Here is a 56534-nt window from a genome sequence, read left to right as displayed (position 1 = left end):
GCGCCCACGACAGTACGCAGAGCACGTGCGGTGCGGCCGTTGCGGCCGATCACCTTGCCGAGGTCGTCGGGGTGAACCCGGACCTCGAGCACCTGTCCGCGGCGCAGGTTGCGCGAGGCGACCTGCACGTCGTCGGGGTTGTCCACAATGCCCTTCACGAGGTGCTCAAGAGCCTCCTCGAGCATGCTCAGGCCTCGGTCGACTCGGCGGCGGCCTCAGCCTCGTCCGCCTTCTTGTCGGCCTTCTTCGCCTTCTGCGTGATGGCCTCGCCCTTGGCGTCGCCACCCTCGAGGGCCTTGGCGAACTCGTCGAAGGAGCGACGCTTGTCTTCCTTCGTCACCGGCTGCAGCAGCGGCGCGGGGGCGGGGAGGCCCTTGTGGGCCTGCCAGTCACCGGTCAGCTTCAGGATGGCGAGCACAGCCTCGGTGGGCTGGGCGCCGACGGACAGCCAGTACTGCGCACGCTCGGCGTTGACCTCGATGCGCGACGGGTTGTAGGTCGGGTGGTAGATACCGATCTCTTCGATCGCGCGACCGTCCCGACGGGTACGGGCGTCGGCGACGACGATGCGGTAGTGCGGCTGGCGAATCTTGCCGAGGCGCTTGAGCTTGATCTTGACTGCCACTGGAGTGGTGTCTCCTGAACTTGACGTGGTTGGGCACATGAGATGCCACGTGGGGTTGCGGTACTCGGGTGCCCGATGGACGCGTCAGCCGGAGGAGAGAGGGGTCCTATGCGACTGTCGAGTACAGCTAGCCATTGTGCCATACGCCTGCGGCGCTGCCGAGCGGGGTGATCCGGCCCGCCCTCGGGCGCCCGCGCGCCTCGCCCCGCGGGCGGGGCCGCCCTGCGGCCCGCGGTGCGCCCGACCCCGTCCGGGCGTGCCCCGCCCGGTCCGCCGCGCGGGTTCAGGAGGCGGCCGAGAGGGCCACCTCGGGGATGCGGAAGGGCTTCATGCAGCCGCCGCACACGATCGGCGCCTGGGCGAGCACGGAGGGGACCACCCGCACGTTGCGCCCGCAGTCGCAGACCGCCTTGACGCGCACGCCGCCGCCGGAGGAGCCGTGCCGGGCGGCCGGTCCGCGGAAGCTGCGCTTGGTGTCGGCGGCGGTGGCGGCCGTGTGCGCCTTCAGCGCGCGCTGCAGGCGCTCGATGGTGGGCCGGTAGCGCCGCTTCGCCTCGGGGTTGAGCGCGACCAGCGAGAAGCCGCTGCTCGCATGGGGCTCCTCGGAGTGGTCCAGCCCCATCTCCTCGGCGATCGCGAGGAATCTGCGGTTGTGGTAGCGGCCGGCGCGCGAGGTGTCGCGGACACCGCGGGCGGCGGCAATGCCGTGGACTGCCTCGTGCAGCAGTCGCTCGAAGGAGAGCTCGGCGCCGCAGGCGGACGAGGACTCTCCGATCAGGGACTCGGGCGCGGCAAGGTCAGGCAGCTCGGGGTGGTACCGCTGAATGTCGGCCCACGCCTGCGCCAGCTCTGCGGCGAGAACAGGTGGTGTCGTGCTCACGTCGTGACAACGAGCCGGGGTGCCCCGGTGTTCCGATTCCGGGCCATTCCAAATTTTTTGCACGTACCAGTCAGTTCAGTCTCATGCATCCCGACGAGGACGGGTGCGTCGATCTCAGGAGGAGTCGGTACGTAACGGCGACCGGCACACATCAGCCCCGGCGCGCGGCACAGGCCGCGCGCCGGGGCGTGGATGCGGATCAGTAGGAGCGCGCGACGATCGCGAGGGTACCGGGGGCGTCGTCCGCCTGCGGAACGGACCCGTCCTCGGCGATCAGGCAGCGCACGGAGACGGCCTGCTCGGCCAGCTTCGCCTCGCCCTCCGGGCCCAGGTCGGCCCACGGAATGCGCGCCCAGCCACCGGCGATGGCGGCCTCGGCGGCCTCCTCGATGGTCGAGACGTCCGAGGTACGGGCCACGCGGCGCTCGCGGGACTCGCGCAGCAGCTGCGCCTGGTCCTCCTCCAGCACCTTGGGCAGCAGGTCGGCGAGCGCGTCGATCTGGACCGGGGTCTTCCCGCCCGGGATCCGGCGGGCCAGCATCGCGGTGCCGGCCTCCAGGTCGCGGGGGCCGATCTCGATGCGGACCGGTACGCCCTTGAGCTCCCAGTCCACGGCGCGGCGGCCGAAGGGGGTGTCCACGCGGTCGTCGACCTGCACGCGGATGCCGGCGGCCTTCAGCTGCGCGCCCAGCTCGCGGACCTTCGCCACGGCCTCGTCGCCCTTGATCGCCATGACGACGACCTGGACGTGGGCGAGGCGCGGCGGGACGCGCAGGCCGTTGTCGTCGCCGTGGGACATGATCAGGCCGCCGACCATGCGGGTCGAGACGCCCCACGAGGTCTGCCAGACCAGCTCCTGCTTGCCTTCCTTCGACAGGTACTGCGTGTTGAAGGCCTTGGCGAAGTTGGTGCCGAGCTCGTGGCTCGTGCCCAGCTGCAGGGCCTTGCCGTCGCCCATCATGCCCTCGAGGGTGAGGGTGTTGATGGCGCCGGCGAAGCGCTCCTTGGCGGTCTTGCGGCCGAGCACGACGTCGATGCCGAGCACGTTCGTCATGAAGTCGCCGTAGACGTCCGTGTGGATCCGGGCGGCGTAGTCGCGGGCGTCCTCGTAGGTGGCGTGGGCCGTGTGGCCCTCCTGCCAGAGGAACTCGCTCGTACGGAGGAACACGCGGGGGCGCATCTCCCAGCGGACCACGTTGGCCCACTGGTTGATCAGCAGGGGCAGGTCGCGGTAGCTCTGGACCCACTTGGAGAAGTAGTCGTTGATGATCGTCTCGGAGGTGGGCCGGACGACGACCGGCTCTTCCAGCTCCTTGCCGCCGCCGTGCGTGACGACGGCGAGCTCGGGGGCGAAGCCCTCGACGTGCTCGGCTTCCCTCGTCAGGTACGACTGCGGGATGAACAGCGGGAAGTACGCGTTCTGGGCGCCCGCGTCCTTGATCCGCGCGTCCATCTCCTGCTGCATCCGCTCCCACAGGCCGTAGCCGTACGGTCGGATGACCATGGTGCCGCGGACCGGACCGTTGTCGGCCAGCTCGGCCTTGTTGATCAGATCCTGGTACCAGCGGGGGAAATCCTCCGCCTGCGGGGTGAGAACGGGTGCCTTTGCCATGGCGCGAATGGTACGGCGCCCGGCGCGCCGAGCGTGAATCGGGTGGCTCGTTCCTCTGGACGCGGCGGCCGATGGGGAGTTCTCTGTCAACGGGGGCAAGGGGGCGACATGGAATCAGGAGCGCTCTTTCTATGACACCGACGCCGACCGCGACGCTCGTCGCCCGGGACTGGGCCGAGATCCAGGAACGGATGCTGGTACCGCTGTACGAGGCGGTCTACGACCGGCTGGAGGTCGGGCCGGGAGACCGGCTGCTGGGCCTCGGCTGCGGGGCCGGGCTGCCCCTGCTGCTGGCGGCCGGGCGGGGAGCCGCGGCCACCGGTGTGGAGGCGGATCCGGCGCGGCGGGCGCTGGCCCGCGAGCGGCTCCTGGACGTGCTGGCGGCTCCGCCGTCCAGGCCGGCGGAGCCGTCGCCGGACGGCCCGTACGACGCCCTGCTGGCCTTCTCGCCCGACCCGGTGGCGCTGGAGCGGGCCCTGCCCTCGGTCCGGCGCGGCGGGGCGGTGGTGCTGGCCGACTGGGGCCCGGCGGAGAGATGCACCGTGCCCGCGGTCCTGGGCGGCGGGCCCGCGCCGCGGGACCTGGACGCGCTCGTGGAGCGGGCCGGGCTGCGCCCGGACGGGTCGGGGCGGGTGTTCTGCCCGTTCGGCTACGCGGACGTGGACAGCGCGGTGCGCGGCCTGCTGTCGACGGGGCTCTATCCCGTCGCGGGCACCGGCTCCGGGGCGGCGGACGACGCGCCCTTCGGGATGGCCGATCCCGCGCTGGCGGAGAAGGAGCTGGCCGTCGCCCTTCACCCGTACGAGCGGCCGGACGGGGCCGTTTGGCTGCCGAACATCTTCCGGTATGTGATCGCCCGAATGGCCTAACCCGACCCGGTCAGCCGGTGTCGTGACCCTTGGTCAGGCGCGTGATGCCGGCGGCTGCGTACGCGGCCGCTTCGTCCAGGGTCTCGTTGGCGAGCAGGGCCTCGGCCAGGGCGTCGAGTTTCGGGCGGTTCTCGCGCAGCAGGAGGCAGGCCTCCTCGTAGCACTCGTCGACGATCCGCCGCATCTCGTGGTCCACCACGTCGAGGGTGGTGGGGGCGGCGGAGAGGCCGTACGGGCCGGCTCCGTCGGACGGGATGGCGGTGAGCTTGCCGACGCGCTCGCTCATGCCCCAGCGGCCGACCATGCCGCGGACGATGTTGGTGACCTGTTCGAGGTCGTTCTCCGCGCCCGTGGTGATGACGTCGTAGACGACGTGCTCGGCGGCCATGCCGCCGAGCGCCCCGATGATGCGGCCGCGCAGGTACTCCTCGGTGTAGGCGTAGCGGTCGGCGTCCGGGGTCGAGAGCGTGACGCCGAGGGCGCGGCCGCGGGGCACGATGGTGATCTTGCGGACCGGGTCGGCGCCCGGCTGGAGCATGCCCAGGAGGGCGTGGCCGCTCTCGTGGTACGCCGTGCGGCGGCGCTCCTCCAAGGGCATGACCAGGGACCGCTCCGCGCCGAGCTGGACCTTCTCCAGGGCGTCGGACAGGTCGGACTGGGTGACCTGGTCCTGCTGGCGTTTGACGGCCAGCAGTGCGGCCTCGTTGGCCAGGTTGGCCAGTTCGGCGCCGGTCATCCCGGGGGTGGTACGGGCCACCTGCGCGAGGTCGACGCTCGGGGCGAGCGGGATGTCCCGGGTGTGGATGCGCAAGATGGCCTCACGGCCGCCCCGGTCGGGCGGGGAGACGACCACCGTCCGGTCGAAGCGGCCGGGCCGGGTCAGGGCGGGGTCCAGGACGTCCGCCCGGTTGGTGGCGGCCAGCACGACCACGCCCTCGGAGCCGGAGAAGCCGTCCATCTCGGTGAGGATCTGGTTGAGGGTCTGTTCGCGTTCGTCGTGGCCGCCCATGGCCCCGCCGCCGCCCCGCACCCGCCCGATGGTGTCGATCTCGTCGATGAAGATGATCGCGGGGGCCACCTTGCGGGCCTCGGTGAAGAGTTCGCGCACCCGGGAGGCGCCGACTCCGACGATCATCTCGATGAACTCGGAGGCGGAGGCGGAGAAGAACGGCACCCCGGCCTCGCCGGCCACTGCCCGGGCGAGGAGGGTCTTTCCGGTGCCGGGCGGGCCGGACAGGAGGACGCCGCCGGGCATCCGTGCGCCGAGCTTCCGGTAGGCCTGCGGGTTCTTGAGGAAGTCGACGACGTCGTTGAGCTCGCCCTCGACCTCGTCGATGCCCGCCACGTCCTCGAAGGTGGTGCGCTTGGCGCCCTGCTCCAACTCCACCGGCTTGGGCGGCGCCTTGCGGCCCAGCCCGCCGATGCCGCCGCCCATCCCCGCGCTCATCCGGCGGGCGATGACCACCCACAGCAGGACCAGGAGCAGCATCGGGGCCAGGGAGATCAGCAGGTTGGCCAGGAAGCTGCGCTGTACGACGACCGGGGACGCGGTCACGTTCACGTTCTGCTTGGTGAGGCCGGCCCACAGGTCGTCGTCGGCGAAGGCGGGCCGCTGGGTGACGAACTTGGTGTAGTCGCCCTTGTCCCCCTCGGGCAGCGGCTGCTTGGCCTTCAGCTGGCCCTGGATCGCGTCGCCCTTGGAGTAGATCTTCGAGACGTTGCCGTCGGCGACCTGCTTGCTGAACTCGGTGTACGAGATCGTTGGCTCGTCCCCCTCGTTGAAGAAGGACAGCACCAGGTTGGTGATCAGGTACACGATCAGGGCGGTGAGGATCAGCCCGCGCCAGCCGCCCGGCATCCGCTTCTTGGGCGGAGGCGTGGGCGGCGCGCCCTCGGAGCGCCAGGGCGTATCGGCCCGGTCGCGGGGCGGTACGGGGGTGGGGCTGGGCACAGGCGCCTCCTTCTGCCGTCCTCCCGGCCGACCATAAGCGACAAATCAGCCCCTTGCCCCTGCAGAAAGCGGAGGGCCCCGGCCGTGGCATCACGTGATGTCACGGCCGGGGCCCCCGGCTGCTGCCTGCGCAGGACTACTTCATGAACTTCTTGAACTCGTCCGGAAGGTCGAACTCCTGGTCCGGCTGACCGCCGCCCGCCGGAAGGCCGAAGGGGTTGCCGCCGGCCGCGGGCTCGATCGCCTGCGGGCCCTGCTCTCGGCGGGCCGCGGCTGCGGCCTCCTCTTCCTTGCGCTTCATCGGGTTGCCGCTCTTGCGCTTGCCCTTGGCCTGCTTGACCTGCTTCTTCTGCCGACCGGGGCCGCCGCCCATCCCCGGGATGCCCGGCATCCCGGGCATGCCGCCGCCCTGGGCCATGCGGGACATCATCTTGCGGGCGTCGAAGAACCGCTCCACGAGCGACTTGACCGCGCTGACCTCGGTGCCGGAGCCCTTGGCGATACGGGCGCGGCGCGAGCCGTTGATGATCGTCGGGTCCTGGCGCTCGGCCGGGGTCATCGACTTGATGATCGCGGCGGTGCGGTCCACGTCGCGCTCGTCGATGTTGTTGATCTGGTCCTTGATCTGCCCCATGCCGGGGAGCATGCCGAGCAGCTTGGAGATGGAGCCCATCTTGCGGACCTGCTCCATCTGGGCCAGGAAGTCGTCGAGCGTGAACTCCTTGGGGCCCTTGGCGAGCTTGGCCGCCATCTTCTCGGCCTCGGCCTGCGAGAAGGTCTTCTCGGCCTGCTCGATGAGGGTGAGCATGTCACCCATGTCGAGGATCCGGCCCGCCATGCGGTCCGGGTGGAAGGCGTCGAACTCGTCGAGCTTCTCGCCGTTCGAGGCGAACATGATCTGCTTGCCGGTGACGTGCGCGATAGAGAGCGCGGCACCGCCACGGGCGTCGCCGTCGAGCTTGGAGAGCACCACGCCGTCGAAGCCGACGCCGTCGCGGAAGGCCTCGGCGGTGTTGACCGCGTCCTGGCCGATCATGGCGTCGACGACGAACAGGATCTCGTCGGGCGAGACCGCGTCGCGGATGTCGGCGGCCTGCTGCATCATCTCGACGTCGATGCCGAGGCGGCCGGCGGTGTCGACGATGACGATGTCGTGCTGCTTGGTGCGCGCGTACTCGATGGAGTCCTTCGCGACCTGGACCGGGTCGCCGACGCCGTTGCCCGGCTGGGGGCCGTAGAACGCCACGCCCGCGCGGTCGGCGACGACGGAGAGCTGGTTGACGGCGTTGGGCCGCTGGAGGTCGCACGCGACGAGGAGCGGGGTGTGGCCCTGCCCCTTGAGCCACAGGCCGAGCTTTCCGGCCAGGGTGGTCTTACCGGCACCCTGGAGACCGGCGAGCATGATCACGGTGGGGGCCGTCTTGGCGAAGCGCAGCCGCCGGGTCTCGCCGCCGAGGATCGTGACGAGCTCGTCGTTGACGATCTTCAGGACCTGCTGGCCCGGGTTCAGGGCCTTGCTGACCTCTTCGCCGCGCGCGCGTTCCTTGACGTTCGCGATGAAGGAGCGGACGACCGGGAGGGCGACGTCGGCCTCGAGGAGGGCGATACGGATTTCCCGGGCCGCGGAGTCGATGTCAGCCTCGGACAGCCGGCCTTTGCCGCGCAGGCCCTTGAAGGTATTCGCCAAGCGGTCGGAGAGCGTATCGAACACGGTGGTCGCGATTCCTCGGGTCGGGGGCGTTGTGGTCGTCCCCCAGGGTATCGGGCCGCGCCACGCGGTGGACCCTGCGGTCCGATCCCGGTCCCTGCCGGGGCCCTGCCCGGGGGTCCCGGGCAGGGCGCCCGGCGACGGGCGCTCTGCCTACGACAGGGCCTCCTGCACCGCGGCAGCCAGGGCGGCGGCCTCCCGGGGAGGCAGGGGCTTGCCGTCGCCGTCGACCACGTACACGGTGTCCACGGCATTCGCGCCCAGCGTCGAGACGTGCGCGCTGCGCACCCGGACCCCCGCCGACTCCAGGGCTCGGCCGATGCGGTGCAGCAGGCCCACCGCGTCGGGTGCCCGTACCTCCAGGACCGTGGCCAGGGAGGAGACCTCCGCGACCACCGTGACCCGGGGCGGCGGCGGTACCACCCCGCGCCGGCGCGGGTACGCCGCCTCGCGGTCCGCCAGCTTCGCCGGCACGTCCAGCGAGCCGTCCAGCGCACGGACCAGGTCGGTGCGCAGCCGGGCGGCCTCGGGCAGGGCCCCGTACTCGGCCGCCACCCGCCACCGCAGCACCAGGACCTCGCCGAGCCGGTCCGGGAGCTCCACGGAGCGCAGGTCGGCCGCCCGGACGGTCAGCCGGTGCAGGGCGAGCACCCCGGCCACGGCCGGGAGGACGCCCGGCTGGTCGGGGACGGCCACGACCAGCTCCACGCCGACCGCGTCCTCCTCCTGGCGGGCGTGCAGGGCGAGCACGGGCTCCCCGGTGCGCAGGGCCTCCACCGCCAGCCGTTCCTGTTCGGTCGTCGGGATCTCCGGTTCCCGCACCTCCTGCGGCGTCCCCCGCAGCACGGCGGCCACCCTCGCGACGAGGTCCGCGACCAGCGATCCCCGCCACGCGCTCCACGCCGCCGGCCCGGTGGCCAGGGCGTCCGCCTCGGTCAGGGCGTGCAGTATCTCCAGCGTCCGCACCGACCCCACGGCCTCGGCGACCGAGCGGACGGTCGCCGGGTCGTCCAGGTCGCGCCGGGTCGCGGTGTCGATCAGCAGCAGGTGGTGGCGTACGAGCGCACCCAGCACGTCGATGTCCTGCGCGTCGAAGCCGACCCGGGCGGCGACGTCGCGGGCGATCGTCTCGCCCGCCACCGAGTGGTCCCCCGGCCAGCCCTTGCCGATGTCGTGCAGCAGGGCGGCCATCAGGAGCAGGTCGGGGCGTCCGACCCGGCGGGTGAGGGCCGAGGCGCGCACCGCCGTCTCGATCAGGTGCCGGTCCACGGTCCAGGTGTGGACCGGATTGCGCTGGGGGCGGCACCGTACCCGCTCCCAGTCGGGCAGCAGGCGCGTGATCAGGCCCTCCGCCTCCAGGGCCTCCCACACGGCCACCGTCGGCTCCCCCGCGCCCAGCAGCGTCAGCAGCTGTTCGCGGGCCTCCGCCGGCCACGGCACGGGCAGTGGTTTGCCCTGGGAGGCGAGCCTGCGCAGGGCGTGCAGCGATACGGGCAGCCCCGCCTGGGCGGCGGCCGCGGCGAGCCGCAGCGCCAGCACCGGATCGCGGTCGGGGCGCGCGGCCAGGGCCAGTACGGCCTCGCCGTCGGACTCCACGACCCCTTCGGCGAGCGGGGCCCGCGGGGCCGCCGCGGGGCCCCGGGTGCCCAGCAGGCCGCGCAGCCGCGGCCGGGCCGAGCGCGCCCGCAGCACCCGCCCGACCTCGCGCCAGGTCACGTCGCCGGCGTACGCGACGACCCGCGCGGCCTCGTACACCTCGCGGAGCAGCGCGTCCGCGTCGAGCAGCCCGAGCTGCTGCGCGACCCCGTCCTGTTCCTGGAGCGCGAGCCGGTCGGTGGCCCGGCCCGTCACCAGGTGCAGGGCGTCCCGGGCGTCCAGGAGCCGCCGCCGGGCCTCGGCGAGGCCCTCGCGCGGAGCGTCGGCGAGCCAGGACGCCGCCACCGCCCGCAGTGCGGTGACGTCCCGGAGCCCGCCGCGGGCCTCTTTGAGGTCGGGTTCGAGCAGGAAGCGGAGCTCCCCGGCCCGCTCGGCCCGCTCCCGGCACAGGGAGTGCAGCTGCGGGAGGCGTTTGGCAGCGAGGTTCCGCCAGTCGGCCAGGACGGAGGTGCGCAGGCCCGCGAGGAGGCCGGCGTCTCCGGCGACCGGCCGGGCGTCCAGCAGTCCGAGGTGCACCTTGAGGTCCTCGGCGGCCGTCTTGCGGGCCTCGCCAGGTGTCCGTACGGAGTGGTCCAGGGCGAGGCCCAGGTCCCACACGGGGTACCAGAGGCGGTCGGCCAGCGCGCTGAGCTGCCGGGGCTCGGCCTTGCCGTCGTGCAGCAGGACCAGGTCGAGGTCGCTGCGCGGGGAGAGTTCGCCCCGCCCGTAGCCGCCGACGGCCACCAGGGAGGCGCCGCGTACGCCGGTCTCCCGGACGGCGGACGTGAACAGGGCGTTCAGCCATTGGTCGGTCAGCCCGGCCAGGGCGGAACGCCGCGAGGGCCCGGACCGCGACTCCTCCTGGAGGAGTCGCAGCCGGGCCGCGGCGTATCCGCTGGGTCCCGAGTCGGCCGTGTGGTCCGTGGAGTCTTCGACGCTCGTCACCCAGGAGCTCCCGTCACCTAGAGCGCGTCAGCGCCGCGCTCGCCGGTGCGGACCCGGACCACCGAGTCCACGGGGACGCTCCACACCTTGCCGTCGCCGATCTTTCCGGTGGCGGCGGCGCTCACGATGACCCGGATCACCTCGTCGGCGTCGGCGTCCTCGGTGAGCACCTCGATGCGGATCTTCGGTACGAGGTCCACGGTGTACTCGGCGCCGCGGTAGACCTCGGTGTGGCCGCGCTGGCGGCCGTAGCCGCTGGCCTCGGTGACCGTGAGTCCCTGGACTCCGAAGGTCTGGAGGGCTTCCTTGATCTCGTCCAGCTTGTGCGGCTTGACGATCGCGGTGATCAGCTTCATGCGTCAACCTTCTTGCTCGCGGCGGGGGCGGGTGCGGCGGTGCTCCGGGAGGAGGCTCCGCCGCCCGCTCCGCTGAAGTCGTAGGCGGTCTCGGCGTGTTCGACCTGGTCGATGCCGGAGACCTCGTCGTCCTCGGTGACCCTCATCCCGATCGTCTTGTCGAGCAGGAAGGCGAGCAGCGCGGACGCCACGAGAGAGTAGGCGAGGACGGAGAAGACTCCGATGGCCTGCTTGCCGAGCTGCTCCAGGCCGCCGCCGTAGAAGAGGCCCGCGACGTCGGACTGGACCCCGCCGGTGGCGAAGAGGCCCACGAGCAGGGAGCCGGCGACACCGCCGACGAGGTGCACGCCGACCACGTCGAGGGAGTCGTCGTAGCCGAACTTGTACTTGAGGCCCACCGCCATGGCGCACAGCACACCGGCGATGGCGCCGACGGCGATCGCGCCGAGCGGGCTGACGGCACCGCCCGCGGGAGTGATGGCGACGAGGCCCGCGACCGCGCCGGAGGCGGCGCCGAGGGTGGTGAAGGAGCCGTGGCGCAGCTTCTCGTAGGCGAGCCAGGCGAGCATGGCGGCGGCCGTGGCGACCTGGGTGTTGACGAACATGACCGCGCCGACGCCGTCGTCGTTGCCGAGCCAGGAGCCGGCGTTGAACCCGAACCAGCCGAACCAGAGGAGGCCGGCGCCGAGCATCACCAGGGGGAGGCTGTGCGGGCGCATCGGGTCCTTCTTGAAGCCGACGCGCTTGCCGATGACCAGGATCACGCCGAGGGCGGCGGCGCCGGCGTTGATGTGGACGGCGGTGCCGCCCGCGAAGTCGATGACGCCGAGCTCGAAGAGCCAGCCGCCCGCGCCCCAGACCCAGTGGGCGACGGGGAAGTAGACGACGGTGACCCACAGGCCGGTGAACAGGGCCCACGCGCTGAACTTCACGCGGTCGGCGAGGGCGCCGCTGATCAGTGCCGGGGTGATGACCGCGAACATCAGCTGGAAGACCGCGAAGACGTAGACCGGGATGGTGTAGCCGTCCCACAGCTCGGTGATGCCGATGCCGCTGAGGCCCACGTAGTCGGAGTTCCAGCCGATGAGGGAGCCGGAGTCGGTGCCGAAGGCGAGGCTGAAGCCGTAGAGCACCCACAGGATCGTGACGATCCCGAGGCTGACGAAACTCATCATCAGCATGTTGAGGCTGCTCTTGACTCGGACCATGCCTCCGTAGAAGAAGGCGAGGCCCGGGGTCATCAGCATGACCAGGGCGGAGCAGATGAGCATGAACCCGGTGTTCGCGGCAGACAGCGTCGGGGCGTCTGCAGCGAGGGTCGTGATGGCTGATGCCATCGGCGTCTCCTCGTCGTCGGTACGTTCGCGTGCGGGCGATCGTGAAAACCTGAGCGGCGGCGTGTGGAACTGGCCGGTTATTGGCCCTGAGATTCGCGCAGGCCGGTTTCCGGCGGCGCCGCCAGGTGTTTCGTGCCCGTGACGAAGAGGTCGGGCGTGTTACGCGTCCATGAACGAACCGTTGATCAAAAACCGGCCGCGGCAGTGCCCGGACGTCCTGGCTGGGGGAGCCTGATCGGGCTTCACGGGGTTGACTGCCGCGGCCGGGGCCTCGGGGGCGGCCGGGTGGGCCGTCAGACGGCCTCCGCGGCTTCGGGGAGCCGGGCGGCGAGGATGTCGGTGAGCCGGACCACGTCGGCGACGTCGCCGTACTCACGCGCGGCGGTGTCGACGGTTTTGCGGAGCCGGGTGTTCACCCGCTCGGACCGAACCTTTTGCGCCACGTCGAGGGCCCGGCCGACGAGGACGGTGGCCTGTTCGGGCTCGCGCTGGAGCAGGTGGACGGTGGCCATGCCGACGAGGTTGAGGGCGTAGGAGCGCTGGTGCTCCTCGTCCTTCTCGAAGAGTTCGACGGCCCGCTCCATCACGGGTTCGGCGAGGGAGGCGTACGTGGGGCTGCGCCCGGCGACGTAGGCCAGGTCCCGGTAGGAGTGGGAGTTCTCGCCGTTCAGCTCGGCCTCGGAGAAGAAGCGGATCCAGTCGGGTTCGGGCTCGCCCCCGAAGCCGACGTCGCCGAAGGTGTCCTCGGCCATCCGCACGGCCCGCTTGCAGCGGCTGGGCTGCCCCATGTTGGCGTAGGCGCGGGCCTCCATCGCATACAGCATGGCCTGGGTGCGCGGGCCGGCGCAGTCGCGGCTTCCGTACTGCGCGAGGTGGATGAGTTCCAGGGCGTCCTCGGGGCGGCCCAGGTGGATCATCTGGCGGCTCATGCCGGAGAGGATGTACGAGCCGAGCGGCTTGTCCCCGGCCTCCTTCGCGGCGTGCAGCGCGAGGACGAAGTACTTCTGCGCGGTGGGGTGCAGGCCGATGTCGTAGCTCATCCAGCCGGCCAGTTCTGCGAGCTCCGCGGCGACCTTGAAGAGCCGCTTCATGACGGGGGCCGGGTGGTTTTCCTGGAGCAGGTCGGTGACCTCGTGGAGCTGGCCCACCACGGCCTTGCGGCGCAGGCCGCCCCCGCACTGGGCGTCCCACTGGCGGAACATGACGGTGGTGGCGTCGAGGAGGTCGAGCTCGGGTTCGGAGAGCCGCGGCGGGCGGGGGCCGCCGAGGACGCCCGCCGGCCCCGTCGCACGCGTCCCCGGGTCGGCGGCCGGGGCCGGGACGAGCCAGCGCTGCATGGGCTCGATGAGGGCGGGGCCGGCGGAGAGGGCGAGCGAGGTCCCGAGGAAGCCCCGGCGGGCCAGCATCAGGTCGCTGCGGGAGAACTCGCCGAGCAGTTCGACGGTCTGCGGGCCGGCCCAGGGCAGGTCCACGCCGGAGACGGAGGGCGTCTGGTGGGCGGTGCGCAGGCCGAGCTGCTCGATGGCGACGACGGAGCCGAAGCGCTCCGAGAACAGCTCGGAGAGGATCCGCGGGACGGGCTCGCGGGGCTGTTCGCCGTCGAGCCAGCGGCGCACGCGGGAGGTGTCCGTGCTGATGTGGTGCGCGCCCATCTGGCGGGCCCGGCGGTTGACCTGGCGGGCGAGTTCGCCCTTCGACCAGCCGCTGCGGACGAACCACGACGTCAGCTGGACGTTCCGGTCGGCAGGCTCCACAGACTCGTCGCCCGTTCCGCTTGCGCCGTTGCCGCTCACTGGAACGCCCCCATCCGCATCGTCTCTTCCACACGAAACCCTGACGGGAGCGGCGAGCGCCGCCACGGACCTTCACGAGTCCTTCACGTATTGCCTCCGGCATACCCACGGACGGGCCTGCCTTCGGGGTTCGTGTACCGAAAGTAATCCTACGATCACCCCTCCGGCGAGGTCGATTCCGGAAACGCCACCATTCGCCACCCCTTCGAATGAACTCGCCGGCGGCCAGGCGCGATTCACTTGACACCAAGGTGAAAACGGATCGGATGGACTGGAGTGCGCTCGGGGCGCACACGGCAATGAGTGCGCCGGTCCCACCGATGTCGTAACCACCGGAGCGTCCGACCCGTTGGAGGGGGCATGGGCATGGGCTTCACGATCGGCGGCAGCCGTGGCACCAAGGAGTTCCGCTCCGGTGCCCGGCGCCGCGGCCGGACCTCGGAGTGCACGGCGGTGGCGGAGTACAGCGGCTTGTGGGGCTGGGACGTGGTCCCCGGCGCCCGCGCCGCGGCGCCCGCACGGGACTGCTCCTGCGGGGACGCGCAGTGCACCGCCCCCGGGGCGCATCCGCTCGCCTTCGCCCCCACGGTCAAGGCCGGGGCCACCCTGGACGAGGTCACCGAGGCCTGGGGCGAGTACCCGGGCGCGGCGGTGCTCCTCCCCGTCGGCCGCTCCTTCGACGTCATCGAGGTCTCCGCGGAGGCGGGACGGCGGGCGCTGGTCCGGCTGGAGCGGATGGGCCTGCCGCTCGGGCCGGTCATCGTGACCGCGGACGGCAGGGCGCAGTTCTTCGTGGCGCCGGGCGCCGCGGCCGAACTGCCGGAGCTGCTGTACCGGATGGGATGGGACGACGCCGACCTGGACCTGCGGGCGCTGGGCCACGGCAGCTACGTGACGGCCCCGCCCTCCGACCGGGCCGGGCTCGGCCAGGTCTGCTGGCTGCGGCCGCCCGCGCTCGACTCGGCCGGGGGCCCGCCGCAGGCCCGGCTGCTGCTCGGCACCCTCGCGTACATCTGCCACCGCTTCCGCCGGTAGCCGTACCTCCGCCGCCGCACAGACGGGTGCCCCCGCGTTCCGGCCGGAACGCGGGGGCACCCGTCTGTGCGGGGTACGGCTCTCAGTCGCCGATCAGGGCGTCCACGAACGCCTCCGGCTCGAAGGGCGCCAGGTCGTCCGGGCCCTCGCCGAGGCCGACGAGCTTGACCGGGACGCCGAGCTCGCGCTGGACGGCGATGACGATGCCGCCCTTGGCGGTGCCGTCGAGCTTGGTCAGCACGATGCCGGTGATGTCCACGACCTCGGCGAAGACGCGGGCCTGGGTCAGGCCGTTCTGGCCGGTGGTGGCGTCCAGGACCAGCAGGATCTCGTCGAGCGGACCGTGCTTCTCCACGACGCGCTTGACCTTGCCGAGCTCGTCCATCAGACCGGTCTTGGTGTGCAGGCGGCCCGCGGTGTCGATGAGCACCACGTCGGCGCCCTCGGCGATGCCCTCCTTGACGGCGTCGTAGGCGATCGACGCCGGGTCGCCGCCCTCGGGGCCGCGTACCGTGCGGGCGCCCACGCGCTCGCCCCAGGTCTGGAGCTGGTCGGCGGCGGCGGCGCGGAAGGTGTCGGCCGCGCCGAGCACCACGCTGCGGCCGTCGGCGACGAGCACGCGCGCCAGCTTGCCGGTGGTGGTGGTCTTGCCGGTGCCGTTGACGCCGACGACCATGATCACGCCCGGGGTGTCCTCGCCGCTCTCCGTCTTCACGGCGCGGTCGAAGTCGGTGCCGAGCAGGGTCAGCAGCTCCTCCTTGAGCAGGGCGCGCAGGTCCGCCGGGGTGCGGGTGCCGAGCACCTTGACCCGCTCGCGGAGCCGGTCGACCAGCTCCTGGGTCGGGACGACACCGACGTCGGCGACGAGGAGCGTCTCCTCGATCTCCTCCCAGGTGTCCTCGTCGAGGTGCTCCCGGGAGAGCAGCGTGAGCAGCCCCTTGCCGAGGGAGTTCTGCGACCGGGCGAGGCGGGCGCGCAACCGGACCAGGCGGCCGGCGGTGGGCTCGGGCACCTCGATCACGGGCGCGGGCGGAGCCTCCACGACCGGGTCCTCGACGGCGGCCGGCGTCGCGAGGGCGGCCTCCGCGTCGGGGAGGGCGACCTCCTCGATGGTGCGGCGCGGCTCTTCGACCGTCGGTGCGGCGTCCTCCCCCACCTGGGGTTCGGCGGGCGGGGCAGTGATGGTCGGCGTGCTCGACGGCGCCGTGGGCGGCAGCTGCTTCTTCTTGCGGCTGCTGACCACGAGCCCGCTGATCGCGCCGACCGCGACCAGGGCGATGACTACAGCAAGGATGAGGATGTCCATAACCCACCCAGTATCGGCCACAACAGCCCCGGAGCCCGGACCCTGGACGTTCCCGTCGGACCGTAAGCCTCTATTTGTAGTTTTAGCAGCACATCTACGATGATGAGCGACTTCCCTCCACGCCCTCCCCCACGGAGTAACTGCATGTCTGCCGAAGAGACCGCGATAGAGACCCGCGGCCTGGAGCCGGTCCCGGACGGCGAGCGCAGCGGCCGGGTCCGCGAGCTCTTCCCCACCTGGGTCGCCGCCAACATCAGCGTGCTGCTGCTGACCATGGGCGCGGGCCTGGTGATCTTCAACGAGCTCAACATCTGGCAGGTGCTGATCGTCGCGGTCGCCGCACCGGTCGTCTCGTACGGGATCGTGGGGGTGATCTCGATCGCCGGGAAGCGGGGCGGCGCCCCCGGCATGGCGCTCTCCCGGGCCGTGTTCGGCCAGCGCGGCAACCTCTTCCCCGGCGCCCTGATCTGGGTGGCCCGGTGGGGCTGGGAGACCATCAACGCGGTCAGCGGCGCCTATGCGGTGCTGACCGTGCTCGACCTGCTCTTCGGCATCAAGAGCAGCACCCCGCTGATCGTCGTCACCCTGCTGTTCTTCGTGGGCTGCACCTTCGTGGTCTCGGGGCTGGGCATCAACGCGCTGCGCGTCTGCTCGAAGTGGTCGACGTACCTCTTCGGCGCCTTCAGCGTGCTGGTCCTGGGGTACCTGGTCGCCACCACCGACTGGTCCGCCGTCTTCGGCAAGCCGGCCGGTTCCACCGCGATGATGGTCGCGGGCATCGGCACCATCGCCGCCGGCGGCATCAGCTGGGTGCCGTCCGGCCCCGACTTCACCCGCTACCTGCCGCGTACCGCCTCGTCCAAGGGCCTGGTCGGCGCGACGATCGGCGGCGCCGGCGTGGTCGTGCTCCCGATGGTCCTGATGGGCGCGGTGATGGCCGTCGGCACCCCGGACCTGGCCACCGCGCAGGACCCGGTCTCCTTCATCGGCGAGCTGCTGCCGACCTGGATCGCGGTCCCGTACCTGCTCATCGCCCTCGTCGGCATGCTGCTCATCAACTCGATGTCCATGTACTCGGCCGGCTTCACCGCGCAGACCCTCGGCATCAAGGTCCCGCGCGCGTGGGCGGTCAGCGTCAACGCCGTCATCAGCCTCGTCTTCGGCTTCATGCTGATGGTGGTCGCGACCAGCTTCTTCGGCTCCTTCATCTCCTTCCTGACCCTGCTGGCCGTGGCCTTCTCCGCGTGGATCGGCGTCTTCGGCGTCGACATGCTGCGCCGCAGGACCTACGACGGCCCCGCCCTCCTGGACACCACGCGGACCAGCGCCTACTGGTACCGGGGCGGTTTCGCCTGGCAGGCGATGACCGCGTGGGCCCTCGCCCTGGCGGCGGGCCTGCTGTTCACCAAGGTGGACTGGTTCAGCGGACCGCTCGCCACCACCTGGATCGGGCAGAACGGCCTGGGCTGGGCGGCCGGCATCCTGACCTCGGGCGTGCTGTACGCCGTGCTGCCGCGCACGGCGGTCCCGGACGCACCCGCTCCGGCCGAGGAGCGCGAGCCCGCCGGATCCCTGTCCATCTGACGCCACGTCAGCTAACGTCCCCCTTCGCCCGACCACCCGCATCCGGCGAAGGGGGACCTCTCCATGCCCATCACCGTGGCCCGCTTCAATCTCGTCGACCCGAACGGCACGCCCGAGTCCCTCTCCTCCCGCTACAAGGCGGCGCTGGAGATGGCGAGGTACGCGGACGACCGCGGCATCGACACCATCCAGACCGAGGAGCACCACGGCACCGGCAACAACTGGCTGCCCTCGCCCTTCGCCTTCGCGGGCGCCGTGTTCGGGGCCACCCGCCGGATAGCGGTCACCGTCTCGGCGATCATCGGCCCGCTGTACGACCCGCTGAAGGTGGCCGAGGACGTCGCCGTACTGGACCTGCTGAGCGGCGGGCGCCTGGTCACCGTGGCGGGCATCGGCTACCGGCCGGCGGAGTACGAGCAGCACGGCGTGGAGTGGGGGCGGCGCGGCCGGCTCCAGGACGAGCTGCTGGAGACCCTGCTGAAGGCGTGGACCGGCGAGCCGTTCGAGTTCCGGGGCCGCACCGTACGCGTCACCCCGCGGCCGTTCACGCAGCCGCACCCGATGCTCCTGGTCGGCGGGAGCTCACAGGCGGCGGCCCGGCGCGCGGCCCGGCTGGGCCTGCCGTTCTTCCCGAGCGCGCACCTGCCGGAGCTGGAGGCGTACTACCGGGAGCGGCTCGCGGAGTACGGCACGGAGGGCTTCTGCATGATGCCCGCGGCCGAGACCCCGCTGCTGCACATCGCGGAGGACCCCGACCGGGTCTGGGCCGAGCACGGCGAGCGCTTCCTGCACGAGGCGGGCATGTACGCGTCCTGGCAGTCCAAGGACATCCGCAGCGCCGTGCGCTCGGCCGCGCGCTCGGTGTCCGAGCTGCGCGCGGAGGGCGTGTACCGGGTCCTCACCCCGGACGAGGCCGTGGCCTACGCCCGGCGGGCGGGCGAGGCGGGGAACCTGGTGCTGCACCCGCTGTGCGGCGGGATGCCCCTGGACGAGGGCTGGCGCAGCCTGCACCTGCTGTGCGAACAGGTACTGCCCCGGCTCAAGGACTGAGCCGGGGCAGTATCGAGGAGAAGGGGTGTTGGCGGGGGTGGTTACCCCATCTCCTCCAGCGCCTTGCCCTTGGTCTCCGGCACCCACTTGAGGATGAAGGGGATCGAGAGCAGGGCGAAGGCCGTGTAGATCACGTACGCGCCGGACAGGTTCCAGTCCGAGAGGGTCGGGAACGAGACGGTGATGACCCAGTTGGCGACCCACTGGGCCGCGGCGGCGACACCGAGGGCCGCCGCCCGGATGCGGTTGGGGAACATCTCGCCGAGCAGCACCCAGACCACCACGCCCCAGGACAGGGCGAAGAAGAGCACGAAGGAGTGCGCGGCGATCAGCGCGACCGTGCCCTGGGTGTCGGGCATGTGGATGGCGTCGCCGGTGCCCTCCTTGTACGAGAACGCCCACGCGGCGAGGCCGAGGGAGACGGCCATGCCCACCGAGCCGATGAGGGCGAGCGGCTTGCGGCCGATCCGGTCGACGAAGACCATCGCGATCACCGTGCCGATGATGTTGATGATCGACGTGGTGAAGGAGTACAGGAACGAGCTGGTCGGGTCGATGCCGACGGACTGCCACAGCGAGGAGCTGTAGTAGAAGATCACGTTGATGCCGACGAGCTGCTGGAAGACGGAGAGGCCGATGCCGATCCAGACGATGGGCAGCAGGCCGAAGCGGCCGCCGAGCAGGTCCTTGAAGGTGGACTTGTGCTCGGAGCGCATGGCCAGGTCGATCTCGGCGACGCGCGCCTCAAGGTCGACGGCCGAGCCCTCGACCTCGCGCAGCACCTGCTTGGCCTGCTCGGTGCGGCCCACGGAGATCAGGAAGCGGGGGGACTCCGGGATCACGAAGGACATCAGCCCGTAGAGGACGGCCGGGACGACCATCACGCCGAGCATCCACTGCCACGCCTCCAGGCCGGCGAGCTTGCCGCGCTGGTCCCCGTCGGCGAGGTTCAGGATGCCCCAGTTGACGAGCTGGGAGACGGCGATGCCGATGACGATGGCGGCCTGCTGGAAGGAGGCCAGGCGGCCGCGGTAGGCGGCCGGGGACACCTCGGCGATGTAGGCCGGGCCGATGACGGAGGCCATGCCGATGCCGAAGCCGCCGATCACGCGCCACATGGCCAGGTCCCACAGGGCGAAGGGAAGGGCCGAGCCGATGGCGCTCACGGTGAAGAGGGCGGCGGCGATCTGCATGCAGCGGATCCGGCCGATCCGGTCGGCGATGCGGCCCGCGGTGGCGGCGCCGATCGCGCAGCCGATCAGCGCGGCGGCGATCACCTGGGCGAGGGCCTCGGAGCCCACCTCGAACCGGTCGCGGATCGCGACGACGGCGCCGTTGATGACGGAGCTGTCGTAGCCGAAGAGGAAGCCGCCCATGGCCGCGGCAGCGGTGATGAAGATGACGTGCCCGAGATGGTCGGGGTGCGCCGCCCGGCCACCGCCTGACGCGGGTGCGTTCGCTGTGCTGGTCAAGGTGCGCTCCTGGGCCCGGCGTCGACGGCGGGCGGTGTGGGGGTGTGCGGCTGTGCGCGTGTTCCTCCAGTGGCGCACAGCACAGAGCTCACCACCACCTGAACGTCGGACACGCACAGCAGAGCTTATGACTTCACTTTCTGAAGTCAAGGCCTCGTGAAAAACGCATCAAGGGGGTGGTTGACGAGCCGGATGGCGGTGCAGTGTTCACTTCATGAAGTGAAGCAAGGTCAGCGCAGCCGCTGACTGATCACCTTGGAGACCCCGTCGCCCTGCATCGAGACGCCGTAGAGGGCGTCGGCGACCTCCATCGTCCGCTTCTGGTGCGTGATGACGATCAGCTGGGAGCTCTCCTGCAGCTCCTCCATGATCCGGATCAGCCGCTGCAGGTTGGTGTCGTCGAGCGCGGCCTCGACCTCGTCCATCACGTAGAACGGGCTGGGCCGCGCCTTGAAGATGGACACCAGCAGGGCCACGGCGGTCAGCGAGCGCTCGCCGCCCGAGAGCAGCGACAGCCGCTTGACCTTCTTGCCCGGCGGACGCGCCTCGACGTCGACGCCGGTGGTCAGCATGTTGTCGGGGTCGGTGAGGATCAGCCGGCCCTCGCCGCCGGGGAACAGCCGCGAGAAGACCCCCTCGAACTCCCGGGCCGTGTCCCGGTAGGCCTCGGTGAAGACCTGTTCGACGCGCTCGTCGACCTCCTTCACCACCTGGAGGAGGTCGGCGCGGGTCTTGCGCAGGTCCTCCAGCTGCTCGCTGAGGAACTGGTGGCGCTCCTCCAGCGCCGCGAACTCCTCCAGCGCGAGCGGGTTGACCTTGCCGAGCTGCTGGTAGGCGCGCTCGGCGGCCTTGAGCCGCTTCTCCTGCTGGGCGCGGACGAAGGGGCCGGGACGGTTCCGGGGGTGCTCCGGATCCTCGGGCAGCTCCTCGCCCTCGGCCGGCGGGGACGGCGGAACGAGCTGGTCGGGCCCGTACTCGGCGACGAGGCCGGCCGCTGCCATGCCGAACTCCTCCAGCGCCTTGGCCTCCACCGCCTCGATGCGCAGCCGCTTCTCGGCGCCGAGCACCTCCCCGCGGTGCACCGAGTCGGTGAGCTTGTCGAGTTCGCCCTTCAGGTCACGGCCGCTGTTCCTGGCCTCGGCCAGTTCCCGCTCGCGCAGGCCCTTGGCGTGCTCGGCCCCGGCGCGCTCCTCGTCGGCCCGGCCCAGCGAGACCTCCACGTGCGCGAGCAGCTGGCGGGCGCCGTCGGCGACCGCCCGGGCGACCTGCGCCTCGTGGCGCAGCCGTGCCCGGCGGCGCTCGGCGCGGGTACGGGCCTCCCGCTCGGCGCGGGCCGCCCGGTCGAGCGAATCCGCCCTCCCGGCCAGCCCCTTGACCCGCTCCTCGTGGGTCCGCAGCTGCAGCCGGGCCTCCATCTCGGTCTGCCGGGCGTTGGCCCCGTCGGCGGCGAGCCGGTCCCGCCGGGAGGTGTCCGGCTCCTCCTCCGCGGGCATCTCCTCGGCCGTCGCCAGCTGCTCGGCGCACTCCTCCACGTCCAGCAGCGCCTGCTCCAGCGCGTCCTGGGCCTTGGCCGCCGCGGTGGCGCTGCGCTCGGCCTCGCCGGCGGCGCCCTTCGCCTGCCCGGCGAGGCGGCCGAGCTGCTGCGCGACCCCGGCCCGGGCCCGCTCCCCGGCCCGGCGGCGCTCGGCGATCTCCTCGACCAGGGCCGCCGCGTCCTGCCGTCGTGCCCGGGCGGCCGCCTGGGCCGCGGTCAGCTCCCGGCACCGGCCGTCCAGACGGGCCAGCTCGCCCGCCGCCTCGTCGACGGCCGCCTGCACCTCGATCAGGCTGGGCGCCGCGGCGGAGCCGCCGTGCGCCAGGTGCGCGCCGAGGACGTCGCCCTCGGCGGTCACCGCCACCGCGTCGGGCCGCTGCGCGAGCAGGGCCTCGGCCTCGTCGAGCGTCCCGACCACGAAGTGGTCCCGCAGCACCCAGGCCACGGCCCGCCGGGCCTCGGCGTCGCCGCCGACCAGCCGGGCAGCGGGAACGGCCTCGTCGGCGAGGCCGGTTTGCCGGGAGGGCCCCTCCAGCCCCGCCGGCGTGTGAGGGGCGGGTCCGGGCAGAGCCCGGTTCCGGGAAGGGGCGGGGTGGGGGAAGACACCCCCGGCCTCGGCCGAAGCCTGGCCGGGAACGGCAGCGTCCGCATCCGCCGCCGCACGGCCCGGGCCCTGCCCCGGCAGCTCACCCGGGCCGGGTGCCGGGACCTGACCCGGCAGGGGCCGGGCCGGCGCGGCCGGCGCCGCCGCAGCCTGGCCCGGCACGGCGCGGGACGCGGGCGCCTGGTGCGGCGGGGCCGGTGGCGGCGGGGTGATCAGGAGGGTGGCGCGGCCCGCGTCCGTCTCCCGGAGGTGGCGGATCGCCAGGGCCGCGGAGGCCGGGGACGACACCGCCAGGGCGTCCGCCGCCGAGCCCAGCGCGGCGGCCACGGCGACCTCGTACCCCGGGGTCACCGACAGCCGCTCCGCCGCCGGGCCCAGCAGCCCGGCCAGCCGCTCCCGCGCCGCGAGCAGCGCCCCGGTGCCATCCTTGCGCCGCAGGCCGAGCGCCAGCGCCTCGCGCCGGGCGGACACCGCAGCGCGCGAGCGCTCCGCGGCCGTCAGCGCCTCCCGGGCGGCGGTCAGTTCGGCCTCCGCCTCGGTGAGCCCGGCCCGCGCGGCCTCGTACTCCTCCTCCACCGAAGCGTCGTCGAGGCCGCCGACCTCCTCCGCCAGCGCCTCGTACTCCTCCTGCGCGGCCACCGCACGGGCCTCGGCCTCGTCGCGCGCCGCGACGAGCCGGTCGATCTCGGCCTGCGCGGCACCGGCCCGGGAGCGGGCGGCGCCGAGCCGGCCCGTCAGCCGCGCCAGCGCCTCGCGCCGGTCCGCGATGGCCCGCGCCGCGTCCCGCAGCCGCCGCTCCTCCTCGGCCAGAGCCCGCTCCAGCTCCGCCCGGTGCGCCGCCGTGTCCTCCAAGGCGTGGGAGGCCGCCTCCAGAGCCGCCGCCAGCTCCGCCTCCTGCTCGCGGATCCGCGCGGCCTCCTTCTCCATGTCCTCGGGGTCGCGCCCACGCCGCTCCTCCTCCACCGGAGCCGTGGCGCTCTTGACCCGTGCGTCCGCGAGCGAGGCGGTCCCCCGGACCCGCTCGGCGAGCTGCGAGAGCTCGTACCAGGTCTGCTGCGCCCGCTGGAGCCGCGGCGCGAGCTCCCGTACGGCCTCCTCCAGCTCCGCCTCGCGCCGCAGCGCCTCCGCGAGCCGGGCCTCGGCGGCCTCCTTGCGCTCCTTCAGCGCCGCCTCGTCCGCGATCTCCGCGTCGAGCGCGCGCCGCAGGGTGACCAGGTCGTCGGCGAGCAGCCGCAGCCGCGCGTCGCGCAGGTCCGCCTGGATGACGGCCGCCCGCCGGGCCACCGCGGCCTGCCGGCCCAGGGGCTTGAGCTGGCGCCGCAGCTCGTCGTTGAGGTCCTGCACGCGCGCGAGGTTGGCCTGCATCGCGTCCAGCTTCCGCAGCGCCTTCTCCTTGCGCTTGCGGTGCTTCAGTACGCCGGCCGCCTCCTCGATGAAGGCGCGGCGGCCCATGGGGTCGGCGTGCAGGACGGAGTCCAGCTGGCCCTGGCCGACGATGACGTGCATCTCGCGGCCGATGCCGGAGTCGGAGAGCAGCTCCTGGATGTCGAGCAGGCGGCAGGTGTCCCCGTTGATCTGGTACTCGCTGCTGCCACCGCGGAACATGATCCGCGTGATGGTGACCTCGGCGTAGTCGATCGGCAGCGCGCCGTCGGAGTTGTCGATCGTCAGCGAGACCTCGGCGCGGCCGAGCGGCGGCCGTCCGGTGGTCCCGGCGAAGATGACGTCTTCCATCTTCCCGCCGCGCAGGGATTTGGCCCCTTGTTCGCCCATGACCCAGGACAGCGCGTCCACGACGTTGGACTTGCCGGAGCCGTTCGGACCCACGACACAGGTGATGCCGGGTTCGAAGCGCAGGGTGGTCGCGGAAGCAAATGATTTGAAGCCGCGCAGGGTCAGGGACTTGAGGTGCACGCCGCCGGACTCTACCTTTCGCGTTCGGTTTCACCCATGAAGGTGCGGGGCACGACCGACGTCAAAGGAGTTTCCCGCCCACCCGGCTCATGCCGTGGGGTGCGGTGTTCACAGAAAGAAGGGACGCCGGAGCGTCCCTTGCAGATCGAGCGACGATGTGAGCGCGGATCAGGTGAGCGCAGGCTCCGCCTGGGGTACGTCGATCTCGATGCTGTCGAGCAGCGAGTCTCCGTCGTGCTGAGCGGCGGCCGCGTTCAGTGCGTCGTTTTCGGACTGAATCCGTACGAGCTCGGACTCCAGGTCCTGGACGCGCTGCTGAAGCCGTCGCATCTCGGCGAGGAGTCGCGGGTCGGAACCGCCGACGTAACCGAGAAGCGCCTTTGCCATGATGGATGGTCCTCCACACTGAGTGACCGACCGAAGCGGTGTGGGTCGTGAGGGAATCGCACCCGCGGATGTCCGACAGCGACTGTCAGTCACTGCGCTTACTACTGCCAACACTGCCAAACAGCTCAGGTGCGCGGGGCTTCCAGCGTCTCACCAAAAAGTTTGACGGTCAACACGATCACGCCCTGTATCGGCGGGCAGCCCGGACGCCGCAAGGGGCGTGGAGATCATCCTCATCTCCGAGCCTTCCACGAATCGCCCGCGTCGGCAACGTGTCGACGGAGAATGCGCAGATCCGACCGTGTGCGGACGAACTCGGGGTGTGATCAGTACATGATCAGCCGGAGGGTCACCTGATCGCGAACCCGTCGTAGCCACCGCGCGGTGTGCCCCAGATCTCTGTCACCCCGTCCACCCGGCCGGGCGTGTCGGCCGAGCGCAGCCAGTCGAGCAGCCGGTGGCAATTCTCACGTTGACCTTCCGCCACCACCTGCACTCGCCCGTCGTCGAGATTGAGCGCGAAGCCGACGACCCCGCCGATCTCCAGGGCGTTCTCCCTGGTGAACCACCGGAAGCCCACTCCCTGCACACGGCCGCGCACCCAGGCGATCAGGCGGACATCTTCATTCATGCGTGAACGCTAACCGGGCAAACATTTTCGAGGCACATCGCCCCCTGACGCCATGGCGTACAGTCGCGCACCAATGAACTCATCCATTTGGGTGAGTAAAGGACGATCTTGACCTGGCAAGGAAGGCACGAAGCCGATGGGACGCCACGGACTCCACGCCGCACCGCGCCGCGGCGGCAAGCGCGGCCCCGCCCTGCGCACCGGCCTGCTGGGCGCCTCGGTGGCCGTGGCGCTCGGCACCGCCGCCGTGACCACCGGCATGGTCCCGGTAGGCGACTCCTTCCCCTACGTCGGGGTCGCCGCTTCGGGCTCCGCCGACACGGCGGAAGCCCGCGCGAAGGCCTCGCCGGGTCCCGTCGGCAGCGCCGTGGAGCAGCAGGGCGGCCTCGCCAACCTGGCCGGACGCGCCGTCACCGGCTCGCCCTCCGCCAGCGCGCCGGCCTCCCCTGCCCCGTCGGCCTCGCCGAGCCCGTCCGCATCGGCCTCCGCGTCGCCCTCCGCCTCGCCGAGCACCGCGCCGTCCGCCGCGCCGTCCGCCGCGCCCTCCACCAAGGCCCCGGCGAAGCCCGTCCCCCTGCCCCCGAAGCCCTCCACCGAGGCGCCGGCGACCCGGCCGCCCCTCGACGTCCACTCCGCCGAGGAGGCCGCCGTGGTCGCCCTGGTGAACCAGGAGCGCGCACAGGCCGGGTGCGGCCCGGTCCGGGCGAACCCGCCTCTCGCGACGCTCGCGGGCGCGTTCAGCAAGGACATGGCCACCCGCGGCTTCTTCAGCCACACGGACCCCGACGGCAACAGCCCGTGGGACCGCGCCGCCAAGGCCGGGATCTCGGGCCTCGGCGGCGAGAACATAGCCCGCGGCCAGGGCGACGCCGACGCCGTGATGAAGGCCTGGATGAACAGCCCGGGCCACAAGGCGAACATCCTCAACTGCGAGTTCCGCACCCTGGGCGTCGGCGCCCACCTCGCCGCCGGCGGCCCCTGGTGGACCCAGGACTTCGGCTTCTAGCGACCCGGAGGACCCCCGGCCGTTACAGCGCGGCCAGAGCCGCGCGGCCCGCGACGACGACGCGGGTGTGCTCGGCGACGCGCCGGCCGAGGTGTTCGGCGGTCGCGATGTCGGCCTTGTGGACCGCGTCCGGACCCTCGTCGGAGTTGCTCTGGGCGGCGGCGCCGCCGAAGAAGCCGAGGCGGTTGAGGTCGTTCTCCGAGGCGGTGCTGGAGTTCCAGCCCGGCTTCAGGCCCAGGTTGACCCAGCTCATGCCGTGCTGCGCGGCCAGGATCTGGAAGAACTGCAGGGTGTGCAGCTTGTCGCCGCTCTTGGAGCCCGAGTTGGTGAAACCGGCCGCGACCTTGTCCTGCCACGCGTCGCCGAACCAGCGCTTGGAAGTGGCCTCGGCGAAGACGTGGAAGGCGCCGGACGCGGTGCCCATGTAGGTCGGGGAGCCGAAGACGATCGCGTCGGAGGCGTCGAGCAGCTCCCACTGCGCGTCGTCGATCTCGTCGACCTTGATGAGGTGGACGGTCGCGCCCGCGTCGGCGGCTCCGTTGCGGACCGCCTCGGCGACGACGGCGGTGTGTCCGTAGCCGGAGTGGTAGGCGATCGAGACGACGGGGGTGTGCGTGGTACCGGACAAGGCGATCTCTCCTCGGGAATCCCCGCCGCCACAGGGATGCGGCACGACGGGGGAAGACTGCGACGAGGTAAGAGAATCACTAACTTTTAGAAAGCGCAACCCATCAGTTAGCGCTGCCCGGAGGTACGCTCTTCTCATGGACACACCAGCCCTCTGCACCGAAGCAGCCGATTCCGAACTGCCGTTCGACGCCTTCGCGCGCGCGTGCCCGTCCCGGGAAACCCTGGAGCACGTGACCGGCCGCTGGGGCAGCCTCACCGTGGGCGCGCTGCGGGAGGGTCCGTGCCGGTTCAACGAGCTGCGCCGCCGCGTGGACGGCGTGAGCGAGAAGATGCTCTCGCAGACCCTGCACGCGCTGGAGCGCGACGGCATCGTCAACCGCGAGGCCCAGCCGACGAACCCGCCCCGCGTCGACTACGAACTGACCCCGCTCGGCGTCGAGGTGGCGGACCGCCTGCTCTCCCTCATCCATTTCCTGGAGGGGAGCATGACGGAGGTGCTGGCTGCCCGGCAGACCTACGACGGAACGCGCGGAGCCCGCTGACAGCGCGGGCAGAAGTAGCTCGACCTGTTCATCCACGGCCGGCGCCGCATCGGAGTACCGCAGCGCCGGCAGGGCTCGTCCTCGCGCCCGTAGGCGTCCAGCGACCGGTCGAAGTAGCCGGATTCGCCGTTCACGTTGACGTAGAGGCTGTCGAAGCTGGTGCCGCCGACCGCGAGGGCCGCGTTCATGACGTCCCGGACATGCCCCAGGAGTTCCGCGCTCCGGGGGCGCGTGAGGGTGGCCGTGGGGCGCTCGTAGTGCAGTCTGGCGCGCCACAGCGCCTCGTCCGCGTAGATGTTGCCGACCCCGCTGATCAGTGACTGGTCCAGCAGCGCCCGCTTGACGGTGGTCCGCCGGCCGCGCAGGGCCAGGTGGTAGGCGCCCTCGTCGAACAACGGGTCCAGGGGGTCGCGCGCGATGTGCGCGATGACGTCCGGCAGCCCGTCGGTGCTGTCGGCGGCGACCTCGTGCAGGGAGAGCCCGCCGAAGGTCCGCTGGTCCACGAAGCGCAGTTCGGTTCCGGCGGAGCCGCTGTCGGAATCAGTGAACCGCACCCGGATCCGCAGGTGCTTCTCGTCCGGGGCGTCCTCGGGCTGCACGAGCAGCTGCCCGCTCATCCCCAGGTGCCCCAGGACGGACAGCTCCCGCCCCGCCAGGGGAAGCCACAGGTACTTCCCGCGCCGCTGCGGCACCCCGATGGTCTCCCCGCGCAGGCGCGCCGCGAAGTCGGCCCCGCCCGCGGGGTGGCGCCGTACGGCCCGCGGATGCAGGACCTCGACGGCCTCGACGGTCCGCCCGGCCACCCAGCGCTCGAGGCCCCGCCGCACGACTTCGACCTCGGGCAGCTCGGGCACGGTGTTCCTCCGGAGGGCTGGGATCGGGCTTCTCCACGAGCCTACCGACCTGCTGGTCGGCGCCACGTCGGCAGGTGCCGGGCAACGGGTCCGCCCCGCCGCCTGCTGCGCAGGTGACGGGGCGGGGGAAGCCCGAAGGAAGGGTCAGGCGTCGGACGCCGCGTCGGCGGGCTTCGGCGCCCCGCCGTCCACAGCTTCGGCCTCGGCCGAAGCCGGGACCTCCGCCGCGGCGGCCGCGGCAGCGGCTTCCGCCGCGATCCGCTCGTCCGCCGCGGTACGGATACCGCGCCAGGCGGACTCCGCCGCCTGCTGTTCCGCTTCCTTCTTGCTGCGGCCGGTGCCGGTGCCGTACGAGACACCACCGACGCGGGCAGCAGCAGTGAAGGTCTTCTCGTGGTCCGGTCCGGTCTCGGTGACCAGGTATTCCGGTACGCCAAGACCTTCGGCCGCCGTGAGCTCCTGGAGACTGGTCTTCCAGTCCAGGCCGGCTCCGAGGTTCGAGGACTTCTCGATGAGCGGGTCGAAGAGCCGGTGAACCAGCTCCGAGGCCGCGTCGAGGCCCTGGTCCAGGTAGACCGCGCCGATCACCGCTTCAAGGGTGTCGGCGAGGATGGAGGCCTTGTCCCGGCCGCCCGTGCCCTCTTCGCCCCGGCCGAGCCGGATGAAGGAGCCGAGTTCGAGGCCACGCCCGACCTCCGCCAGTGCACGCGAGTTGACCACCGCGGCCCGAAGTTTGGCCAGCTGGCCTTCGGGGAGGTCCGGGTGGGTCGTGTACAGCGTGTCCGTGACCACCAGGCCGAGCACGGAGTCCCCGAGGAACTCCAGCCGCTCGTTGGTGGGCAGACCGCCGTTCTCGTACGCGTACGAGCGGTGGGTCAGTGCACGCACCAGAAGGGCGGACTCGAGTCGATACCCGAGCCGCCCTTCCAGAAGCTTGTGGGACGAGGCCGCGTTGCTACTGTCTGCCTGCTTCTCAGCGTTGGACAGCTCAGACATTGCGCCTCTCACCAGCCGCTCAGACCTCGAGGACCTGGCGCTTGTTGTAGGTGCCGCAGCTCGGGCACGCAATGTGCTGGAGCTTCGGCTCCTGGCAACGCTCACACGAAACCAGGGTGGGGACCGCAGCCTTCCACTGCGACCGGCGGTGGCGCGTGTTGCTGCGCGACATCTTCCGCTTCGGAACAGCCACGGCTACTTCTCCTGCTTCTCGGCGGCGCCCTGAACTCCGTCAGAGGCAGTGCCGCTCATGTTGTCCTTCTCGCCGTCCTGATCGGTCACGACGAGTCCTTGCAATGCCGCCCACCGGATGTCGACGGCGTCATGGTGGTGGTCCGGGTCGTCGTTCAGGCTGAGCCCGCAATCGGGGCACAGTCCGAGACAGTCCTCCCGGCACACCGGCTGCATGGGCAGTGCGAGCACCACCACATCCCGCAGCACGGGTTCGAGGTCGAACAAGCCGTCCTCGAGGAAGAGCGTGTCCTCGTCGTCCTCGGCGTCGTCGGCCGGCTCCGCCTTGGAGCGGCTCCGGTCGTCGGCGTCAGGGTACGAGAACATCTCCTGGAAATCCGCCTTGAGCTCGCGCTCGACGGACTCCAGACACCTTACGCACTCCCCGGTCGCCGATGCACGGACGGTGCCTGTGACAAGCACCCCTTCCATGACCGACTCCAGACGGAGGCTGAGCTTCAGCGGGGCGCCCTCCGGCACTCCGATGACGCCGGCGAGACCGAGGTCCGCCGGTGCCGCGATCTCACGGGACAGCCGCTGCATGGCACCAGGACGCCGACCCAGCTCGTGCGTGTCGAACACGAGGGGGTTGCGGTGGTCGAGGCGGGTATTCAGGGCCGTTCCTGCTTTCACAGATCGCTGAAGATCAAAGTTCCGCCCGCAGATGGGCAGCATGGATCGCGGTGCATACGCGCGACCGAACAGCCAGGATACCCGGCACCGCGCTCTGCGCCCAATCCTGAGCTAGCGGCCCTGCTCGTACTGGCGCAGCTGGTCCAGGTTGATCATGCTCGTGTCGAAGAAACTGGTCTCGTCGAGCGAGGGCTGCTGCGCCTGGGGCTCCTGGTACGCGGCGTAGGGGTCCGGCTGCTGCTGGTACCCCGCGTACGGGTCGGGCTGCTGCTGGTAGCCCGCATAGGGGTCCTGGTGGCCCTGGTAGGCGTAGCCGTCCTGCTGCTGGTGCTGCTGGTGCTGGTGCTGCTGCTGGTCCTGGTAGGCATACGTGTCGTACACCGGCTCCGGCTGCGCCGGGATCGGCGCGTGCACCGGCTGGGGCTCGGCCAGGCCCGCGAGGAAGTCGGCGTCGCTCGCCGAGCGGGACTGCTGCACGCCCGCCGCGTCCTGGGCGGCCACGTGCGCGCCTAGGTCGTCCGTGGGCACCCGGCCCAGCAGCTTCTGCCGGCCGCGGCCGACGGCCTCCAGGGTCTTGGAGAGCACCGCCTCGAAGGTCGCCAGCTTGGTGTCCACGTACGCGTCCGCCTGCAGGCGCTGCGTCTCGGGGTCGTGGCTGCGCTCGGGCGCCTCCGCGTCCGGGTAGCCGTGCTCGTCCAGACCCGGCCCGCGGCCCAGCAGCTTCTCCCGGCCCCGGTCCACCGACCCGATGGTCTTGGTGAGGACGACCTCGAAGTTCGCGAGCTTGCTGTCGACGTAGTCGTCGGCCTCGGCCCGGATCTCCTCCGCCTCCCGGCGGGCCTCCTCCAGGATCCGGTCCGCCTCGGCCTGGGAGCGCCGCGCGATCTCGGTGTCGGAGATCAGCGAACCGCGCTGGCTGTGGGCGGACTCGATGATCCGCTCCGCCTCCCGGCGGGCCTCCTCGACCATCTGCTCCCGGCCGCCGATGAGCTCCTGCGCCTGCGCGAGCGAGCCGGGGAGAGCCGCGCGGACCTCTTCGAGCTGGGCGAGCAGCTCCGCCCGGTTGATCACGCAGGAGGCCGACATGGGCATGGACCGGGCGCCGCCGACGGCCGCGACGATCTCGTCGAGCTTCTTCTGCACGTCCATGGGGGCTCGCACTCTCTCGGCCTCGGGCGGTTCCCGAGTCGGACGCCACGACTGTAAGGCCAGCGGGCGGCCCCCCGACACTGACTGACGGCCCGTCAGGTGCTCAGCGGTTGCGCAGGCGCTCGATCAGCGCCGCGTGCACGTGCGCCGGAAGCAGGTGGGCGACGTCGCCGCCCCATGCCGCCACCTCCTTGACCAGGGAGGACGACAGGAAGCTGTAGGTGGGGTTCGTCGGCACGAAGAGGGTTTCGACGCCCGACAGCCCCATGTTCATCTGGGCCATCTGGAGCTCGTAGTCGAAGTCGCTGACGGCGCGCAGGCCCTTGACGATGGCCGGGATGTCGCGCTGCTTGCAGAAGTCGACGAGCAGCCCGTGGAAGGACTCGACCTGGATGTTCCCGTAGTCGGCCGTCGCCTCGCGGATCAGCTCGATCCGCTCCTCGACGGTGAACAGGCCCTGCTTGGACTGGTTGATCATCACGGCGACGTGCACGACGTCGTAGAGCCGGGAGGCGCGTCCGATGATGTCGAGGTGTCCGTTGGTGATGGGATCGAAGGATCCCGGGCAGACGGCGCGGCGCAACTGAACTCCCTCGTTCATGAGTCTTCGCTGGTGAAGGCGGCGCGACCGTACCAAAGGGTGCCCTCGCCGTACTTCCGGGACCGGAGCGGCTCGAAGCCCTCGGGCCACGGGAAGGCACCGCTCCTGGTGCTGCGTTCCACGGTGACGAGCGCATCGTCCGTGAGCCAGCCATTGGACCGGAGTGTGAGCAGGATCTCCCGAAGATCGTCGTGGCCGACGGCGTACGGGGGGTCCAGGAAGACGATGTCGTACGGTTCCCCGCCCGCCCGCGCCGCGATGACCTGCTCGGCCTTGCCCGACCGGAATTCGGCGCCGGGCAGGCCCACCGCCTTGATGTTGTCCCGGATGGACTTGGCGGCCTTGGGGTCGGTCTCGACCAGCAGGGCGTGGTCCGCGCCGCGGGAGAGGGCCTCCAGGCCGACGGCGCCGGAGCCGGCGTAGAGGTCGAGCACGCGGGCCGCCGCGAGGCCGTGCAGTGACTCCCACGTGGAGAAGAGGCCTTCGCGCATCCGGTCGGAGGTCGGCCGGGTACCGGTGCCCGGGGGCACGGCCAGCCGTCGCCCGCCGGCGCTGCCGGCGATCACGCGGGTCATCGATGAGGTCCTTCGGTCTTCGGGAACAGCGGGCCCCCCTATTGTCAGCCCTTCTCCAGGTACTGCTCCCGCTCGGTGTCCAGCAAGGCGTCCAGCGCCGTCCGCAGCCCGGGCAGCCGCTCCAGCTCGGGATCCTCCGCGACCACGCGGGCGGCCTCCTCCCGGGCCTGCGCGATGACCTCCTCGTCCTCGATGACGGCGAGCATCCGCAGCGAGGAGCGCACCCCCGACTGGGCCTGTCCGAGCACATCGCCCTCGCGGCGCTGCTCCAGGTCGATCCGGGAGAGCTCGAAGCCGTCGAGGGTGGCGGCGACGGCGGCCAGCCGGGCCCGCGCGGGACTCGCCTCGTGCATCTCGCTGACCAGCAGGCACAGGCCGGGTGCGGAGCCGCGGCCGACGCGGCCGCGCAGCTGGTGGAGCTGGGAGACGCCGAACCGGTCCGCGTCCATGATCACCATGACGGTGGAGTTCGGCACGTTCACCCCGACCTCGATCACGGTGGTGGCGACCAGCACCTTGACCTCGCCCGCGGCGAAGCGGCGCATCACGTCGTCCTTGTCGGCCGGGTCCATCCGCCCGTGGAGCACCTCGACGCCCAGTCCGGCCAGCGGGCCGCGGGCGAGCTGCTCGGCGATGTCCAGGACGGCGAGCGGCGGCCGCTTCTCGGCCTCGTCCTCCGGGGAGGCCTTGGAGGCCTTCTTCTTCGGCTCCTCCTCGTCGCCGATGCGGGGGCAGACCACATACGCCTGGTGGCCCTTCTCCACCTCCTCGCGGACCCGCTCCCAGGCCCGGGTGAGGAAGTGCGGCTTGTCCTTGGCGGGCACCACATGGGTGGCGATCGGCGAGCGCCCGGCGGGCAGCTGGTCGAGGACGGAGGTCTCGAGGTCGCCGAAGACGGTCATGGCGACGGTGCGCGGGATCGGGGTCGCCGTCATCACCAGCAGGTGCGGGGGCTGCTTCCCCTTCGACCGGAGCGCGTCGCGCTGCTCCACGCCGAAGCGGTGCTGCTCGTCGACGACGACCAGGCCGAGGTCGTGGAACTGAACCTTGTCCTCGATCAGCGCGTGCGTGCCGATCACGATCCCGGCCTCGCCGGTGACCAGGTCGAGCAGGGCCTGGCGGCGGGCCGGCATCCCCATGGACCCGGTGAGCAGCACCACCTTGGTGCCCTGGTCGGAGCCGCCGAGCATGCCCCCCTCGGCGAGCTCGCCCATCATCTCGGTGATGGACCGGTGGTGCTGCTGGGCGAGCACCTCGGTGGGCGCGAGCATCGCGGCCTGCCCTCCGCAGTCCACGACCGCGAGCATGGCGCGCAGCGCCACCAGCGTCTTCCCGGAGCCGACCTCGCCCTGGAGGAGGCGGTGCATGGGGTGTTCGGTGGCCAGGTCGTCGAAGATCTCCTCGGAGACCGTCTGCTGGCCCTGGGTGAGGGTGAAGGGGAGCTTGGCGTCGAAGGAGTCGAGCAGGCCGCCGGGGACGGGGCGCCGGGGCACGGCCGGGAGCTGGGAGTCGGCGTGGCGGCGGCGGGCCAGGGCGACCTGGAGGACGAAGGCCTCGTCCCACTTCAGGCGCTGGCGGGCGTCGTCGATGTCGGCCTTGGTGGCGGGCCGGTGGATCTTCAGCAGGGCGTCGGTGAGCGGGACCAGCCCGCGGCCCTCGCGCAGCGCGGGCGGCAGCGGGTCCACGGCCTCCCGGGCGCCGGGCAGTACGGCGTCCACGCACTTGGCGATCTTCCAGGACTCCAGCTTCGCGCAGGCCGGGTAGATCGGGATGAGCCGGCCGGCGAATGCGGTGGCCGCGTCCCGGTCGGAGGCGTCCGCGCCGAGGGGCTCGTAGGCGGGGTGCGCCAGCTGGAGCTTGTGGTTGAACTTCGAGACCTTGCCCGCGAACATCGCCCGGGTGCCGGGCAGCAGGTCCTTGTGCGGCTTGTGCACGCCCGCACCGAAGAAGACCAGCTGGAGCCGGCCGTTGCCGTCGGTGATGGTCACCTCGAGGCGTTTGCCGCGGCCCCCGTTGAAGGTCAGGATCCGGGCGTCGGCGACCTGGGCGACGACGGTCACGTGCTCGTCGATCTGGTCGGCGAGCTCGGCCAGCGAGGTCAGCTCACCGCGCTCGGCGTACCGCCGCGGGTAGTGGTGGAGCAGGTCCAGGGCCGTGTGCAGGCCGAGCTGCTCGGCCAGCACCTTGGCGGTGGCGGGACCGAGCGTCTTCTTGAGGTCTTCGTCGAGCGCGGGCACGTGTTCCATTGCACACCATGCCGCCGACAACCCGGCTATTCCACCCCGATGAGCAGCGGCGCCGAGTACCGCCCGCCGCGGTAGGTGACCGTGTCCACGGCCAGGTGCCCGTGCTGGACGTACGCCTCCAGGTGCTCGGCGAGGGTGTCCGGCACCTCGGGTCCCAGCACGAGGGTGACGAGTTCGCCGCCGGAGCCGAGCATCCGCTCCAGGACGGCCTCGGCGGTCTCGGTCAGGCTCGCGCCGATGACGGCGACGTCGCCGTCGATGAGGCCGAGCACGTCGCCGGCCTGGCAGATGCCGGCCGAGGTGAAGGACTGCCGTTCGGCGACGGCGAGTTCCCCGTACCGGGTGGCGCCGGCCGCCGCGGTCATGGCCACCACGTCCTCGTCGAAGCTGCCCTCCGGGTCGTGCACGGCGAGGGCGGCCAGGCCCTGGACCGCCGACCGGGTGGGGATCACCGCCACCCGCACGCCGTCGGCGCGGGCCCGTTCGGCCGCCGCGGCCGCGGTCGCGCGCAGCTCGGCGCCGCCCGGCAGCAGGACCACCTCGCGGGCGTGCGCCCGGCGGATGGCGTCGACCAGGTCGGCGACGGCCGGGGCCTCCCCGGGGCGCACGAGCACGGTGGTCGCGCCCGCCTCCCCGCACAGGCCCGCCAGCCCCTCGCCGGGGACGACGGCGACCACGGCCCGCTGGGCGCGCTCGCCGCGGGCCCGGCGCCGCTCGTCGCCGAAGTGCGTGATGCGTATCCGGTACGGCCGGCCGGCGACGACCCCGGCCTCCACGGCCGCGCCCGGGTCGTCGACGTGGACGTGGACGTTCCACAGCCCCTCGCCGCCGACCACGACGAGGGAGTCGCCGAGCCCGTCGAGCCGCGCGCGCAGCTCCCCGACCGCCTCCTCGGAGGCCTCGAGCAGGTAGACCACCTCGTACGCGGGCCCGTCGTCCTCCTGCGCGCAGGGCTCCGGGGTCCGCGGTACGGGCACGGCCCGGCCGCGCACCGGCTCGGGGGCCGGCTCCTGCCCGGAGAGCGCCTGCCACAGGGCGCCCAGGACGGCGACCAGCCCGCAGCCCCCGGCGTCCACCACCCCGGCGCGGCCCAGCACGGCCAGCTGCTCCGGGGTCTCGGCCAGGGCGGCGCGGGCCCCGTCGTAGGCGGCGCGGGCCACGTCGGCGGCGGTCGCGGCCGCGCTCCCGGCGGCCTCGCCGGCGCGTGCGGCCGCCGCGGCGACGGTGAGCATGGTGCCCTCGACGGGGTGCGCGACGGCCCCGTACGCCTCCTCCGCGGCCCGGGTCAGCGCCTGGGCCAGCAGCCGGCCGGGCCCGCGCCCGCCCGGCTCGTCGCCCAGTACGTCGGCCACTCCGCGCAGCAGCTGCGCCAGGATGGTCCCGGAGTTCCCCCGGGCCCCGACGAGCGCCCCGTACGCGTAGGCCCGCACGGCCTGGGCGAGGGAGGTGCGCGCTGTGTCCTCGGCCACCTGCCCGAAGGCCTCGGTCAGCGCGAGGTCGGCCGACTCGGCGGTGAGGTAGAGGTTGGTGCCGGTGTCCGCGTCGGCCACCGGATAGACGTTGATCGCGTCGATGTCCTCGCGGGCCCGGCCCAGTGCGGCCAGGGCCAGCGAGCTCCAGGTGCGCACCGCTTCGGCGTCGAGCTCGTCAGTGGGCTGCGGCTGCGGCTCGTGCGGCACCGGGCGTTCCTCCTTGTGCGGGCCAGGGTTCACCGCAGGGTAACCAAGGACTGCGCGGGCGTCCGGATCACGGGGCGGGGGCAGCGGCAGCCATGGTAGTTTTCTTGGACGGACGCAGTCGTTGTATGCTGCTCCGGTTGCCCGGCGAGAGTCGGGCCATTCCCCCGGCAAACCACTTCAGACCTCTGAATCCGGTGCGCCGGTTTCACTGTAATTGCATCTGAAGTCTTGGAGTGACCTGTGGCTGCCAACTGCGACGTTTGCGCCAAGGGGCCGAGCTTCGGCAACAACATCTCCCACTCGCACCGCCGCACCTCGCGTCGCTGGAACCCGAACATCCAGCGCGTTCGTGCCGTGGTCAATGGGACGCCGAAGCGCCTCAACGCCTGCACCTCGTGCATCAAGGCCGGCAAGGTCTCGCGCTGACGCCTCCCGTCGTAGCGCAGCCCTTTCCGGTTGCCCTAAAGGCCGGTTCACCTCTGGTGAACCGGCCTTTTGCCTTGTCCGGCGGGGCTCAGCGCCACTGCCAGGCGTGATCCACCGGGCCGATGCCGCCCCCGAGCGGGAAGCCGGCGGCGATGGCGCCCGTGACGTACTCCTTGGCGGCCGTGACCGCCTCCGGCACGGCCAGGCCCTTGGCCAGGCCCGCCGCGATGGCGCTGGCGAGGGTGCAGCCCGTGCCGTGGGTGTGCCGGTTGTCGTGCCGGGGGGCCCGCAGCCAGCGCTCCTCGGTCCCGTCCGTGAGCAGGTCCACGGCCTGGTTCCCGTGCGCCGCCAGGTGTCCGCCCTTGATCAGCGCCCACCGGGGCCCGTACCCGAGGATCGCGTCGGCGGCCCGGCGCATGTCGTCCTCGCTCTCCACCAGCACGCCCGTGAGCTGCGCCACCTCGTCCAGGTTGGGCGTGGCCACGGTGGCCCGCGGGAGCAGCTCCGTGCGCACGGCGTCCAGCGCCGAGGCGGCGAGGAGCGCGTCGCCGTGCTTGGAGACCCCCACGGGGTCCACGACGGCCGGGGCGGGGGTGTCGGCCAGCAGGGCGGCCACCGTCTCCACGAGGACCGCGCTGGAGAGCATCCCGGTCTTCACGGCCTGTACGCCGATGTCGTCCACGACGGCCCGGTACTGGGCCGTGACGGCCTCGGCGGGCAGTTCCCAGGCTCCCCGTACCCCGAGCGAGTTCTGCGCGGTCACCGCGGTCACCACGCTCATGCCGTGCACGCCGAGCGCCAGCATGGTCTTGAGGTCGGCCTGGATGCCTGCGCCGCCGCCGGAGTCGGATCCGGCGACGGTCAGGCACAGCGGCGGGGCGGTGCTCACAGGCCGTTGTCCTCGGCGGCCGGGTCGGCCCCGAAGTGGTCCCAGCCTCCGGTGCTGGTCCACGGCGCGCCGTCCACGGTGACCTGGGGCAGCGCGGAGCGGTTCAGCACCTCGCCGATGACCTTCCAGCGGGCCGGGAGCTTCACGTCGGGCGGGAAGGTGGCCACGATGGCGTGGTCCTCTCCCCCGGTGAGCACCCACTGCAGCGGGTCCACGCCGACGGCCTGGCCGATGTCGTGCATCTGGGTCGGGATGTCGACGGCCCCCGAGCGCAGGTCGATCCGTACCTTGCTGGCCTCGGCGATGTGCCCGAGGTCGGCGATCAGGCCGTCGCTGACGTCGGTCATGGCGGTGGCGCCGAGCCCGGCGGCCGCGGGGCCCGCGTGGTACGGCGGCTCGGGGCGCCGGTGCGCCTCGACGAAGGCCCGCGGGGAGCGGAAGCCGCGCGAGAGGACCGCGAATCCGGCGGCGGACCAGCCGAGCCAGCCGGTGACGGCCACGACGTCGCCGGGCTGGGCGCCGGAGCGCAGCACGGGCTCGTGGTTGCGCAGGTCGCCCAGAGCGGTGATGGCGACGGTGATGGTGTCGCCGCGCACGACGTCCCCGCCGACCACGGCCGCGCCCGCGACCTGGCACTCGTCGCGGATGCCGTCCATCAGCTCGGTGGGCCAGGTGACCGGGAGTTCGGCCGGGACGACGAGGCCGAGGAGCAGCGCGGTCGGCACCGCTCCCATGGCGGCGATGTCGGCGAGGTTCTGCGCGGCGGCCTTGCGGCCGACGTCGTAGGCGGTGGACCAGTCGCGCCGGAAGTGCCTGCCCTCCAGCAGGATGTCGGTGCTCGCCACGACCCGCCGGTCGGGTGCCGACACCACCGCGGCGTCGTCGCCCGGTCCGAGGCGGACCGCCGGGGTGGTGGTGAGCCGTGAGGTGAGCTCACGAATGAGCCCGAACTCCCCCAGCTCGCCCACAGTGCCCTTCATCGCTGTGCCCCTTCTTGCCCAGTCCGCTTGCGGTCGCGAGCCGTCACAGCTCTGGGTACCGTCAACAGATACGTCAACTTCAGCTCTCCGTACGCCCCGCCTTGCGTGGCGCCGGGCCCGCGGGTCTCCCCGCGGCGCGCGGCGACGCGGTACCGTGGCGTCCCTTCTTCCCCCGGCCCTTTCGATCGTGTGGGGCCCACCCGAAGGTTAGGGGAAATGATCCTCGTGGCCGCCCTGGAGGTTCCGTGGTACAGGCGTACATCCTTATCCAGACCGAGGTGGGCAAGGCGTCGTTCGTCGCCGAGTCCATCGGCCAGATCCCGGGGGTGATCCAGGCCGAGGACGTGACGGGTCCGTACGACGTGATCGTGCGCGCCCAGGCCGACACCGTGGACGAGCTCGGCCGCATGGTCGTGGCGAAGGTCCAGCAGGTGGAGGGGATCACCCGCACCCTGACCTGCCCGGTGGTCCATCTGTAGCCCCCGTCTACTCTTGGCCGGTGATGTCCCTCCACCGCCGGCCCCTCCGTGTCCGCATCGTGTCGGCCGTGCCCGCCGCGCTGGCCCTCTCGGGCCTCGCGGCGTGCTCCCCGGGCTCTTCCGAGGCCCGGGTGGACCCGCCGCCCACGCCGCCGGCCAAGGTCGCGGGGCTCTGTGCAGCGCTGCACGAGGAGCTCCCGGAGACGGTGGCCGGCCTGGCGCGGACCAGGACCGAGCCGCAGTCCGCGCTGACCGCCGCGTGGGGCGGCTCGGCGATCGTACTGCGGTGCGGTATCCCCAAGCCCCGCGCGATGGCCGATCCGAAGCAGGAGGGCGTCCACGTGAACGGGGTCGCCTGGCTGCTGGAGAAGCTCGACGACGGCGGTTTCCGGTTCACCACCGGGCTGCGGGAGGCGTACACGGAGGTCGTGGTCGACAAGGAGCATGCCACGGACGCGGGCATGCTCGTCGGACTGTCCACGGCCGTGGCCGCCACCGTGCCCGAGGGCATCTCGTCGTACTGAGGCCCGAGCCCGCCCGGCCCTCACACCGACCGCCCGCCGGCCGGCCCCGGAAGGGCCGGCCGGCGGGCGGTCTGCGGTACGGGCGATGCGGAGCCCGGTGCGGCTAGCGCAGCCCGGTGGAGCGGCGCAGGGCGGCCTGGATCAGCAGGTCGACGAGTTCCCGGTACTCGATGCCCGACTCCTGCCACATCCGCGGGTACATGGAGATCGGTGTGAAGCCCGGCATCGTGTTGATCTCGTTGATGACGAACTCGCCGTCCTCGGTGAGGAAGAAGTCGGCGCGGACCAGGCCCTCGCAGGACGCGGCCTCGAAGGCCTCGATCGCGAGCCGCTGCACCTCGGCGGTCTGCTCCGGGGTGAGCGGGGCGGGCACGATCCCGGAGGCGGAGTCGATGTACTTCGCCTCGAAGTCGTAGAAGTCGTGGCTGGAGACCGGCGGGATCTCGGCGGGCGCGCTCGCGCGCGGGCCGTCCTCGAACTCCAGCACGCCGCATTCGATCTCGCGGCCGCGCAGCAGCGCCTCCACGATGATCTTCGGGTCGTGGCGCTGGGCCTCGCGGACCGCGGCGTCCAGGCCGGAGGCGTCGTCGACCTTGGTGATGCCGATCGAGGAGCCGGCCCGGGCGGGCTTGATGAACAGCGGCCAGCCGTGCTCGGCGGCGAAGTCCAGGATGCGGCCGCGGGCGGCGTCGGGGTCGGCGGTCCACTCGCGGGGGCGGACGGTCACGTACGGGCCGACGCGCAGCCCGAAGGAGGTGAACACCCGCTTCATGTAGTCCTTGTCCTGGCCGACGGCCGAGGCGAGGACGCCCGAGCCGACGTACGGGACCCCGGACAGTTCCAGGAGGCCCTGGAGGGTGCCGTCCTCGCCGTACGGGCCGTGCAGGACCGGGAAGACGACGTCGACCTCGCCCAGGGCCTTGGGGACGGCGCCGGGCTCCGTGTAGACGACCTCGCGGCTGGCGGGGTCGACCGAGAGCACGACGGCGCCGTCCTCGGAGTCGGCGAGGTCCGCGACGCTCGGAAGCCTGCGGTCGGCGATGGCCATCCGCGACGGCTCGTCGGCGGTCAGCGCCCACCGGCCGTCCGTGGTGATGCCGATGGGCAGCACCTCGTACTTGGAGCGGTCGATGGAGCGCAGCACCGCGCCCGCCGTGACGACCGAGATGGCGTGTTCCGAGCTGCGGCCGCCGAACACGACGGCCACGCGGGGCTTGCGGCCCTGCTGCTCAGGGGTCTGGGGGAGGTTCTCGCTGCTCATATCGCCACGAGGGTACCCGCTCGGACGTCCGGAAAGGAGTCAGCGGCGTTCCGGTTTGGCGCTGCGCCCCATCAGTTCCTTGAGCGCGACCAGGGTCGGCTTGCCGTGGTGGACGATGTCGACGACCGTCTCGGTGATCGGCATGTCGACGCCGTGCCGGTGGGCCAGATCCGCCACGGACTGGCAGGACTTGACGCCCTCGGCGGTCTGCTTGGTGACCGCGATGGTCTCCTCGAGGGTCATCCCGCGGCCGAGGTTGGTGCCGAAGGTGTGGTTCCGGGAGAGCGGCGAGGAGCAGGTGGCGACGAGGTCTCCGAGCCCGGCGAGGCCGGAGAAGGTGAGCGGGTCGGCGCCCATCGCCAGGCCCAGGCGGGTCGTTTCGGCAAGGCCGCGGGTGATGAGCGAGCCCTTGGTGTTGTCGCCCAGGCCCATGCCGTCCGCGATGCCCACGGCGAGGCCGATCACGTTCTTGACGGCGCCGCCGAGCTCGCAGCCGACGACGTCGGTGTTGGTGTAGGGGCGGAAGTACGGGGTGTGGCAGGCGGCCTGGAGGCGCTGGGCCACGGCCTCGTCCACGCAGGCGACGACGGAGGCTGCGGGCTGCCGGGCGGCGATCTCGCGGGCCAGGTTGGGGCCGGTGACGACGGCGACGCGCTCGGCGGGGACCTTGCCCACCTCTTCGATGACCTCGCTCATCCGCTTGGCGGTGCCGAGTTCGATGCCCTTCATCAGGGAGACGAGCACGGTGTCGGGGGCGAGCAGCGGGGCCCATTCGGCGAGGTTGCCGCGCAGCGTCTGGGAGGGGACCGCCAGGACGGTGAAGTCGGCGCCGCGGGCGGCCTCGGCCGGGTCGGTGGTGGCGCGGAGGTTCTCGGGGAGTTCGATGCCCGGCAGGTAGTCCGGGTTGGTCCGGCCGGTGTTGATGGCGTCGGCGAGCTCCCGGCGGCGGCCCCAGAGGGTCACCTCGCAGCCGGCGTCGGCGAGCACCATGCCGAAGGCCGTGCCCCAAGAGCCGGTTCCGTAGACGGCTGCCTTCACGGGACGTGTCACTTCGTGCCCTCCCCCGCGGCCTTGCGCCGCTGTTCCGCCCTGGCCTTGCGATGGTCGTACGGCTGCTCGGGCGCGGTCTCGCCGCGCACTTCCTCCAGCAGCGCGGTGATGGCCGCCATGATGACCTCGGTGGCCTCCTTGAGCACTTCCGGGGTGGGTTCCCGGTCGTAGAAGGCGGAGAGGTCGACGGGCGGTCCCGCGAGCACCTGGAGGGTCTTGCGCGGGAAGAGCCGGACCTTGTTCTCCCGGGCGTAGGGCGGCATCGCGAGATTCGCGCCCCACTGGGCCACCGGAATGACAGGGGCCTTGGTGATCAGCGCGACACGGGCGGCGCCGGTCTTGCCGGCCATCGGCCACATGTCGGGATCGCGGGTGAGGGTGCCTTCCGGGTAAAAGGCCACGCATTCGCCGCGCTCGATCGCGTCCACCGCGGCCCGGAATGCGTCCAGGGCGTTGGTGCTCTCGCGGTAGACCGGGATCTGTCCTGATCCGCGCAGGATCGCGCCGACAATCGGGACCTTGAAGAGGGCCGCCTTGGCGAGCAATCGGGGTACCCGGCCGGTGTTGTACTGGAAGTGCGCGTAGGAGAGCGGGTCCAGATACGAGTTGTGATTGACCGCGGTGATAAAGCCGCCCTCGGCCGGAATGTGCTCGATTCCCCGCCAGTCCCGCTTGAAGAGCACTACCAGCGGCGGTTTTGCGATGACCGCCGCCAGGCGGTACCAGAAGCCGATTCTGCGGCGGGACACTCGGACACCTTCCTCTAGGACCGGTGCGTGGCTTGGGCACCTCGTAGGCGGACAAGTGTCGCCCCAGGCCCGGTCTCTGTCGAGAACACCGTACGCCCCGCTCACGCGGCCGGAGTCCCGGGCTGCCCGGGCGGAGGTGACAATGGGCCGACGCGTGACCGGGCCATGACCTGACCATGGGCCGGCCGTGGACCGGAGCGCACCGCAGGGGAGGGGTCGGTCACGAACGCCGTCTGGAGCCTGGTGGTCCCGCTGAAGCCTCTGGCGACGGCCAAGAGCCGTCTCGCGGCCGCCGTGGGCGCCTCCCGTCCGGGGCTCGCGCTCGCCTTCGCCCAGGACACCGTGGCGGGGGCGCTCGCCTGCGCGGCGGTCGAGGATGTGGTGGTCGTCACGGACGACCCCGTGGCGTCCGGGGAACTGGCCCGGCTCGGGGCGCGGATCGTCGCGGACAGCCCGGGGGCCGGGCTCAACGCGGCGCTGGCCCACGGGGTGCGGGCGATACGGGCGGGCCGGCCGGGGGCGGCGGTGGCCGCGATGAACGCCGACCTGCCGGCCCTGCGGCCGCCCGAATTGCTACGCGTGCTCGAAACGGCCTCGGTATTTCCCCGGGCATTTCTGGCGGATGCGGCGGGAATCGGGACGACCTTGCTTTCCGCTGCTCCGGAGGTGGAATTGGCACCCGCGTTCGGTGGGCGCTCACGGGCCCGGCATTCGGCTTCGGGAGCGGTGGAAATCGCCCTGTCGGGCGTGGACAGCGTGCGCCGGGACGTGGACACGGCTCAGGACCTGCGGACGGCGCTCGCCCTCGGTGTGGGGCCGCACACGGCCCGATACAGTGCCGGTATGCAGGCGACCGCGTACACGTACGACTCCCAGACCCGCAGCGGCAGTGTGCTGCTGGACGACGGCACCCCGGTGCCCTTCGGGGCCGCGGCCTTCGACGCGGGCGGCCTGCGGCTGCTGCGGCCCGGGCAGCGGGTCCGGATCGAGACGGACGGCGAGGGCGCGGACCTGCGGATCACCCTGGTCACACTGCAGACCTTCTGAAAACGACGCACCGCGGGCCGGTTTCCCCACGGAGGGGAAACCGGCCCGGCGTGTGTGACGTGCGCCCCTACTTCTTGCGGGCGGTGGTCTTCTTCGCGGTGGCCTTGCGCGTCGCCGTCTTCTTGGCGGGCGCGGTCGTCTTCGCGGTGGCCTTCTTGGCCGCCGGAGCGGTCTTCTTCGCGGTGGCGGTGGTCTTCTTCGCCGCCGGCGCGGCCTTCTTGGCGGCCGTGGTCTTCTTGGCCGCGGCCGTCGCCTTCTTGGCGGTGGCGGTGCTCTTGACCGCCGCCTTCTTGGCGGGGCTGGTCTTCTTGGCCGCGGCCTTCGTTGCGACCGTGGTCTTCGCCGCGGCCTTCTTGGCGGTGGTGGCCCTCTTCGCGGCGGCCTTCTTGACCGTCACGGCGGCACCACCGGTGAGGCTGCCCTTGGGCGCCTTCTTCACCGAGACCTCGCCGCCCTTGGGCAGCTTCTTGGTGCCGCTGACCAGGTCCTTGAACCCCTGGCCCGCACGGAAGCGGGGCACCGAGGTCTTCTTGACCCGGACGCGTTCTCCGGTCTGCGGGTTGCGGGCGTAACGGGCCGGGCGGTCGACCTTCTCGAACGAGCCGAAGCCCGTGACCGAGACCCGGTCGCCCGCGACGGTAGCGCGGACGATCGCGTCCAGTACCGCGTCGACAGCGTCCGCGGCCTGCTGACGGCCGCCCAGCTTGTCGGCAATCGCTTCTACGAGCTGCGCCTTGTTCAACGTCTTCCCCTTCGGAGACTTCGCCAGAACGAATGTGTTCAAGCTTATTTCGCACGTTAGGCGGATATATACCGCAAATCAAACACGAAACGGGCTAATCACCCTAGTGCCGCAACGCTGGAGGCCGTTACGGAGTTCCTTCGCATCAGTCGCCTTCAGGGAATCGACCCTCGTCAAGGTCCTTCATCAACCTGTCCAGGCGCCTTGCCGCATCGGCGAGATCGTGCTTCGCCGCGGCCGTGACGACCAACAGCTTCCGGGACAGCGCCATCCTTACGCCCTCCGGGACTTGCAGTGAGCGCACCCGTATGTGTGCTTCCTTCAGCCGGTCCGCGACGAGTTCGTAGAGCTCAAGTTGACTGTCGCGTTCCATGCACAGATTGTGCCATCTGGGGCGAGTTGTCGCCTCACGGGGCCTCAACACACAGCTGTGCCCCCCACCGGACGGTGGAGGGCACAGTGTCCTGCCAGTGATCACCCAAAGGTGAATAAGCGCTGATCAGGCCGGAATCAGGCCTGAATCGTGCGCGGCTTGAAGGCCGGGCGGGCACTTTCGTACGTGGCGATGTCCGCTTCGTTCTGAAGGGTGAGGGAGATGTCGTCCAGACCCTCCAGCAGCCTCCAGCGGGCGTTGTCGTCGAGCTCGAACTCCGCCTCGATGCCCTGCGCTCGCACCTGGCGGTCGACCAGGTCGACGGTGACCTCGGCGGTGGGGTCCGCCTCGGTCAGCTCCCACAGCCGCTCGACGGTCTCCTGGGGCAGAACGACGGTCAGCAGGCCGTTCTTCAGCGAGTTCCCGCGGAAGATGTCGGCGAAGCGGGAGGAGATGACCGTCTTGAAGCCGAAGTTCTGCAGGGCCCATACGGCGTGCTCGCGCGAGGAGCCGGTTCCGAAGTCGGGGCCGGCGACCAGCACGGTCGCCCCGGCGCGCTCCGGACGGTTGGTGACGAACTCCGGGTCCTTGCGCCAGGCCTCGAAGAGCCCGTCCTCGAACCCGTCACGGGTGATCTTCTTCAGCCAGTGGGCGGGGATGATCTGGTCGGTGTCGACGTTGCTGCGGCGCAGCGGGACGGCCCGGCCGGTGTGGGTGGTGAAGGCTTCCATGGTTCTCAGACTCCGGAGGGGGCGGGAACGGCCGAGGACTCGATCAGGTCGGCGGGAGAGGCCAAGTGGCCCAGTACCGCGGTGGCGGCGGCCACCTGCGGGGAGACCAGGTGGGTGCGTCCGCCCTTGCCCTGCCGGCCCTCGAAGTTGCGGTTGGAGGTGGACGCGGAACGCTCACCGGGGGCCAGTTGGTCGGGGTTCATGCCCAGACACATCGAACAGCCCGCGTGCCGCCATTCGGCGCCGGCCTCCTTGAAGACCGCGTCCAGGCCCTCTTCCACCGCCTGCAGGGCGACCCGGACGGAGCCGGGGACGACCAGCATCCGTACGCCGTCGGCGACTTTGCGGCCCTCGATGATCCCGGCGACGGCACGCAGGTCCTCGATGCGGCCGTTGGTGCAGGAACCTACGAAGACGGTGTCGACCTTGATCTCGCGGAGCGGCTGTCCGGCGGTCAACCCCATGTATTCCAGGGCCTTTTCGGCGGCGTGGCGCTCCGAAGGGTCCTCGTACGAAGCCGGGTCGGGGACGTTGGCCGACAGCGGCGCGCCCTGGCCCGGGTTGGTGCCCCAGGTGACGAACGGGGACAGCGTGGCGCCGTCCACGACGACCTCGGCGTCGAAGACCGCGTCGTCGTCCGTGCGCAGGGTCTTCCAGTAGGCGACCGCCGCGTCCCAGTCCTCGCCCACGGGGGCGTGGTCGCGGCCCTGCAGGTAGTCGAAGGTGGTCTGGTCGGGGGCGATCATGCCCGCGCGGGCGCCGGCCTCGATCGACATGTTGCAGATGGTCATGCGGGCTTCCATCGACAGCTTCTCGATGGCCTCGCCGCGGTATTCCAGGATGTACCCCTGGCCGCCGCCGGTGCCGATCTTGGCGATGATGGCCAGGATCAGGTCCTTGGCGGTGACACCCTCGGCCAGCTCGCCGGTGACCGTGATCGCCATGGTCTTGGGACGGGCCAGCGGCAGCGTCTGGGTGGCCAGCACGTGCTCGACCTGGCTGGTGCCGATGCCGAAGGCCAGCGCGCCGAAGGCGCCGTGCGTGGAGGTGTGGGAGTCGCCGCAGACCACGGTGGTGCCGGGCTGGGTCAGGCCCAGCTGCGGTCCCACGACGTGGACGACGCCCTGCTCGACGTCACCCAGCGAGTGCAGCCGGACACCGAACTCGGAGCAGTTCTTGCGCAGCGTCTCCAGCTGGGCCCGGGAGACCGGGTCCGCGATCGGCTTGTCGATGTCGAGGGTGGGGGTGTTGTGGTCCTCGGTCGCGATGGTGAGGTCGAGGCGTCGGACCGTGCGGCCGGCCTGGCGCAGGCCTTCGAAGGCCTGGGGGCTGGTCACCTCGTGCAGCAGGTGCAGATCGATGAAGAGGAGGTCGGGCTCGCCTTCGGCGCGCCGGACGACGTGGTCGTCCCAGACCTTCTCCGCGAGTGTCCTACCCATCGCTATCCCTCCGGCTCACCGTCCCGGACCCAGTGGTTCGTGGACCCGTACATACAGACTCGCTGGTTCTTGGAAAAATTGAACTTGCGTTTCACAGTGTGAGACGTGAATATCGTTTCATGGACAACTCTAGCGGCGTCGGCGTTCTCGACAAGGCAGCTCTGGTACTGAGCGCACTGGAGTCCGGTCCGGCCACCCTCGCCGGGCTGGTCGCGGCGACAGGGCTCGCACGACCCACGGCACATCGCCTTGCCGTGGCACTGGAACACCACCGGATGGTGGCGAGGGACATGCAGGGCCGGTTCATCCTCGGTCCGCGGCTGGCGGAGCTCGCCGCCGCGGCCGGCGAGGACCGTCTGCTGGCCACGGCGGGACCGGTACTGACCCACCTCCGCGACGTGACGGGCGAGAGCGCGCAGCTCTACCGCCGTCAGGGGGACATGCGCATCTGCGTCGCGGCCGCGGAGCGGCTGTCCGGCCTGCGGGACACCGTCCCGGTGGGCTCGACGCTCCCGATGAAGGCGGGCTCGGCCGCGCAGATCCTGATGGCCTGGGAGGAGCCCGAGCGGCTCCACCGCGGTCTGCAGGGCGCGCGCTTCACGGCGACGGCGCTCTCGGGCGTACGCCGCCGCGGCTGGGCGCAGTCGATCGGCGAGCGGGAGCCCGGCGTGGCCTCCGTCTCGGCGCCCGTGCGCGGGCCGTCGAACCGGGTGGTCGCCGCGGTGTCGGTGTCCGGGCCTATCGAGCGCCTGACCCGCCACCCGGGCCGGATGCACGCCCAGGCCGTCATCGACGCGGCCGCACGCCTCACGGAGGCCCTGCGCCGCTCCGGCTGACCTCACCGCCCTGCTTCACCCACCCCCGGGCCCGGGGGCGCGTACGACGCCGCACACGTCCGAACTCGCGCCTCCTGGCCCGTACTTGTACCGCAAGCCCGTCCGGGCGCGAACGACGAAAGAGGCCCTCCGCGATGAACGCGGAGGGCCTCTTCAGTGCGTACCCCCGACCGGATTCGAACCGGCGCTACCGCCTTGAGAGGGCGGCGTGCTAGGCCGCTACACAACGGGGGCAAGCCTTGCAGCTGTCGCTGCACTGCGCTGGGCTACCAGGACTCGAACCTAGAACAAAGGAACCAGAAACCTTCGTGTTGCCAATTACACCATAGCCCAAAGTGGTCTATACCAGACCAACAGTACCCCCGACCGGATTCGAACCGGCGCTACCGCCTTGAGAGGGCGGCGTGCTAGGCCGCTACACAACGGGGGCCCTAGCGATCCTGCATCAAGACGTACGGGAGCTACCCAGGACACCTCACGGGAAGGATCTGTACCCCCGACCGGATTCGAACCGGCGCTACCGCCTTGAGAGGGCGGCGTGCTAGGCCGCTACACAACGGGGGCAAGCACTGCGTTACTACTGCACTGCGCTGGGGTACCAGGACTCGAACCTAGAATAAGGGAACCAGAAACCCTCGTGTTGCCAATTACACTATACCCCACCAAAAGTCAACCCCCTGCGGGGTCTTTCTTTTGAGTGGCGCCTCCGTCCGGCCTTTCGGCCCGCTCCGGCGGCGCAGAAAGAACATTACCGGATGCCTGACCGTGCTCCAAAACGGGTATCGCCTGCCAGCAGCTCGGGCAGCAGGTCAAGGCCCTCGATGCGGAGCACGCCGTCGGGTCCGGGCCCGCGCCCGCCGTCGCGGTCGAGCCAGACGGCGAGCAGGCCGGCGTCGCGCGCGCCCCGCGCGTCGATCTCCGGCTGGTCCCCGACGTACGCCACCTCCTCCGGCGGCAGTCCCAGCGCCTCGCACGCGGCGAGGAAGGCTCCCGCCTCGGGCTTGCTGATGCCGAGCTCCACGGCGCAGACCAGCACCTCGAAGCGGTCGCGCAGTCCGAGGTCGCGCAGCTTGGGGTCCTGGTTGGCGGTGGAGGAGTTGGAGAGCACCCCGTGCCGGTACTCCGCGGCCAGGGCGTCGAGTACGGGCACCACGTCGGGGAAGACCGCCCAGGCGGCCTTGTAGTGCTCGACGTACCGGTCGAACCAGGCGTCGACCTCGCCGTCGGTCATGCCGGGCCGCTCCAGGAACTCCCGCACCCGCTCCCGCCGCTGCCCCTGGAAGGTGCCCTCGCCCGCGGCGAAGCGCGCCCAGTGCCGGTCGGTGATCTCCCGCCACAGCGCGAGCGCCTGCGCGGGGGTCCCGTAGCGCTCCGCGATCCCCGCTTCCTCCAGCTGTCGCGAGAGTCCGGCGGCGTCGGCTCCCGTGTAGTCGAAGAGGGTGTCGTCGATGTCCCACAGCACGGCACTGATCGGCATGCGTCGAGCCTATCCCCGTGCCCGCCTCCGCGGAGGCCTTTCCAGGGCTTGCACGACGCCGCAGGGGCGGCAGCCGGGTCGGCTGCCGCCCCTGCGGGACGTGCGGGTCGTACGGGGAGAGCTACGCGGCGAGCTTGGACAGGGCCGCGTCGATGCGGGCCAGGGAGCGCTCCTTGCCCAGGATCTCCAGGGACTCGAAGAGCGGCAGGCCGACCGTGCGGCCGGTGACGGCGACGCGGACCGGCGCCTGGGCCTTGCCGAGCTTGAGGCCGTGGGCCTCGCCGGCGGTCAGGACGGCCTGCTTGAGGGACTCCGGGTCCGACCAGTCGGCGGCGGAGAGGTTCTCGCGCGCCGTGGCCAGGAGGGCCGCGGGCTCGCCCTTCATCGCCTTGTCCCACGAGGCCTGGTCCTCGACCGGCTGCTTCAGGAAGAGGAAGTCGACGTTGGCGGTGATGTCCGACAGGACGGTCACGCGGGTCTGGGCGTACGGGGCGATGCGCGCCCAGGCCTCCGCGTCGAAGTCCTCGGGCGCCCAGTTGGCGTGCGGGGCCCGCAGCCACGGGGCGCAGGCGTCCGCGAAGGCCTTCGGGTCCAGCAGGCGGATGTGGTCGGCGTTGATCGCCTCGGCCTTCTTGAGGTCGAAGCGCGCCGGGTTCGCGTTGACGCCGTCGATGTCGAACTTCGACACCATCTCCTCGATCGAGAAGACGTCCTGGTCCTTGGAGAAGGACCAGCCGAGCAGCGAGAGGTAGTTCAGCAGGCCCTCGGGGAGGAAGCCGCGCTCGCGGTAGAGGTTGAGCGAGGACTCCGGGTCCCGCTTGGAGAGCTTCTTGTTCCCCTCGCCCATCACGTACGGCAGGTGGCCGAACTGCGGGACGCCCGTGGCGATGCCGAGCTCCATCAGCGCCTTGTAGAGCGCGATCTGGCGGGGGGTGGAGGACAGCAGGTCCTCGCCGCGCAGCACGTGCGTGATCTGCATCAGCGCGTCGTCGACCGGGTTGACCAGCGTGTAGAGCGGCGCGCCGTTCGCCCGCAGGATGCCGAAGTCCGGCACGTTCTCCGGGGTGAAGGTCAGCTCGCCGCGCACCAGGTCGGTGAAGGTGATCGGCTCGTCGGGCATCCGGAAGCGGACGATCGAGGGGCGGTGCTCGCCCTGGAACGCCTCCAGCTGCACCCGGGTCAGCTCGCGGCAGTGGCCGTCGTAGCCGGAGGGCTTGCCGGCCGCGCGGGCGGCGGCGCGGCGGGCGTCCAGCTCCTCGGTCGAGCAGTAGCAGTCGTACGCGTAACCGCCGTCGCGCAGCCGCTGGGCGACGTCCGCGTAGATGTCCATGCGCTCGGACTGGCGGTACGGGGCGTGCGGGCCGCCGACCTCGGGGCCCTCGTCCCAGGTGAAGCCGAGCCAGCGCAGCGAGTCGAGCAGCTGCTCGTACGACTCCTCGGAGTCCCGGGCCGCGTCGGTGTCCTCGATCCGGAAGACGAACGTACCGCCGTGGTGGCGGGCGAACGCCCAGTTGAAGAGGGCGGTGCGGACCAGGCCCACGTGGGGGTTGCCGGTCGGGGAGGGACAGAAACGTACGCGGACGTTCGCGTTAGCCACGCTTGATCACCTTGTTGGTGAGAGTGCCGATGCCTTCGATGGTGACGGCGACCTCGTCGCCGACGTTGAGGGGGCCGACTCCGGCCGGGGTCCCCGTGAGGATGACGTCGCCCGGGAGCAGCGTCATGGCCTCGGTGATGTGGACGATCAGGTCCTCGATGGAGCGGACCATGTCGCTGGTGCGGCCGAGCTGGCGCTGTTCGCCGTTGACCGTGCACTGGATGGTCAGGTCGCTCGGGTCCAGGTCGGTCTCGATCCAGGGGCCGAGGGGGCAGGCGCTGTCGAAGCCCTTGGCCCGGGCCCACTGCTTCTCGCGCTGCTGGACGTCGCGCGCGGTGACGTCGTTGGCGCAGGTGTAGCCGAGGATGACGTCCTTGACGCGCTCCCTGGGGACCTCTCGGCACATGCGGCCGATGACCACGGCGAGCTCCGCCTCGTGGTGGAGGTCCTGGGAGAAGGAGGGGTACGTGATCGGGTCGCCCGGGCCGACCACCGAGGTGGAGGGCTTGAAGAAGGTGATGGGGGCGTCCGGGACCTCGTTGCCGAGCTCCGCCGCGTGCTCCGCGTAGTTGCGGCCGATGGCCACGACCTTGTTCGGGAGCACGGGCGGCAGCAGGCGCACCTTGCTCAGCGGGACCTTCGTGCCGGAGAGCTCGAAGTCCGCGAACGGGATGCCCTTGATGATGTCGAGGACGAGCTCGCCTTCGGCGCCGGGGGCGGCATCGCCCTCGACCGCGCCGAAGGCGACGTTGCCGTCGATCGAGAACCTGGCGATGCGCACGTGTTGCGTCTGCCCCTCTGTATGTCCGCTGGCTGGAGTCTGCGGCTCCAGGCTAACGCGGTCGGCAGGGGCGCTTCGCCCTCATTTGCCTTGGGGCTACTGCGCGGCGGCGGCCACGGGCGCGTCCATCAGGATCGTGCGCCGGGGGTTGGCGGTCTGCGTCGGCAGTTCGACGGCGTGCTCCGGGGCGGCCGGGGCCGCCTGCAGCTCCTCGGCGTCCTTGAGGTGCGCGAGGGTGGTGCGGCGGGGGTTGGCTATGTTGCGGAACATCGGCCGCGTCGTCTTCGAATTCATCGGGATTTCGGGATCCTCGGTTCGATCTTGGATGTCGGTTGTGGCACGCGCCGACCGCGGCGCCAACCCTTCAAGGGGTAAGGCTAAACATCCGAATCCCTCACGGAACCGGGAAGTAATGGCCACGGCCGTGTGAGTTTGCTCACCAGCGACCAGGCATTACCGACATAATGGACAGTCAACCCCTTGCCGCGAAACGGACATTGCGCCACTGAATGCGCCATTCCGCTCCTGATCATCTCGACTGGGACACCTTGCCAGTCACCGTGTTTGCGTGGTGTAAGTCCGGTTTCTACCGAAACCGGGCCCACATCCTGTAGCCCTCCTGTCACAAGCCGTCACCGACTCTCCGGGCGGATGCTCGCACCTTGTTGGAGATCCTCCACTGTGCTGGAATTCGCGGGACCGCCGCGGGAATCAGCCGGCGCGCAGGTGGCGCGACACAGCGCCGAGCGCGGTGGCAAGGAGAGGGAGACGCGCCGGTCACCGACGACCACCATGGGGCCGTTAGTGCCCCACGACTCGACACCGTCCCACCGGTCGCCCGGCGGGACGCCTGGTCCAGAGGTTGCGACGCTAGTGCAGGGACGATTCAAGAGGGATGGCAAGGGGTCTCCCCAGGCCCGTCAGGGCCGAGGGGAAGCCGCGGCGGACCAGGAGCCCCGCGGCGGGACCGACCGCGGCTCCTCGCCCCAGCACGCCCAGAACCGCGGGCCGGCTGTCAGCGGCGCGGGCCCGGACGTCTCCGCCTCGGCGAAGGCGAAGGCGAAGGGCCGCGGCAAGTCCGCGAAGTCCGCCAAGGAATACGCCGGGTCGGTCGAGCAGGACGTGGCGATACCGAAGGCCCCCAGTGGGCCCGGTTCCCGTCTCGCCATGCAGAACTGGCGCATCAGCACGCGACTGGTGTCGCTGCTGACCCTGCCCGTCGTCGCCGCCACCACGCTCGGTGGCGTCCGTATCAACGACTCGCTCAATGACATCGCGCAGCTGGAGCACATGCAGCTGCTGACGACGATGACCCGGCAGGCCACCAACCTGGCCGCCGCGCTCCAGGAGGAGCGGGACAAGTCCGCGGGTCCCCTCTCGGTCGACAAGTCCGGCAAGCCGAACAGCATCGTCGCGGGTGTCAAGGAGCAGACCGACGCCGCCGCCAAGTCCTTCGCCGCCGCGACCGACAAGGTCGACAACACGGAGGACAAGGACGAGACGCTCAAGTCGATCCGCAACAACATCCTGCAGATCGGCCGCCAGCTCGCGAACATCGAGGAAATCCGCAACAAGGCGTACGCGAACGGCGCCCAGCAGACCGTCACCGAGTACAACAGCCTCATCGTCTCGCTGCTCTCGCTCTCCCAGGACATGGCGCAGGCCACCTCCAACCCGGAGATGATCAAGCGTACGCGCGCCCTGGCGGCCTTCTCCGCCTCCAAGGAGTACGCCTCCGTCCAGCGCGCGATCATCGCCGCCGCCCTGCCCGACGGCAACGGACAGCCGGGCAAGCTGCCGGAGAACGACCGGCTCTACGCCCTGTCCGCCCTCAAGGGCGAGCAGCAGGCGAAGAAGACCTTCGAGCTCGTGTACCAGGGCAAGCCCGAGGAGCTCCTCGCGGCGCTCGGCGACGGCAACCCGGAGATCGGCCGCGCCGACCACTTCGCGCGCCGCGTGCTGTCCACCGACGGGCAGTTCGCCAAGGAGACGCAGTACCGGTCCTGGCTGGACTGGTACGACGCCGACGACGTCAAGCTCTCCGAGATGAAGAAGATCGAGCTGACCCTGCTCCAGGACATGGAGCAGAAGGCCCGCGAGCTCAAGAACGAGTCGCAGCAGGACGCCATCATCAACGGTGCCCTGATCCTCCTCGTCCTCGGCGTCTCCCTCGTCGGCGCCTTCGTCATGGCCCGCTCGATGATCCGCTCGCTGCGCCGCCTCCAGGACACCGCCACCCGCGTCGCCCAGGACCGCCTCCCCGAGCTCGTCAAGCAGCTGTCCGAGTCCGACCCGCAGGACGTGGACACGTCCGTGGAGTCGGTCGGCCTGCACACCCGCGACGAGATCGGCCAGGTGGCCGCGGCCTTCGACGACGTGCACCGCGAGGCCGTCCGCCTCGCCGCCGAGCAGGCCCTCCTCCGGGGCAACGTCAACGCGATGTTCACCAACCTCTCGCGCCGTTCCCAGGGCCTCATCCAGCGTCAGCTCTCGCTCATCTCCGAGCTGGAGTCGCGCGAGGCCGACCCGGACCAGCTGTCCTCCCTCTTCAAGCTCGACCACCTCGCGACCCGCATGCGCCGTAACGGCGAAAACCTCCTCGTCCTCGCGGGCGAGGAGCCGGGCCGCCGGTGGACCCGCCCCGTCCCGCTCGTCGACGTGCTCCGCGCCGCCGCGTCCGAGGTGGAGCAGTACGAGCGCATCGAACTGGCGGCGGTGCCCGGCACCGATGTCGCCGGCCGCGTCGTCAACGACCTCGTGCACCTGCTCGCCGAGCTGCTGGAGAACGCCACCTCGTTCTCCTCTCCGCAGACCAAGGTCAAGGTCACCGGTCACGCGCTGCCCGACGGCCGTGTGCTGGTCGAGATCCACGACACCGGTATCGGCCTCTCCCCCGAGGACCTCGCCGCGATCAACGAGCGGCTCGCGTCGCCGCCGACCGTGGACGTGTCCGTCTCCCGCCGCATGGGCCTGTTCGTGGTCGGCCGCCTGTCCCTGCGACACGGCATCCGCATCCAGCTGCGTCCCTCCGACTCGGGTGGTACGACGGCCCTCGTCATGCTGCCGGTGGACGTCGCCCAGGGCGGCAAGAAGCCCGGTGGCCCCGGTCCCCAGGGCGGCCCCGGCGGCGGTCAGGGCGGCCCCGGCGGTCAGGCTTCCGTGCCCGGTGCGGCCTCCCGTCCCCCGGTGGGTGCGGCTCCGCAGCGCGGCCAGGTCGCCCCGGGCGGTCAGCGTGCCGCCCTGCCCGGCCGCGACGGCGCTCCCGGCCAGCAGCGTCCGCAGGGCGCGCAGAACCAGCAGGGTTCCCAGGGCGGCTGGTCCCCGCAGCAGGGCGGCCCGGGTGCTCCCGGCGGCCGTCCGCAGCAGGGTCAGACCACCAGCGGGCAGGGCCAGGCCGGCTTCGGCTCGGGTGCGCCGCTGGCGGGTCGTGGTCCGCAGGCCCGCCCGGCCGCCGCGCCCACGGCGTCCGGTCAGCCCGGATTCGCGCAGGGCAACGGCTTCGAGCGTCCGCAGCAGCCCCAGCAGCCGCAGGCCCAGCCGCCGCAGCAGCAGCCGGCCGCCCCCGCGGCGCCGGCCTCGCGCGGCCCCCGGCCTCAGCTGCCGCCGCGCGGTGGCGCTCCCCGGCCCGAGCTCCCCGGCCCGCAGACCACCAGCTGGGGCGCCGACCAGGCCCGTGGCCACGACGAGCTCTCGGGCCCCGGCTCGACGGCCGAGTTCGCCCGCCCGGACTTCAACGCCCCGATGCCCCAGGCGAACGCCGGCGGCAACAGCACGACCGGGCAGTTCGAGCGTCCGGACGTACGCGGCCCCGTGAACCCGTCCAGCACCGGACAGTTCGAGCGTCCGGCCGCCTACCCGTCGACCGGTCAGCCCCAGCGCCCCGGCGGCCCCGGTGTCGGCGGCTTCGCCCGTCAGCCCCAGGCCCCGCAGCAGCCTCAGCAGCCTCAGCAGCCTCAGCAGCCTCAGCAGCAGTACCAGCAGCCGCAGGCGCTGCCCCCGGCGCAGAACTCCGGCGAGGCCCGCAGCCCGATCTTCGACACCCTGGAGTCGAACTGGTTCCGCGAGGAAGGGCAGCAGCCCGCCGCGCAGGCACCGTCCGCAGCGCTGCCCCAGCAGCCGCAGCAGTCCGGCCCTGCGGCCCCTGCTCCGCAGCTGCCGCAGCGCGGACAGGCACCGGCCGAGTCCGCCACCGCGGCCACCGGCGCCACGCCGACGGTCAGCTGGCGGTCCTCGCCGAACGACGAGCTGATGCGGCAGGCCGAGCGCGTGCGCCAGCCCGCCGCCGGCGGCATCACCACCTCGGGGCTGCCCCGCCGGGTCCCGCGGGCGAACCTCGTGGCCGGCACGGCGCAGCAGCAGGCCGAGGCGCAGGCCGGTCCGCAGGTCTCGCGGGCACCGGACGACGTCCGTGGCCGTCTGACCAATCTCAGGCGCGGTATCCAGCAGGGCCGTCAGGCCGGCAACAGCGGTCCGGCAACCGGCAGTTACCACATCGACCCCACTTACCAGCAGGAGCGATAGTTGAGTTCGATGAGCCAGGCGGCACAGAACCTGAACTGGTTGATCACCAACTTCGTGGACAACACCCCTGGGGTGTCCCACACCGTGGTGGTCTCCGCCGACGGACTCCTTCTGGCGATGTCCGAAGGATTCCCCCGCGACCGCGCCGATCAGCTGGCGGCCGTGGCCTCCGGACTGACCTCGCTGACCGCCGGAGCCTCCCGCATCTTCGAGGGCGGCGCCGTCAACCAGACCGTGGTCGAGATGGACCGGGGATTCCTCT

At 71.6% G+C, this 56534-nt stretch carries 50 protein-coding genes, 5 tRNA genes and 1 pseudogene (1 of these 56 running past the window's edge); 13 read left to right on the top strand and 43 right to left on the bottom strand.

Annotation, left to right across the window (positions count from 1 at the left end; genetic code table 11):
* From ACIPUC_RS32595 to proS, 4 genes are all read right to left on the bottom strand, one after another.
* Positions 1-185, bottom strand: the 5' portion of a protein-coding gene (locus tag ACIPUC_RS32595) for an RNA-binding protein (RefSeq protein WP_007266827.1). The gene continues 55 nt to the left of window position 1, outside the view; 185 of the gene's 240 nt are visible here — the first part of the coding sequence; the start codon lies at positions 183-185; the stop codon falls past the left edge of the window.
* A gap of 2 nt (positions 186-187) precedes the next feature.
* Positions 188-625: a 30S ribosomal protein S16 gene (gene rpsP / locus ACIPUC_RS32590; RefSeq protein WP_446593991.1), complete on the bottom strand. Its 438-nt coding sequence runs from the start codon at positions 623-625 to the stop codon at positions 188-190.
* Positions 626-908: 283 nt separating this feature from the next.
* On the bottom strand, positions 909-1505 hold the full coding sequence (locus tag ACIPUC_RS32585; RefSeq protein ID WP_362596933.1) for a hypothetical protein: 597 nt from the start codon (positions 1503-1505) through the stop codon (positions 909-911).
* A gap of 199 nt (positions 1506-1704) precedes the next feature.
* Positions 1705-3117 carry a proline--tRNA ligase gene (gene proS / locus ACIPUC_RS32580; RefSeq protein ID WP_446593990.1) on the bottom strand — a complete coding sequence of 471 codons (1413 nt, stop codon included), beginning with the start codon at positions 3115-3117 and terminating at the stop codon, positions 1705-1707.
* Positions 3118-3248: 131 nt separating this feature from the next.
* Here proS and ACIPUC_RS32575 point away from each other — a divergent pair, with 131 nt between their 5' ends.
* Positions 3249-3986, top strand: coding sequence for a methyltransferase type 11 (locus ACIPUC_RS32575; protein WP_446593989.1), 738 nt, complete (start codon positions 3249-3251; stop codon positions 3984-3986).
* 10 nt (positions 3987-3996) lie between these two features.
* Here ACIPUC_RS32575 and ftsH read toward each other — a convergent pair whose 3' ends face one another.
* From ftsH to nsdA, 6 genes are all read right to left on the bottom strand, one after another.
* Positions 3997-5937, bottom strand: a complete 1941-nt coding sequence (gene ftsH / locus ACIPUC_RS32570; protein ID WP_446593988.1) for an ATP-dependent zinc metalloprotease FtsH — start codon at positions 5935-5937, stop codon at positions 3997-3999.
* Positions 5938-6073: 136 nt separating this feature from the next.
* Positions 6074-7648 (bottom strand): signal recognition particle protein, encoded by a 1575-nt coding sequence (gene ffh / locus ACIPUC_RS32565; RefSeq protein ID WP_446593987.1) that lies wholly within the window; start codon positions 7646-7648, stop codon positions 6074-6076.
* A gap of 150 nt (positions 7649-7798) precedes the next feature.
* On the bottom strand, positions 7799-10225 hold the full coding sequence (locus tag ACIPUC_RS32560; protein WP_446593986.1) for a [protein-PII] uridylyltransferase: 2427 nt from the start codon (positions 10223-10225) through the stop codon (positions 7799-7801).
* A gap of 17 nt (positions 10226-10242) precedes the next feature.
* The gene (locus ACIPUC_RS32555) at positions 10243-10581 is read right to left on the bottom strand and encodes a P-II family nitrogen regulator (RefSeq protein WP_446593985.1); all 339 of its coding nucleotides are present in this window, start codon (positions 10579-10581) and stop codon (positions 10243-10245) included.
* Positions 10578-11918, bottom strand: coding sequence for an ammonium transporter (locus ACIPUC_RS32550; protein WP_446593984.1), 1341 nt, complete (start codon positions 11916-11918; stop codon positions 10578-10580). Before ACIPUC_RS32550 ends, ACIPUC_RS32555 begins: the two co-directional genes overlap by 4 nt.
* Positions 11919-12211: 293 nt before the next feature.
* Entirely contained in the window at positions 12212-13711 is a 1500-nt protein-coding gene (nsdA, locus tag ACIPUC_RS32545; protein ID WP_446593983.1) for a transcriptional repressor NsdA, read from the bottom strand.
* 366 nt (positions 13712-14077) lie between these two features.
* On the opposite strand from nsdA, the gene ACIPUC_RS32540 reads away from it, so the two are divergent.
* On the top strand, positions 14078-14746 hold the full coding sequence (locus tag ACIPUC_RS32540; RefSeq protein ID WP_446593982.1) for a bifunctional DNA primase/polymerase: 669 nt from the start codon (positions 14078-14080) through the stop codon (positions 14744-14746).
* A gap of 82 nt (positions 14747-14828) precedes the next feature.
* Here ACIPUC_RS32540 and ftsY read toward each other — a convergent pair whose 3' ends face one another.
* Positions 14829-16052, bottom strand: a complete 1224-nt coding sequence (ftsY, locus tag ACIPUC_RS32535; RefSeq protein WP_446593981.1) for a signal recognition particle-docking protein FtsY — start codon at positions 16050-16052, stop codon at positions 14829-14831.
* 144 nt (positions 16053-16196) lie between these two features.
* Between ftsY and ACIPUC_RS32530 the strand changes: the two genes are divergently transcribed.
* Both ACIPUC_RS32530 and ACIPUC_RS32525 read left to right on the top strand, forming a co-directional pair.
* Positions 16197-17636, top strand: coding sequence for a cytosine permease (locus tag ACIPUC_RS32530; protein WP_446593980.1), 1440 nt, complete (start codon positions 16197-16199; stop codon positions 17634-17636).
* Between the two features lie 63 nt (positions 17637-17699).
* On the top strand, positions 17700-18686 hold the full coding sequence (locus ACIPUC_RS32525; RefSeq protein ID WP_446593979.1) for an LLM class flavin-dependent oxidoreductase: 987 nt from the start codon (positions 17700-17702) through the stop codon (positions 18684-18686).
* A 41-nt stretch (positions 18687-18727) separates the two neighbouring features.
* Here ACIPUC_RS32525 and ACIPUC_RS32520 read toward each other — a convergent pair whose 3' ends face one another.
* From ACIPUC_RS32520 to ACIPUC_RS32505, 4 genes are all read right to left on the bottom strand, one after another.
* Complete coding sequence (locus ACIPUC_RS32520) at positions 18728-20158, bottom strand: sugar porter family MFS transporter (protein WP_446593978.1); 1431 nt, start codon at positions 20156-20158, stop codon at positions 18728-18730.
* A 230-nt stretch (positions 20159-20388) separates the two neighbouring features.
* Positions 20389-24210 (bottom strand): AAA family ATPase, encoded by a 3822-nt coding sequence (locus tag ACIPUC_RS32515; protein ID WP_446593977.1) that lies wholly within the window; start codon positions 24208-24210, stop codon positions 20389-20391.
* Between the two features lie 168 nt (positions 24211-24378).
* Positions 24379-24597, bottom strand: a complete 219-nt coding sequence (locus ACIPUC_RS32510; RefSeq protein WP_069922122.1) for a hypothetical protein — start codon at positions 24595-24597, stop codon at positions 24379-24381.
* Between the two features lie 349 nt (positions 24598-24946).
* Positions 24947-25228 carry an acylphosphatase gene (locus ACIPUC_RS32505; protein ID WP_257553999.1) on the bottom strand — a complete coding sequence of 94 codons (282 nt, stop codon included), beginning with the start codon at positions 25226-25228 and terminating at the stop codon, positions 24947-24949.
* Between the two features lie 136 nt (positions 25229-25364).
* Between ACIPUC_RS32505 and ACIPUC_RS32500 the strand changes: the two genes are divergently transcribed.
* Complete coding sequence (locus tag ACIPUC_RS32500) at positions 25365-26234, top strand: CAP domain-containing protein (RefSeq protein ID WP_446593976.1); 870 nt, start codon at positions 25365-25367, stop codon at positions 26232-26234.
* 22 nt (positions 26235-26256) lie between these two features.
* Here ACIPUC_RS32500 and ACIPUC_RS32495 read toward each other — a convergent pair whose 3' ends face one another.
* A complete protein-coding gene (locus ACIPUC_RS32495) occupies positions 26257-26862 on the bottom strand; it encodes a flavodoxin family protein (protein ID WP_446593975.1) in 606 nt (201 codons plus the stop codon).
* Positions 26863-26998: 136 nt separating this feature from the next.
* Between ACIPUC_RS32495 and ACIPUC_RS32490 the strand changes: the two genes are divergently transcribed.
* Entirely contained in the window at positions 26999-27406 is a 408-nt protein-coding gene (locus ACIPUC_RS32490) for a winged helix-turn-helix transcriptional regulator (RefSeq protein WP_446593974.1), read from the top strand.
* Here ACIPUC_RS32490 and mutM read toward each other — a convergent pair.
* The 9 genes from mutM to ACIPUC_RS32445 all read right to left on the bottom strand — a co-directional run bounded on the left by mutM (position 27379) and on the right by ACIPUC_RS32445 (position 36370).
* Positions 27379-28260 carry a bifunctional DNA-formamidopyrimidine glycosylase/DNA-(apurinic or apyrimidinic site) lyase gene (mutM, locus tag ACIPUC_RS32485; protein WP_446593973.1) on the bottom strand — a complete coding sequence of 294 codons (882 nt, stop codon included), beginning with the start codon at positions 28258-28260 and terminating at the stop codon, positions 27379-27381. The two genes, ACIPUC_RS32490 and mutM, sit on opposite strands and share 28 nt — an antisense overlap.
* Positions 28261-28404: 144 nt before the next feature.
* On the bottom strand, positions 28405-29256 hold the full coding sequence (gene rnc, locus ACIPUC_RS32480; RefSeq protein WP_446593972.1) for a ribonuclease III: 852 nt from the start codon (positions 29254-29256) through the stop codon (positions 28405-28407).
* A gap of 19 nt (positions 29257-29275) precedes the next feature.
* Positions 29276-29449 (bottom strand): 50S ribosomal protein L32, encoded by a 174-nt coding sequence (gene rpmF / locus ACIPUC_RS32475; RefSeq protein ID WP_003965982.1) that lies wholly within the window; start codon positions 29447-29449, stop codon positions 29276-29278.
* A 2-nt stretch (positions 29450-29451) separates the two neighbouring features.
* Complete coding sequence (locus tag ACIPUC_RS32470; RefSeq protein ID WP_446593971.1) at positions 29452-30162, bottom strand: YceD family protein; 711 nt, start codon at positions 30160-30162, stop codon at positions 29452-29454.
* A 69-nt stretch (positions 30163-30231) separates the two neighbouring features.
* Positions 30232-31269, bottom strand: coding sequence for a cell division initiation protein (locus ACIPUC_RS32465; RefSeq protein WP_446593970.1), 1038 nt, complete (start codon positions 31267-31269; stop codon positions 30232-30234).
* 103 nt (positions 31270-31372) lie between these two features.
* Positions 31373-31852 carry a pantetheine-phosphate adenylyltransferase gene (gene coaD, locus ACIPUC_RS32460; RefSeq protein ID WP_446594076.1) on the bottom strand — a complete coding sequence of 160 codons (480 nt, stop codon included), beginning with the start codon at positions 31850-31852 and terminating at the stop codon, positions 31373-31375.
* 14 nt (positions 31853-31866) lie between these two features.
* Positions 31867-32445, bottom strand: coding sequence for a 16S rRNA (guanine(966)-N(2))-methyltransferase RsmD (gene rsmD / locus ACIPUC_RS32455; RefSeq protein ID WP_446593969.1), 579 nt, complete (start codon positions 32443-32445; stop codon positions 31867-31869).
* 44 nt (positions 32446-32489) lie between these two features.
* Positions 32490-34691 carry an ATP-dependent DNA helicase RecG gene (gene recG, locus ACIPUC_RS32450; protein WP_446593968.1) on the bottom strand — a complete coding sequence of 734 codons (2202 nt, stop codon included), beginning with the start codon at positions 34689-34691 and terminating at the stop codon, positions 32490-32492.
* Positions 34692-34717: 26 nt separating this feature from the next.
* On the bottom strand, positions 34718-36370 hold the full coding sequence (locus tag ACIPUC_RS32445; protein ID WP_446593967.1) for a DAK2 domain-containing protein: 1653 nt from the start codon (positions 36368-36370) through the stop codon (positions 34718-34720).
* Between the two features lie 240 nt (positions 36371-36610).
* Between ACIPUC_RS32445 and rpmB the strand changes: the two genes are divergently transcribed.
* Positions 36611-36796 carry a 50S ribosomal protein L28 gene (gene rpmB, locus ACIPUC_RS32440; protein WP_007266795.1) on the top strand — a complete coding sequence of 62 codons (186 nt, stop codon included), beginning with the start codon at positions 36611-36613 and terminating at the stop codon, positions 36794-36796.
* An 88-nt stretch (positions 36797-36884) separates the two neighbouring features.
* Here the strand turns inward: rpmB and thiD are convergent, their stop codons facing one another.
* Complete coding sequence (thiD, locus tag ACIPUC_RS32435) at positions 36885-37685, bottom strand: bifunctional hydroxymethylpyrimidine kinase/phosphomethylpyrimidine kinase (protein WP_446593966.1); 801 nt, start codon at positions 37683-37685, stop codon at positions 36885-36887.
* Positions 37682-38665 (bottom strand): thiamine-phosphate kinase, encoded by a 984-nt coding sequence (locus ACIPUC_RS32430; RefSeq protein WP_446593965.1) that lies wholly within the window; start codon positions 38663-38665, stop codon positions 37682-37684. The genes thiD and ACIPUC_RS32430 overlap by 4 nt, the downstream gene beginning before the upstream one ends.
* A gap of 245 nt (positions 38666-38910) precedes the next feature.
* Between ACIPUC_RS32430 and ACIPUC_RS32425 the strand changes: the two genes are divergently transcribed.
* Together ACIPUC_RS32425 and ACIPUC_RS32420 are read left to right on the top strand one after the other, a co-directional pair.
* Positions 38911-39144: an Lrp/AsnC family transcriptional regulator gene (locus tag ACIPUC_RS32425; protein ID WP_030028650.1), complete on the top strand. Its 234-nt coding sequence runs from the start codon at positions 38911-38913 to the stop codon at positions 39142-39144.
* A gap of 23 nt (positions 39145-39167) precedes the next feature.
* The gene (locus tag ACIPUC_RS32420) at positions 39168-39668 is read left to right on the top strand and encodes a DUF3515 family protein (RefSeq protein ID WP_446593964.1); all 501 of its coding nucleotides are present in this window, start codon (positions 39168-39170) and stop codon (positions 39666-39668) included.
* A 103-nt stretch (positions 39669-39771) separates the two neighbouring features.
* Here the strand turns inward: ACIPUC_RS32420 and ACIPUC_RS32415 are convergent, their stop codons facing one another.
* From ACIPUC_RS32415 to ACIPUC_RS32405, 3 genes are read right to left on the bottom strand one after another with little or no spacing between them, the layout of a single operon-like run.
* On the bottom strand, positions 39772-40929 hold the full coding sequence (locus ACIPUC_RS32415; protein ID WP_446593963.1) for a D-alanine--D-alanine ligase family protein: 1158 nt from the start codon (positions 40927-40929) through the stop codon (positions 39772-39774).
* A gap of 39 nt (positions 40930-40968) precedes the next feature.
* Positions 40969-41979, bottom strand: coding sequence for an NAD(P)H-dependent glycerol-3-phosphate dehydrogenase (locus ACIPUC_RS32410; RefSeq protein ID WP_446593962.1), 1011 nt, complete (start codon positions 41977-41979; stop codon positions 40969-40971).
* Positions 41976-42728: a lysophospholipid acyltransferase family protein gene (locus ACIPUC_RS32405; protein ID WP_446593961.1), complete on the bottom strand. Its 753-nt coding sequence runs from the start codon at positions 42726-42728 to the stop codon at positions 41976-41978. The genes ACIPUC_RS32410 and ACIPUC_RS32405 overlap by 4 nt, the downstream gene beginning before the upstream one ends.
* Positions 42729-42968: 240 nt before the next feature.
* Between ACIPUC_RS32405 and cofC the strand changes: the two are divergent.
* Positions 42969-43568 (top strand): annotated as a pseudogene (gene cofC, locus ACIPUC_RS32400) (2-phospho-L-lactate guanylyltransferase); the annotation flags it as partial.
* Positions 43569-43842: 274 nt separating this feature from the next.
* Here cofC and ACIPUC_RS32395 read toward each other — a convergent pair.
* The 4 genes from ACIPUC_RS32395 to leuC all read right to left on the bottom strand — a co-directional run bounded on the left by ACIPUC_RS32395 (position 43843) and on the right by leuC (position 47060).
* The gene (locus ACIPUC_RS32395; protein WP_446593960.1) at positions 43843-44517 is read right to left on the bottom strand and encodes an HU family DNA-binding protein; all 675 of its coding nucleotides are present in this window, start codon (positions 44515-44517) and stop codon (positions 43843-43845) included.
* A 145-nt stretch (positions 44518-44662) separates the two neighbouring features.
* On the bottom strand, positions 44663-44890 hold the full coding sequence (locus ACIPUC_RS32390; RefSeq protein ID WP_360894610.1) for a hypothetical protein: 228 nt from the start codon (positions 44888-44890) through the stop codon (positions 44663-44665).
* Between the two features lie 137 nt (positions 44891-45027).
* Complete coding sequence (leuD, locus tag ACIPUC_RS32385) at positions 45028-45621, bottom strand: 3-isopropylmalate dehydratase small subunit (protein WP_446593959.1); 594 nt, start codon at positions 45619-45621, stop codon at positions 45028-45030.
* 5 nt (positions 45622-45626) lie between these two features.
* A complete protein-coding gene (leuC, locus tag ACIPUC_RS32380; RefSeq protein ID WP_446593958.1) occupies positions 45627-47060 on the bottom strand; it encodes a 3-isopropylmalate dehydratase large subunit in 1434 nt (477 codons plus the stop codon).
* Positions 47061-47179: 119 nt separating this feature from the next.
* Here leuC and ndgR point away from each other — a divergent pair, with 119 nt between their 5' ends.
* Positions 47180-47896, top strand: a complete 717-nt coding sequence (ndgR, locus tag ACIPUC_RS32375) for an IclR family transcriptional regulator NdgR (RefSeq protein WP_030304142.1) — start codon at positions 47180-47182, stop codon at positions 47894-47896.
* A gap of 161 nt (positions 47897-48057) precedes the next feature.
* Here ndgR and ACIPUC_RS32370 read toward each other — a convergent pair.
* From ACIPUC_RS32370 to ACIPUC_RS32330, 9 genes are all read right to left on the bottom strand, one after another.
* Positions 48058-48130, bottom strand: a tRNA-Glu gene (locus ACIPUC_RS32370).
* 27 nt (positions 48131-48157) lie between these two features.
* Positions 48158-48229: transfer RNA gene (locus tag ACIPUC_RS32365), tRNA-Gln, on the bottom strand.
* 24 nt (positions 48230-48253) lie between these two features.
* A tRNA-Glu gene (locus ACIPUC_RS32360) sits at positions 48254-48326 on the bottom strand.
* Between the two features lie 61 nt (positions 48327-48387).
* Positions 48388-48460: transfer RNA gene (locus tag ACIPUC_RS32355), tRNA-Glu, on the bottom strand.
* Between the two features lie 26 nt (positions 48461-48486).
* A tRNA-Gln gene (locus tag ACIPUC_RS32350) sits at positions 48487-48558 on the bottom strand.
* Positions 48559-48644: 86 nt separating this feature from the next.
* Complete coding sequence (locus ACIPUC_RS32345; protein WP_446593957.1) at positions 48645-49373, bottom strand: HAD family hydrolase; 729 nt, start codon at positions 49371-49373, stop codon at positions 48645-48647.
* Between the two features lie 121 nt (positions 49374-49494).
* Entirely contained in the window at positions 49495-50970 is a 1476-nt protein-coding gene (gltX, locus tag ACIPUC_RS32340; protein WP_446593956.1) for a glutamate--tRNA ligase, read from the bottom strand.
* Positions 50963-51751, bottom strand: a complete 789-nt coding sequence (locus tag ACIPUC_RS32335; RefSeq protein WP_446593955.1) for a fumarylacetoacetate hydrolase family protein — start codon at positions 51749-51751, stop codon at positions 50963-50965. The genes gltX and ACIPUC_RS32335 overlap by 8 nt, the downstream gene beginning before the upstream one ends.
* A gap of 96 nt (positions 51752-51847) precedes the next feature.
* Positions 51848-52045 (bottom strand): hypothetical protein, encoded by a 198-nt coding sequence (locus ACIPUC_RS32330; RefSeq protein ID WP_446593954.1) that lies wholly within the window; start codon positions 52043-52045, stop codon positions 51848-51850.
* 579 nt (positions 52046-52624) lie between these two features.
* Here ACIPUC_RS32330 and ACIPUC_RS32325 point away from each other — a divergent pair.
* Positions 52625-56272: a nitrate- and nitrite sensing domain-containing protein gene (locus tag ACIPUC_RS32325; protein WP_446593953.1), complete on the top strand. Its 3648-nt coding sequence runs from the start codon at positions 52625-52627 to the stop codon at positions 56270-56272.
* On the top strand, positions 56273-56534 hold a 262-nt coding region (locus ACIPUC_RS32320), incomplete at its 3' end, for a roadblock/LC7 domain-containing protein (RefSeq protein WP_446593952.1).

The organism is Streptomyces sp. LARHCF249 (genome assembly GCF_052871255.1).
Note: the sequence above shows the minus strand (reverse complement) of the source record. Positions and strands in the feature narration are given on the sequence as shown.

Coding starts and splice junctions, on each gene's coding strand:
- proS (WP_446593990.1), bottom strand. CDS start 3,117: ATGGCAAAGGCACCCGTTCTCACCCCGCAGGCGGAGGATTTCCCCCGC.
- ACIPUC_RS32575 (WP_446593989.1), top strand. CDS start 3,249: ATGACACCGACGCCGACCGCGACGCTCGTCGCCCGGGACTGGGCCGAG.
- ACIPUC_RS32555 (WP_446593985.1), bottom strand. CDS start 10,581: ATGAAGCTGATCACCGCGATCGTCAAGCCGCACAAGCTGGACGAGATC.
- ACIPUC_RS32550 (WP_446593984.1), bottom strand. CDS start 11,918: ATGGCATCAGCCATCACGACCCTCGCTGCAGACGCCCCGACGCTGTCT.
- ACIPUC_RS32540 (WP_446593982.1), top strand. CDS start 14,078: ATGGGCTTCACGATCGGCGGCAGCCGTGGCACCAAGGAGTTCCGCTCC.
- ftsY (WP_446593981.1), bottom strand. CDS start 16,052: ATGGACATCCTCATCCTTGCTGTAGTCATCGCCCTGGTCGCGGTCGGC.
- ACIPUC_RS32530 (WP_446593980.1), top strand. CDS start 16,197: ATGTCTGCCGAAGAGACCGCGATAGAGACCCGCGGCCTGGAGCCGGTC.
- ACIPUC_RS32525 (WP_446593979.1), top strand. CDS start 17,700: ATGCCCATCACCGTGGCCCGCTTCAATCTCGTCGACCCGAACGGCACG.
- ACIPUC_RS32510 (WP_069922122.1), bottom strand. CDS start 24,597: ATGGCAAAGGCGCTTCTCGGTTACGTCGGCGGTTCCGACCCGCGACTC.
- ACIPUC_RS32505 (WP_257553999.1), bottom strand. CDS start 25,228: ATGAATGAAGATGTCCGCCTGATCGCCTGGGTGCGCGGCCGTGTGCAG.
- ACIPUC_RS32500 (WP_446593976.1), top strand. CDS start 25,365: ATGGGACGCCACGGACTCCACGCCGCACCGCGCCGCGGCGGCAAGCGC.
- ACIPUC_RS32490 (WP_446593974.1), top strand. CDS start 26,999: ATGGACACACCAGCCCTCTGCACCGAAGCAGCCGATTCCGAACTGCCG.
- rnc (WP_446593972.1), bottom strand. CDS start 29,256: ATGTCTGAGCTGTCCAACGCTGAGAAGCAGGCAGACAGTAGCAACGCG.
- ACIPUC_RS32470 (WP_446593971.1), bottom strand. CDS start 30,162: ATGCTGCCCATCTGCGGGCGGAACTTTGATCTTCAGCGATCTGTGAAA.
- ACIPUC_RS32465 (WP_446593970.1), bottom strand. CDS start 31,269: ATGGACGTGCAGAAGAAGCTCGACGAGATCGTCGCGGCCGTCGGCGGC.
- rsmD (WP_446593969.1), bottom strand. CDS start 32,445: ATGACCCGCGTGATCGCCGGCAGCGCCGGCGGGCGACGGCTGGCCGTG.
- recG (WP_446593968.1), bottom strand. CDS start 34,691: ATGGAACACGTGCCCGCGCTCGACGAAGACCTCAAGAAGACGCTCGGT.
- ACIPUC_RS32430 (WP_446593965.1), bottom strand. CDS start 38,665: ATGAAGGGCACTGTGGGCGAGCTGGGGGAGTTCGGGCTCATTCGTGAG.
- ACIPUC_RS32420 (WP_446593964.1), top strand. CDS start 39,168: ATGTCCCTCCACCGCCGGCCCCTCCGTGTCCGCATCGTGTCGGCCGTG.
- ACIPUC_RS32415 (WP_446593963.1), bottom strand. CDS start 40,929: ATGAGCAGCGAGAACCTCCCCCAGACCCCTGAGCAGCAGGGCCGCAAG.
- ACIPUC_RS32390 (WP_360894610.1), bottom strand. CDS start 44,890: ATGGAACGCGACAGTCAACTTGAGCTCTACGAACTCGTCGCGGACCGG.
- leuD (WP_446593959.1), bottom strand. CDS start 45,621: ATGGAAGCCTTCACCACCCACACCGGCCGGGCCGTCCCGCTGCGCCGC.
- leuC (WP_446593958.1), bottom strand. CDS start 47,060: ATGGGTAGGACACTCGCGGAGAAGGTCTGGGACGACCACGTCGTCCGG.
- ndgR (WP_030304142.1), top strand. CDS start 47,180: ATGGACAACTCTAGCGGCGTCGGCGTTCTCGACAAGGCAGCTCTGGTA.
- ACIPUC_RS32345 (WP_446593957.1), bottom strand. CDS start 49,373: ATGCCGATCAGTGCCGTGCTGTGGGACATCGACGACACCCTCTTCGAC.
- ACIPUC_RS32330 (WP_446593954.1), bottom strand. CDS start 52,045: ATGAATTCGAAGACGACGCGGCCGATGTTCCGCAACATAGCCAACCCC.